Source organism: Acidipila sp. EB88 (genome assembly GCF_003858395.1).
Taxonomy (GTDB): domain Bacteria; phylum Acidobacteriota; class Terriglobia; order Terriglobales; family Acidobacteriaceae; genus EB88.
Genome location: NZ_QWEV01000005.1, coordinates 1326444 through 1384114, shown reverse-complemented (window position 1 = coordinate 1384114; position 57671 = coordinate 1326444). Strand labels below are relative to the sequence as shown.

At 64.1% G+C, this 57671-nt stretch carries 46 protein-coding genes and 1 pseudogene (2 of these 47 cut by a window edge); 21 read left to right on the top strand and 26 right to left on the bottom strand.

Features of this window, described 5'->3' with window-relative positions; translation table 11 throughout:
- The 3 genes from D1Y84_RS06625 to D1Y84_RS06620 all read right to left on the bottom strand — a co-directional run.
- A protein-coding gene (locus D1Y84_RS06625; RefSeq protein WP_124847814.1) for an amino acid permease crosses the window boundary here: on the bottom strand, positions 1-1317 show its 5' portion. The gene continues 252 nt to the left of window position 1, outside the view; only the first 1317 of its 1569 coding nucleotides appear in the window; it begins with the start codon at positions 1315-1317; the stop codon falls past the left edge of the window.
- A gap of 78 nt (positions 1318-1395) precedes the next feature.
- Entirely contained in the window at positions 1396-1551 is a 156-nt protein-coding gene (locus D1Y84_RS18115; protein WP_199726368.1) for a hypothetical protein, read from the bottom strand.
- 189 nt (positions 1552-1740) lie between these two features.
- Positions 1741-4665, bottom strand: a complete 2925-nt coding sequence (locus tag D1Y84_RS06620) for an ATP-dependent helicase (protein ID WP_124847813.1) — start codon at positions 4663-4665, stop codon at positions 1741-1743.
- 165 nt (positions 4666-4830) lie between these two features.
- Here D1Y84_RS06620 and D1Y84_RS06615 point away from each other — a divergent pair, with 165 nt between their 5' ends.
- Positions 4831-5433 (top strand): TIGR00730 family Rossman fold protein, encoded by a 603-nt coding sequence (locus tag D1Y84_RS06615; RefSeq protein ID WP_124847812.1) that lies wholly within the window; start codon positions 4831-4833, stop codon positions 5431-5433.
- A gap of 67 nt (positions 5434-5500) precedes the next feature.
- Here the strand turns inward: D1Y84_RS06615 and D1Y84_RS06610 are convergent, their stop codons facing one another.
- From D1Y84_RS06610 to gyrB, 10 genes are all read right to left on the bottom strand, one after another.
- Complete coding sequence (locus D1Y84_RS06610) at positions 5501-7600, bottom strand: glutaminase family protein (RefSeq protein WP_124847811.1); 2100 nt, start codon at positions 7598-7600, stop codon at positions 5501-5503.
- Between the two features lie 165 nt (positions 7601-7765).
- On the bottom strand, positions 7766-8203 hold the full coding sequence (locus D1Y84_RS06605; protein ID WP_124847810.1) for a DUF971 domain-containing protein: 438 nt from the start codon (positions 8201-8203) through the stop codon (positions 7766-7768).
- A gap of 33 nt (positions 8204-8236) precedes the next feature.
- Entirely contained in the window at positions 8237-9088 is an 852-nt protein-coding gene (locus D1Y84_RS06600) for a sulfite exporter TauE/SafE family protein (RefSeq protein WP_124847809.1), read from the bottom strand.
- A 62-nt stretch (positions 9089-9150) separates the two neighbouring features.
- Entirely contained in the window at positions 9151-9933 is a 783-nt protein-coding gene (locus D1Y84_RS06595; RefSeq protein WP_233581198.1) for an ATP-binding cassette domain-containing protein, read from the bottom strand.
- A 38-nt stretch (positions 9934-9971) separates the two neighbouring features.
- A complete protein-coding gene (locus tag D1Y84_RS06590) occupies positions 9972-11183 on the bottom strand; it encodes an acyltransferase (protein WP_124847807.1) in 1212 nt (403 codons plus the stop codon).
- Positions 11184-11565: 382 nt separating this feature from the next.
- Positions 11566-13452 carry an amidase gene (locus tag D1Y84_RS06585; RefSeq protein WP_124847806.1) on the bottom strand — a complete coding sequence of 629 codons (1887 nt, stop codon included), beginning with the start codon at positions 13450-13452 and terminating at the stop codon, positions 11566-11568.
- 89 nt (positions 13453-13541) lie between these two features.
- Entirely contained in the window at positions 13542-13934 is a 393-nt protein-coding gene (locus D1Y84_RS06580; RefSeq protein WP_124847805.1) for a DUF3224 domain-containing protein, read from the bottom strand.
- Positions 13935-14296: 362 nt separating this feature from the next.
- Positions 14297-15076: an endonuclease III gene (gene nth / locus D1Y84_RS06575; protein ID WP_124847804.1), complete on the bottom strand. Its 780-nt coding sequence runs from the start codon at positions 15074-15076 to the stop codon at positions 14297-14299.
- 77 nt (positions 15077-15153) lie between these two features.
- Positions 15154-16809 (bottom strand): alkaline phosphatase, encoded by a 1656-nt coding sequence (locus tag D1Y84_RS06570; protein WP_158615353.1) that lies wholly within the window; start codon positions 16807-16809, stop codon positions 15154-15156.
- 265 nt (positions 16810-17074) lie between these two features.
- Positions 17075-19690, bottom strand: a complete 2616-nt coding sequence (gyrB, locus tag D1Y84_RS06565; protein ID WP_124847802.1) for a DNA topoisomerase (ATP-hydrolyzing) subunit B — start codon at positions 19688-19690, stop codon at positions 17075-17077.
- 298 nt (positions 19691-19988) lie between these two features.
- On the opposite strand from gyrB, the gene D1Y84_RS17890 reads away from it, so the two are divergent.
- Both D1Y84_RS17890 and D1Y84_RS06560 read left to right on the top strand, forming a co-directional pair.
- Entirely contained in the window at positions 19989-20159 is a 171-nt protein-coding gene (locus D1Y84_RS17890) for a hypothetical protein (protein WP_158615352.1), read from the top strand.
- A gap of 70 nt (positions 20160-20229) precedes the next feature.
- Positions 20230-21153 (top strand): hypothetical protein, encoded by a 924-nt coding sequence (locus D1Y84_RS06560; RefSeq protein WP_124847801.1) that lies wholly within the window; start codon positions 20230-20232, stop codon positions 21151-21153.
- 114 nt (positions 21154-21267) lie between these two features.
- On the opposite strand, the gene rpmA is transcribed toward D1Y84_RS06560, so the two are convergent.
- From rpmA to D1Y84_RS06535, 5 genes are all read right to left on the bottom strand, one after another.
- On the bottom strand, positions 21268-21546 hold the full coding sequence (gene rpmA / locus D1Y84_RS06555; RefSeq protein WP_124847800.1) for a 50S ribosomal protein L27: 279 nt from the start codon (positions 21544-21546) through the stop codon (positions 21268-21270).
- Between the two features lie 23 nt (positions 21547-21569).
- Positions 21570-21902, bottom strand: a complete 333-nt coding sequence (rplU, locus tag D1Y84_RS06550; protein ID WP_124847799.1) for a 50S ribosomal protein L21 — start codon at positions 21900-21902, stop codon at positions 21570-21572.
- A 286-nt stretch (positions 21903-22188) separates the two neighbouring features.
- Positions 22189-23607 (bottom strand): glycosyltransferase family 39 protein, encoded by a 1419-nt coding sequence (locus D1Y84_RS06545; protein WP_233581197.1) that lies wholly within the window; start codon positions 23605-23607, stop codon positions 22189-22191.
- Between the two features lie 66 nt (positions 23608-23673).
- Positions 23674-23916, bottom strand: a complete 243-nt coding sequence (locus D1Y84_RS06540) for a hypothetical protein (protein WP_124847798.1) — start codon at positions 23914-23916, stop codon at positions 23674-23676.
- A 93-nt stretch (positions 23917-24009) separates the two neighbouring features.
- Positions 24010-24945, bottom strand: a complete 936-nt coding sequence (locus tag D1Y84_RS06535) for a metallophosphoesterase (protein ID WP_124847797.1) — start codon at positions 24943-24945, stop codon at positions 24010-24012.
- Positions 24946-25161: 216 nt separating this feature from the next.
- Here D1Y84_RS06535 and D1Y84_RS06530 point away from each other — a divergent pair, with 216 nt between their 5' ends.
- On the top strand, positions 25162-25671 hold the full coding sequence (locus D1Y84_RS06530; RefSeq protein ID WP_124847796.1) for a hypothetical protein: 510 nt from the start codon (positions 25162-25164) through the stop codon (positions 25669-25671).
- Between the two features lie 86 nt (positions 25672-25757).
- On the opposite strand, the gene hslU is transcribed toward D1Y84_RS06530, so the two are convergent.
- On the bottom strand, positions 25758-27341 hold the full coding sequence (gene hslU, locus D1Y84_RS06525; RefSeq protein WP_124847795.1) for an ATP-dependent protease ATPase subunit HslU: 1584 nt from the start codon (positions 27339-27341) through the stop codon (positions 25758-25760).
- Between the two features lie 39 nt (positions 27342-27380).
- Entirely contained in the window at positions 27381-27995 is a 615-nt protein-coding gene (gene hslV / locus D1Y84_RS06520; protein ID WP_124847794.1) for an ATP-dependent protease subunit HslV, read from the bottom strand.
- A gap of 169 nt (positions 27996-28164) precedes the next feature.
- On the opposite strand from hslV, the gene D1Y84_RS06515 reads away from it, so the two are divergent.
- Positions 28165-28644 carry a hypothetical protein gene (locus tag D1Y84_RS06515; protein WP_124847793.1) on the top strand — a complete coding sequence of 160 codons (480 nt, stop codon included), beginning with the start codon at positions 28165-28167 and terminating at the stop codon, positions 28642-28644.
- A 99-nt stretch (positions 28645-28743) separates the two neighbouring features.
- Entirely contained in the window at positions 28744-29724 is a 981-nt protein-coding gene (locus D1Y84_RS06510; protein WP_124847792.1) for a cation diffusion facilitator family transporter, read from the top strand.
- 94 nt (positions 29725-29818) lie between these two features.
- On the opposite strand, the pseudogene D1Y84_RS18390 reads toward D1Y84_RS06510, so the two are convergent.
- Both D1Y84_RS18390 and D1Y84_RS06500 read right to left on the bottom strand, forming a co-directional pair.
- Positions 29819-30349, bottom strand: a pseudogene (locus D1Y84_RS18390) (glycosyltransferase family 4 protein); the annotation flags it as partial.
- A gap of 686 nt (positions 30350-31035) precedes the next feature.
- Positions 31036-33177 (bottom strand): ATP-dependent DNA ligase, encoded by a 2142-nt coding sequence (locus D1Y84_RS06500; RefSeq protein ID WP_233581195.1) that lies wholly within the window; start codon positions 33175-33177, stop codon positions 31036-31038.
- A gap of 324 nt (positions 33178-33501) precedes the next feature.
- Between D1Y84_RS06500 and prfA the strand changes: the two genes are divergently transcribed.
- Positions 33502-34575, top strand: coding sequence for a peptide chain release factor 1 (gene prfA / locus D1Y84_RS06495; RefSeq protein ID WP_124847790.1), 1074 nt, complete (start codon positions 33502-33504; stop codon positions 34573-34575).
- Between the two features lie 22 nt (positions 34576-34597).
- Complete coding sequence (gene prmC / locus D1Y84_RS06490; RefSeq protein WP_124847789.1) at positions 34598-35446, top strand: peptide chain release factor N(5)-glutamine methyltransferase; 849 nt, start codon at positions 34598-34600, stop codon at positions 35444-35446.
- An 89-nt stretch (positions 35447-35535) separates the two neighbouring features.
- Here prmC and clpB read toward each other — a convergent pair whose 3' ends face one another.
- Together clpB and D1Y84_RS06480 are read right to left on the bottom strand one after the other, a co-directional pair.
- Positions 35536-38163, bottom strand: coding sequence for an ATP-dependent chaperone ClpB (clpB, locus tag D1Y84_RS06485; protein ID WP_124847788.1), 2628 nt, complete (start codon positions 38161-38163; stop codon positions 35536-35538).
- A 214-nt stretch (positions 38164-38377) separates the two neighbouring features.
- The gene (locus D1Y84_RS06480; protein ID WP_124847787.1) at positions 38378-39655 is read right to left on the bottom strand and encodes a class I SAM-dependent rRNA methyltransferase; all 1278 of its coding nucleotides are present in this window, start codon (positions 39653-39655) and stop codon (positions 38378-38380) included.
- Between the two features lie 311 nt (positions 39656-39966).
- Here D1Y84_RS06480 and D1Y84_RS06475 point away from each other — a divergent pair, with 311 nt between their 5' ends.
- Positions 39967-41454 (top strand): S9 family peptidase, encoded by a 1488-nt coding sequence (locus tag D1Y84_RS06475; RefSeq protein WP_124847786.1) that lies wholly within the window; start codon positions 39967-39969, stop codon positions 41452-41454.
- A 57-nt stretch (positions 41455-41511) separates the two neighbouring features.
- Here the strand turns inward: D1Y84_RS06475 and D1Y84_RS06470 are convergent, their stop codons facing one another.
- Positions 41512-42126 carry an NTP transferase domain-containing protein gene (locus D1Y84_RS06470; RefSeq protein ID WP_158615351.1) on the bottom strand — a complete coding sequence of 205 codons (615 nt, stop codon included), beginning with the start codon at positions 42124-42126 and terminating at the stop codon, positions 41512-41514.
- A complete protein-coding gene (locus D1Y84_RS17885; RefSeq protein WP_158615350.1) occupies positions 42104-43519 on the bottom strand; it encodes an XdhC family protein in 1416 nt (471 codons plus the stop codon). The genes D1Y84_RS06470 and D1Y84_RS17885 overlap by 23 nt, the downstream gene beginning before the upstream one ends.
- Before the next feature lie 188 nt (positions 43520-43707).
- Between D1Y84_RS17885 and D1Y84_RS06460 the strand changes: the two genes are divergently transcribed.
- From D1Y84_RS06460 to D1Y84_RS06410, 12 genes are all read left to right on the top strand, one after another.
- Positions 43708-44901, top strand: coding sequence for an NAD(P)/FAD-dependent oxidoreductase (locus D1Y84_RS06460; protein ID WP_124847784.1), 1194 nt, complete (start codon positions 43708-43710; stop codon positions 44899-44901).
- 263 nt (positions 44902-45164) lie between these two features.
- A complete protein-coding gene (gene coxB, locus D1Y84_RS06455) occupies positions 45165-46379 on the top strand; it encodes a cytochrome c oxidase subunit II (RefSeq protein ID WP_124847783.1) in 1215 nt (404 codons plus the stop codon).
- Positions 46380-46400: 21 nt separating this feature from the next.
- A complete protein-coding gene (ctaD, locus tag D1Y84_RS06450) occupies positions 46401-48089 on the top strand; it encodes a cytochrome c oxidase subunit I (protein WP_124847782.1) in 1689 nt (562 codons plus the stop codon).
- 134 nt (positions 48090-48223) lie between these two features.
- The gene (locus D1Y84_RS06445; protein WP_124847781.1) at positions 48224-48826 is read left to right on the top strand and encodes a cytochrome c oxidase subunit 3; all 603 of its coding nucleotides are present in this window, start codon (positions 48224-48226) and stop codon (positions 48824-48826) included.
- Positions 48827-48859: 33 nt separating this feature from the next.
- Positions 48860-49261 carry a hypothetical protein gene (locus D1Y84_RS18385; protein WP_233581193.1) on the top strand — a complete coding sequence of 134 codons (402 nt, stop codon included), beginning with the start codon at positions 48860-48862 and terminating at the stop codon, positions 49259-49261.
- Entirely contained in the window at positions 49258-49743 is a 486-nt protein-coding gene (locus D1Y84_RS18380; RefSeq protein WP_233581192.1) for a hypothetical protein, read from the top strand. Before D1Y84_RS18385 ends, D1Y84_RS18380 begins: the two co-directional genes overlap by 4 nt.
- Positions 49743-50525, top strand: coding sequence for a c-type cytochrome (locus tag D1Y84_RS06435; RefSeq protein ID WP_124847780.1), 783 nt, complete (start codon positions 49743-49745; stop codon positions 50523-50525). The genes D1Y84_RS18380 and D1Y84_RS06435 overlap by 1 nt, the downstream gene beginning before the upstream one ends.
- A complete protein-coding gene (locus tag D1Y84_RS06430; RefSeq protein ID WP_124847779.1) occupies positions 50525-51136 on the top strand; it encodes a ubiquinol-cytochrome c reductase iron-sulfur subunit in 612 nt (203 codons plus the stop codon). Before D1Y84_RS06435 ends, D1Y84_RS06430 begins: the two co-directional genes overlap by 1 nt.
- On the top strand, positions 51124-52800 hold the full coding sequence (locus D1Y84_RS06425; RefSeq protein WP_124847778.1) for a cytochrome b N-terminal domain-containing protein: 1677 nt from the start codon (positions 51124-51126) through the stop codon (positions 52798-52800). The genes D1Y84_RS06430 and D1Y84_RS06425 overlap by 13 nt, the downstream gene beginning before the upstream one ends.
- Before the next feature lie 143 nt (positions 52801-52943).
- A complete protein-coding gene (locus tag D1Y84_RS06420; protein ID WP_124847777.1) occupies positions 52944-55484 on the top strand; it encodes a cytochrome c oxidase assembly protein in 2541 nt (846 codons plus the stop codon).
- Positions 55481-56059 (top strand): hypothetical protein, encoded by a 579-nt coding sequence (locus tag D1Y84_RS06415; protein ID WP_124847776.1) that lies wholly within the window; start codon positions 55481-55483, stop codon positions 56057-56059. The genes D1Y84_RS06420 and D1Y84_RS06415 overlap by 4 nt, the downstream gene beginning before the upstream one ends.
- 223 nt (positions 56060-56282) lie before the next feature.
- On the top strand, positions 56283-57671 hold the 5' portion of the coding sequence (locus D1Y84_RS06410; RefSeq protein ID WP_124847775.1) for a hypothetical protein. It continues 1275 nt past the right edge of the window; 1389 of the gene's 2664 nt are visible here — the first part of the coding sequence; its start codon is at positions 56283-56285; the stop codon falls past the right edge of the window.

Here is a 57671-nt window from a genome sequence, read left to right as displayed (position 1 = left end):
GTTGGAAAGGTCAGCAAAGGTGCCGATATCGAGCAGCCCGGCCGGAAGCCCCACCACCAGCCCCGCCACCCAGGTCGATACCACGGGCGTGCGATACCGCGGGTGGATCTTGGAGAAGACCGCGGGCAGCAGGCGGTCGCGCGACATAGCAAACCAGACGCGGGCCTGCCCGATCTGGAAGACCAGGATCGACGACACCATGCCCAGGATGGCGCCGACCAGCACCGCAAGGCGAACCCAATGCAGCAGGGGGCTTCCGGTGGTGAGAGCGAGCTTCTTCAGGGTATTCACGACAGGCGCCGCGTCGTCGATCAGGCGATCCCAGCGAATCAGCCCTGTGAGCACCACGGCCACGCCGATGTAGAGGATGGTGCAGATGATCAGGGTGGCGATGATCCCGATGGGCACATCTTTTTGCGGGTTCTTGCATTCCTCGGCCGCGGTGGAAACCGAGTCGAAGCCGATATACGTGAAGAAGATGATGGAGCCGCCAGTGAGCACGCCTGACCATCCGTTCGGGACGAAGGGGTGCCAGTTGCCGGGGTGGATGAAGCTCGCGCCGGCGATCACAAAAACCAGGATGGCCGCAATCTTCAGCAGCACCATGGCATTGTTGGTGCTTGCCGACTCGCGGATGCCGCGGACAAGCACCACGGTGAGCAGCATCACGATCAGGAAGGCAGGCACATTGAAGCCGAGGTGCCAGCCGGGGCCGTACAGTGTGTGCCCTGCGAGATCGGTCAGGCCGGTTGGCAGGTAGGCCGGCGAGATCCACTGCAGTGAAGGGTGGATCCCAAGCCAGTCCAGCAGGTCGACCACGTGCGCGGCAAAGCCGACTGAAACCGCCATGTTCGAGAAGGCGTATTCCAGGATGAGGTCCCAGCCGATAATCCACGCCACCAGCTCGCCCATGGTGGCGTAGGTGTAGGTGTACGCAGACCCCGCGATGGGGATCATGGAAGCCAGCTCGGCATAACAGAGGCCGGTGAAGCAGCACACGATCGCCACCAGCACGAGCGAAAGCGCCAGCGCTGGACCCGCGCCGGGGCGGCCAAGCAGCGCCGTGTGGTGCACCAGGTAGTCAGCGACCGGCGTGTTCAGGATCGACGTGGTGTCGAACTTCTCACCGGCGATCGCGGTGCCAATGACCGTAAAGATGCCAGAGCCGATCACCGCCCCGATACCGAGGGACGTGAGCGACACCGGGCCGAGCGTCTTCCGGAGCGAGCGTTCCGGCTCCTCAGACTGCGCAATCAGCTTGTCGATGGACTTGGTGGCGAACAGTTGACTCGGCAGCGGCGTAGCTCCGGCAGGCAAGTGGAGTAGGAGTCGGGCCCTGAACTGTTGCACAGCACGGACCCATGAGGGTGGAACCGTGCTGTGCCGATGCTCTGGTTAGCGCTTGCCGGTGCCGCGCGTCAGCTTCTTGGGCTTCTTCTTGTTGGAGCCGCGGGGGGCGGTGCGGGGGGCCTTCGGAGCTGCCTTCTTGCGTGCGGCGCGCTTGATCGCCTTGCGCTCTTCTACGCTTTCAATCTTGGTCGTGTTTGCCATGGGTTCTCTCTCAATCTGGGAGCAGCCTGCCAAGCAGGCGAAATAGTACGCTCTTATTGGTTTTACTACAGAAGCGGGACGAGCCCCAGCGGGAAGTGCCAGGCTGCTCGCGACCCAAAGCAGTGTGTGGTGCAACTTCGACACAGGTTTGACTACGCCGTTGCACGCGTTGGTTCGGTTCCTGCCAGGCTAGAGACGCTCCAGCTTGGCAAACTTCTCCACCAGCTTCTTGACGCCGTGCTGCGTGAAGCTCACGGTCAGCTTGGCTTCTTCGCCGTCGCCCTCGCGTCGAACCACCTGTCCCTCTCCGTACTTGGGGTGTCGCACCCGCTGGCCAGTCTTGAAACCCGTCGCGCCGGTCTGCGCATCGACCTCGAGCTTGGGCCGCGTTCCCGTCGCGCCGCCTCGCGCGCCAAAGAACGAGGCAATGTTGTCGAGCGAGTTTGCGGGCTTGCCTGAGGTCGTCATGCTCGAGCCCCGGCGAGGCACGCCGCCTGCCCCGGCAGGCTTGTACGACTGGTCTTCGTCTTCGTAGGAGTAATGCCGTTCGCCATCCCCATCGCTTTTCTTCGCTCCGCCGTACCGTGAGCCATTGCCATAGCCGGACCCATAGCCCGAGCCATACCCGCCTCCGTAGCTTTGCGATCGTGCTGCGGCGCCGCCGCCCACGTCCTCGATCAGATGCGCGGGCACCTCTTCAAGAAAGCGCGAAGGGATGCTGGCCTCCGGCATGTCATTGCCGTACCTCCGGCGGTAGCGGGCACGCGTCAGCACCAGAGCATCCATCGCGCGGGTCATGCCGACATAGCAGAGACGCCGTTCCTCTTCCATCTGCGCCGGGTCGTTGATTGAACGCGAATGCGGAAACAGGTTTTCCTCCATGCCGGTCAGCAGCACCACCGGGAACTCCAGTCCCTTGGCGGCATGCAGCGTCATCAGGGTCACGCGCGCGTCCGGGTTGATCTTGTCCGTGTCGCTCACCAGCGCCGCATGGTCCAGGAAGTCGGAGAGCGTTTCGCCGCGCTGCTCAGCGTCCTGCGCGGCGTTGGCGAGTTCCTTGAGGTTCTCAATGCGCGAGAACGACTCCGGCGTGCCTTCTTCTTCCAGCGCACGGATGTAGCCGGAACGATCGTTGACGAAGCGAATCAACTCCGGCAGTGTTGCCGGATCACCCGGCTTGCGGAAGGCCGCGGCCGTTTCCTCCTCACGCTGCTGGCGAGCGGCGTTGGCCGTGGTGGCAGCAGATGGCGCAACGCGCTTGCCCCCGGGTTTGCGCTTCGGTGCCACGTCATCGGCGAACGGGTTGAAACTGGCGGCATCGACCGGCGGCGCAGCTTCAGTCAAGGAGGCAGCGGGCGCCACGGCAAAGGCAGACGGGTCGAAGCCTGCATCGTCGTCCCCGGCAAAGCTGGCGGGGTCAAACGCGGCATCGCCCTCGGCGCTCGCATCCGTGTCTGCAGCCGTGTCCATGCCAAGCGCCAGCATGCCCTGGTCGGCATCGCCAAAGGCGAAGCTGGTGTCATCGCCGGCATGCAGCGTCACGTCCAGGTCGGTCGGCATGTCGTCGCGGGTGTCCGCGGTATGGCCGCTGCTCAGGGCCAGCGTGGCGTCGACATCGGTCGTCTCGCCGGCCAGGTCCCCGGCAAGCTTCTCGGCGAAATCGGGCGCCAGCAGCGCGCGCGCGTCTTCCACCATGCGACGAAAGTTGTCGAGCGCGATCAGCGCGCGCGATGGCAGCAGGCGGTTCTTGAGCGCGTGGCCGATTGCTGTATATGTGCTTGTGCCGGTCTCAATAGCGAGCCGCTCCAGCGTATCAAGCGTAGTGCGGCCAATGCCGCGCGCCGGCGTGTTGATCACGCGCTGCAATGCGATGGAGTCGTGCGGGTTCTGTACCAGCTTCAGATACGAAAGCACGTCCTTGATCTCGGCCCGCTCGTAGAACGAGAAGCCGCCGACCATGGTGTACGAGATGCCGTACCGCCGCAGCGCTTCTTCCACCAGCCGCGACTGCGAGTTGGTGCGGTACAGCACGGCAGCGCGCGGCTGCTCCACGCTTTCGCCCGCCTGCCGCAGGTACTTGTTGATGTAGTCCGCGATAAACAGCGCTTCGTTTTCGCCGTCAGGCGCTTCGTAGTAGCCGATCTTGGCGCCGCCCTCGCGCGCGGTCCAAAGGTCTTTGCCCTTGCGCTGCGCATTGCGCGCCACCACGGCACCGGCGGCCTCAAGAATCACGCTGGTGGAGCGATAGTTCTGCTCCAGGCGGATAGTCCGCACGCCCGGAAAGTCCTTTTCGAACTCCAGGATGTTCTTGATGTCCGCGCCGCGCCAGGAGTAGATGCTCTGGTCCTCATCGCCCACGACGCACACGTTGTGCGCTGGCCCGGCCAGCAGTTTCATCAGTTCATACTGCGGACGGTTCGTGTCCTGGTACTCGTCAATCAGCAGGTAGCGATAGCGGCGGTTGTAGCGCTCGCGGGTTTCGCTGCTGGCCTTGAGCAGGTGCACGGCTTCGAGCAGCAGGTCATCGAAGTCAAGCGCGTTGTTCTTGCGCAGCTCCTTGCGGTATGCCTCGAACACGTGCGCCACGCGCTCACTCTGCTGATCGGCCGACTGCAGGTAAAACTCCTGCGGGTCGAGCATGTGGTTCTTGGCCCATGAGATCTTGCCCATCACCGTGCGCGGGGTGAGCTGCTTGTCATCCATGCCCATGCGCCGCATGATGGCCTTGACCACCTGCTGCTGATCGCTGTCGTCGTAGATGGCAAAGGTGCGGGTCAACCCGCCCTGCTCGCCGGGCGTGCGCAAAGCTTCAATGTCGCGGCGCAGCATGCGCACGCAGAACGAGTGAAACGTCGCGAGCAGGGGCTTGGCGAGCGTGGTGCTGCCCATCAGCTTCTCTACGCGCTCGGCCATCTCCTTGGCTGCCTTGTTGGTAAAGGTGACGGCCATGATGGCATCCGGCGCGACCCCTCGCTCCTCAATCAGGTAGGCGATGCGGTGCGTAATGACGCGGGTTTTGCCCGAGCCGGCGCCGGCCAGCAGCAGCACCGGGCCATCCACGGCCTGCACGCCTTCTGCCTGCTGCGGGTTCATATTCTGGAGTAAACGGCTCATAGGGGGTCAGTTTCGATGATAAATCTTCGAGAGTCTGTCAGCCCTGCGGCACCCCGCCAAACCGCACTGCCTCCACAGCCGCTTCCTGCAAGGGAGGTGGGCTCCTCACAATGAATTCGATGTTCCCGGCCAACCGGAGCATCGCGCATTCGCTAAGCTGGGAACATGAGACAGAACGTAAAGCTCACCGTTTGTGTCTTTTGCGCCTCCAGCGACGGCTACTATCCGCCTTATCGCGAAGTTGCGGTTGCTTTCGGAAGGCAGCTGGCTGCACAGGGTTGGGGGCTCATGTACGGAGGCGCCTCCGTGGGATTGATGGGCGCCGTGGCCGATGCTGCCCTCGCCGGTGGTGCGCCGGTGTGCGGGGTGTTGCCGGCCGTTCTGGAAGATAGGGAAGTGGCGCACACCGGCCTGACGGAGCTCCACTTTGTGCCCACCATGCACGCGCGCAAGGCCATGATGGCAGAACGGGCGCATGCGTTCGTATGCCTCCCGGGCGGCTTCGGAACGCTGGACGAGCTGTTCGAGATCCTGAGCTGGGCGCAACTCGGCATCCACAGCAAGCTCATAGTGCTGATCAACCCGGAAGCGTTTTTCGATGGACTGATCACATTCCTGTGGCAGTGTGTGACTGCTGGTTTTCTGCGCGCTGAGAATCTCGCCCTGTTGCACGTGGTGCCTTCTGTTGACGAGGCAATCCACCTGTTGGAGCGCCTGGTGCCGGCAGGGCTGCCGCCCGCGCCGCTTCAGCACCAGCCCGCAATCTAGAAGCCTCTTTCGGCGCACTCCCCACCCTGCTGCAAGGCGGGGAGCGCCGTTTCACTCGGCTAGTGGATCAGCGCCCCGGTGCGGCTGCCCCGGGCGCCATGGCCCGCCACTTGCGTGTAAGCTCGTCGTCGGCCAGCGCCTTGATGAACAGGCCGCCCACCACGGAACGGGCCTGGAAGCCTTCCTTGAGCCCGGATACCGTGTCGTACCAGTCAGTCATTGGTACGCGGCTCTGCGTGGTATCGGCCCAGTGCACCATCGGCCCGGTGAACTTCTGAAAGTCGGCCAGGTTGCCGGCCATGGTCGCCGACCACAACTCCCAGTCCAGCTTGGTGTAGGTCTTGCGGCTGTCGAGCGGCACACCGTCCGGGTGCATCTGGGTCAGGTAGAAGCGCACCTCGTGCTCGCGCAGGGTTTCCGGGAACAGGTGCAGGCCGAGTAGCTGGTCCCACACGAGGTTGTACTTCTGGCTCCACGAGCCCTGTTTGTCAAAGGCCAGCTTGGACGGATCGCCCGCCATCTGCTGCCACTGTGCGGCCATCTTCTCCGCGGTTGCGCGGTAGTGGGCGGCCACGTCCGCGTGTCCCAGGCGCTTCGCCATGTCGGCGTACGCACCCAGCGCATCGATCGCCTTGATGGACAGGTTGGCATTGTGTGCAAGGTGACCGGCAAAGTCATCGGTGGAGAGCTGGTTCGCGGGGTCAAGGCCAGCCTCGGTCAGGTAATCCGCCCACCTGGTCAGCAGAGGCCAGTACTTTTCAGCCACGTGCGCATTGCCCTGCGCCTGGGCAAGCGCATCGGCCAGGATCAGCAGGTCGCCTGACTCCTCGACCGGCATCTGGTCGTCTTCCGTTTCCTCGCCGCCGCCATAATCCTGTCCGTTGGCAAGGGGCCAGCGACCCAGGTCATGCGGCGCGAACGGGAACCGCCAGCGGGGCAGCGTGGCATAGCGCAGCACGGGCTCCACCTGCGCTTCCAGCAGCGCCGGGTTGAAGAACAGGAAGATCGGCGCCGAAGGGTACAGCACGTCTACCGTGCCGATGTCTCCGTTGGAGAAGTTTTCCTTGGCGAAAAGCAGGGGTGTTCCATTGCTGTCGGCGGTGAGGGCGTGCGCCGCAAGCGACTCGCGGTAGGCCAGGGTGGCAAGGTAGGCGTAGTCTTCGCCGCCAGCCTTTGCGAGGTCCTGGTGCAGCTGGCTGTCGTAGGCGCGGCCACGCGCTTCGAGCTCGGAATACTGCTGCTCGGCTTCGTCGAGCATGGAGGCCACGCTCTTGCCGTCACGCTGCCAATAAGGCCGCAGGCGCTGATTCAGGTACTCGAGAGCGAAGCCCTCGGTGTAGCCCACCAGTACGTGCTGCGACACCGGCGCGGCGCCCACCGAGCCAAGGTGTAATACGGTGGACAGGTGCGCGGCGCCATCCCGCGGGGTCGCCGGCATCTCCATGCTGTCTGCCGTGGGCAACGTGCCCCTGGCTGCAAATGTTTCCACCGTGTGCAGTGCTTCTACCGTATCGGCGTGCTCGCCACGCGGCACCGCCAGGTGGAAGTAGCCCCAGTCGATCCTGAGGTCGTCGCCGCGCTTGCCCAGCACCTGCTGGTCGCGCGAACCGGTGTTGAGAACCGCCAAACTGTTCGTCTCGGAGCGGCCCCAGGTCGAAGCCTCCATGTCATCGTTGACCGCAATCACCGGGTCCACGTCGAACAGCACATCCACGGAATGCTGGGCGCCATCAAGCGACTTGGCGGTCCACGTGAGGTAGCTCACCGGCCTCGAAAGCAGCGCCATGTCCTGCGGAAACGCCGGCGTGAAGAAGGCAAGATGCAGCTCGATGCCCGATCCCTGGAACACGTAGTCGGTATGCGTCGCGTCTACCTGGACCGAACTCTGCGGGAGCGCCGGCACATCGTCTTCCGCCCCACCCATGATGCGGTATGGGTGCCCGTCGATGCGCACCATGCTGGTGAGCGGCTGCCGTGAGCCGGTCCAGTGCCGCGTGGCGCTGTCGGTGAGCTTGTCGCTGTCGGACCAGATGGAGAAGTAGGGATTGTGCGTGACCAGCGGCACGGCCGGCGGGCGGTGCTGCTGGGGCGGCTGTTGCGCGAACAGGGCGTTTGAAAACGCCAGGGAAGCGGCGAGCAGGAAGCAGGGCTGAGCAAAACTCTTCATTGGGGCACCATTCTACGGAAGAGTGCTGCTGGTTGGGGAGTCGCAGTTACCGGCCGGCCCGGTGGGCGGGGCCGACGCCTGTGGCCCTGCAGCGAATGCCCGTCGCTGCCTGCTCCTTGCAGCTTCCGGCCACGCTGTTGCTGTGGCCGTGGCCGAGGAGTGCCGTCAGGCCGTAGCGGCCGCCTTGCACTCCGCGCACTGGCAGTGCCGGCGCAGGTAATCCCAGGAGTAGATCCCGCTGGTATGGCCATCGTTCCAGTTGAACGAGATCGCGTAGCGCCCCACCTGCTGCGCGCTGTCGGGCCGCACGGGGTCCTTGTACAACGGCAGCAGCGAGGCAGGCTCCGGGCGGGCAACACCCACCGGGCGACCCTCTTTCTCGCGCTCGTCGTGGCAGGTTGCGCAGGGGCAGGCCGTGCGCAGCCACGCAAATGTCCAATGACTTGCATGCCCGTCGCGCCAGTCGATCTGCATGCCGGTGCCTTCGGTCTTCATCACACGCACCTTGACCGGCTCTGTTGCTTCACGCGGCAGCGGCGCGTGTGCGGCGTCGGCACGTTTTGCCTGCTCTTCCGAGACCAGGCGAAAACCTTCATGACTCATCGGGAAACACCCCTCCATTCAGGCTAACAGCGGCTACAGGCCACCATTGCGCCAGAAGAAATAGCCGGCCATGGCGAAACCCAGGATCGTGACCACCGTCCGCATAATGCGCGCATCGAGCCGGCGCGCCGTGCGGCCGCCCACGTAGCCGCCGATGGCGCCCGTGACCATCATCAGCAGGCAGTGCTGCCACAGCACCTGCCCTTCGAAGATGAACAGCAGCACCGCGACGCCGTTCGCAATGGTGGTCGTCACCACCTTGAGCGCGTTGATCTGGTTGACGTTTTCGATGCCGAACAGCGCCAGCAGCGACATCATCAGGAAGCCCGCGCCCGCGCCGAAGTAGCCGATATAGAGCGTGACCACTGCCGTGCCCAGCACCAGCGGCAGCAGCATGGGCCGTACCGCCTTCTCCGGTGCGTCGGGCATGCGCTTACCACGGGACCGTGCCTGCAGCCAGCGCGAGATCGGCGTGGACACAGCAAACAGCGTGGCCGCGACCAGCAGGAGCCACGGCACCAGGTGCAGAAACGTCGACTGCCCGGTATGCAGCAGGATGATGCCGCCGCCGACTCCGCCTACCGCCGCGGCCGCGCCGAGCGGCAGGAGAAGGTGCCGGTTGGTCGCAAGATCGCGCCAGTACGCGGCGATGGAGGTGAACTGCCCGGGCCACAGCGCCACGGTGTTGGTGGCGTTGGCCTGGATCGGAGGCACGCCCATGTTGAGGAGCGCCGGGAACGACAGAAACGAACCGCCGCCGGCCACCGCGTTGAGCAGCCCTGCGATCAGCGAGGCACAGCACAGCCAGATCGTTCGGCCATTGAGGGAGACGTGTGCGGAAAGGTGCGCCGGGATCGACTCCAGCAGGTCAGCAGTGAAGATCATCTCCTTGCTAGATTCCCCGGGAACCCCAAACGATGCGGCAACGCGGGTGTCGGACGCCCCCGCTACGCGCGCAGGGCAGGAGTCGCCGCCATCAGGGCCCGGGTGTACGCATGCGCGGGAGCGCCGGTCACCTGGGCGGCCGTGCCCAGCTCCAGCAGCTTGCCGCCGCGCAGCACTGCGATCTGGGTTGCGAGATAGCGCACCAGCGGCATGGAGTGCGTGATGAACAGGTAGGTCAGCGCAAACTCGCGCTGCAACTGCTGCAGGAGGTTGACGACCTGCGCGCCCACGCTCACGTCCAGCGCCGAAACCGGCTCATCCAGCACCAGCACCTCGGGCCGCAGCGCCAGGGCACGGGCAATATTGATTCGCTGCCGCTGTCCGCCTGAGAACTCGTGCGGATAGCGATCCAGCGCGGAAGCGTCGAGCCCCACGCGGCCCAGCAGGTCCGATGTGGCCGTGCGCAATGCTGGCTTGCTGCGCGCGATGTCGTCCTTGTGGATCACGAACGGTTCAGCCAGGATCTCGTGTACGCGCATGCGCGGGTTCAGCGCGGCATAAGGGTCCTGGAACACGGGCTGCATGCGTCGGCGCAGCCTGCGCATCTCGCTGCTGCCCGCTCCTGCGAGCGCAACCCCGTCGAAGGTGACCGAGCCACCGCTGGGCGGAACCAGGCCCAGTACCATGCGGGCAATCGTGCTTTTGCCCGAACCGGACTCGCCCACCAGCCCCAGCGTCTCGCCGCGGCGCAGGGTGAACGACACATCGTCCACCACCAGCGCCTCGCCGTTTTCGCCGGGACCCGTGCGGGGATAGCTCTTGCTGAGGTGGGCTGCCTCGATCATCGCCGTCATTCGTCCAGCCTAGCAGCCCGGCCGCGCCGTTAACTCATGGCCGCCGCCATTGGCTGGTCCATCTGCTGTGGCTGGTGCGAGGCCTGTTGGTCCATCGGGAGGTGGTGGAAGCGCGCCGGCACGCCGATCTCGAATCCACTGGCGGCAGGCGAAGTCCAGCGGGCGGGGCGTCGCGGCTGCACCTGCATTGCCGCCGCAGGCCGTGGCGACGGACGGAACATCTGCCGTAGCCGGTTGCGCAGGATCAGCGATGGTTTCTCCACCAGGAAGAAGCTCGCGCAGGCGGCTGCGGCCAGAAAGGCCAGGGCGCCCATGCTCGTGAGCAGGTTGGTGGCATAGCGTGTCGCCAGCGTCTGCCACAGGTAGATGCTGTAGCTCATGACGCCCAGCGTAGTCACAGCCTTGTGATTGCTCAGGCGGCCCAGCAGGTGTTGCTCGTTGCGGCTCAGCCACAGGATCAGGAAGGCCGCGCCGACAGAATCAAGCGTATAGCCGACGGTGAAGTTCCAGGCGCCGCCATAGCGTGCAAACAGCGTGGGCGACACCACGAAGAGCACCACGGGCGCCATCCAGAAGGCGCGTTCGGCACGCTGGTACAACCGCTCGAATCGCGGCTTGCCCGCAACCGAGGCCACCAGGCACCCGGCCAGCAGCGCATCCATGCGTGCCGGCAGCAGCAGGCTTTCGCGATTGTGCAGCCAGTGCCAGTGCAACAGGAAGCCGCCCACGCGCAGTACGGGAGCGAGCACCATCAGGGCGATGCAGGCTGCCGGAAGTCCGCGCCGGTTGATCCGCATGACCCCAACCAGCAGCAGCGGCCACAGCAGGTAGAACTGTTCCTCGATCGCGAGCGACCAAGTGTGCTCAAGCATCCAGGTGCCGTCGCCGCACATGTTGTGGTAGAAGAACACGACGCTCAAGATCACGTGGCGACCCACCGGGTCGCCGGTGATCCTGCCGATGGCCACCACGCACAGCAGGTAGGCCAGCAGCGGCGGCAAAATGCGCATCGACCGGCGATAGTAAAAGTCAAGAATCCTGACCTGGCCTGTGCGCGCATGTTCGCGCAGAAGCAGCGCCGTGACCAGAAAGCCACTCAATACAAAGAACAGGTTGACCCCGTCCTGCCCGTGAAAGATCCCGTAGAGCAGGGATGCGTGGGTACGCTGTGCCATGTGAAGCCCGATCACAAGAATGATGGCCAGCGCGCGGACTCCATCCAGTCCGGAAATACGATGCATGCGGCGCGCCTCCAACGCTTTCTGGAAGCTAACATCGCTTATTCACTTGTCTGTAAGTACACAGGTAACTCATCCATGCCTGCCGGCTTGCGCGCTGGCGAGTATTGGCGCAAAGGTGTAAGTCGTTGCTAAGTATGGCTACAAGGTGCCTGTGACGCCGGCCTCCAGGCAGCTGGATGACCCGCATGCTTTCGCCACAAGGGCCGGCACAGTGCTGCACCCGCATCGGAGAGCATCCCCTGGCAGATCACCGAACCTGCTTAGATGTATTTCGAGATGAGACACCCGTCGCGATGCGGCAGAATTTACCACTTCGGTCGTAGGTGACGGGAAATGCTGGTTTCAGAGCACTGCGCGATGAACGGGCATCGCGCAGTGCCACTTACACATCGAGGTGAGGGTGTTTTTTCTCGAAACCTGTCGCCTGTTGATATGCCCGTGCAAGCAGCAACGCCCTGGCATCCTGATAGTGCCCGGCTAAAAATGTCAGGCTCACCGGCGTGCCCGGACCCCCGATGGAATCGTCCTCGCCGGTGTCCACGCGCGGTCCTTGCGGCGCATCGTCGCCGCGAAGGCCATTGGGCACAATCACTGCCGGGTGGCCGGACAGATTGGTCGCCAGCAACTGCTCGCCGCCGCTGGGCGCGACGATCACATCCACTGTTTCAAATAGCCTGGAGAGTTGTGCAATCACGAGCGTGCGCGCCCGGTTTGCCTGGATGTACTCAACGGCGGGATAGAAGCGCGCGACCCGGAAGCTGTTCGGCCAGTCGTACGGCCCCTGCGCCGTGAGGAGCTTGTCTCTGCCCGTCATCGTCAGGTCATCAAACGCAGCCGCTGCTTCGGCGGTGAGCAGCGGCAGCATGGCTTCATACGGCAGCTTCGGCAACTCCACCGGAACCAGGTGCACACCCATGCTGCGAAGCTTCGCTAATGCTGCCACGTCGTAAGTGTGATCGTAGCGGCGCCGTGCGTCTGCCGCGCTGCGTTCGGCGGTGCGTCGTGCCGCGGCCTTCTGCTCCTGTTCCGTGAGTGGTGCGCTGGCTTCCTTGCCGCCCTGTTCATCCGGCGTGGCTTTTGGTTCGGCAAATGCACTTTCCAGGTAGCCCACGCGCAGGCTGCGCCAGTCCTGCTCCGCGTTCCACACAAACGCGGCAGGCTGCACTGACTGATCTTTCTGGTCGGGCCCGTAGATCGCCGACAGGACCACGGCACAATCCTCCACGCCGCGACAGATCGGCCCCAGCTTGTCCATGCTCCAGCTCAGGGCCATGGCGCCGGTGCGCGGCACAAAACCGAAGGTGGGTCGCAGGCCGGTGACGCCGCAGCGCGTGGACGGCGAAGAGATGGAGCCAAGCGTCTCCGAGCCGATCGAGAACGCGACACATCCGGCGGCCGTGGCAGAGGCTGGCCCCGCCGACGAGCCGCTGGAGCCCTGCTTCGGGTTCCAGGGATTGCGGGTGCGGCCGCCAAACCAGACATCGCCCATGGCCAGCGCGCCGAGCGTAAGCTTGGCGATCAGCACCGCGCCGGCAGCATCGAGCCGCTGTACCACGGTGGCGTCCTCGTCGATCTGCTGGTGCTCAAAGCCGCCGGCGCCCCAGGTGGTGGGGTAGCCCTTCACGGCGAGCAGGTCCTTGGCACCCCAGGGCAGCCCGTGCAGCGGCCCCCGATAGTGGCCCTTCGCAAGGTCCGCATCCGCTTCGCGTGCCTGGTTCAGCGCCCGCTCTTCGCAAAGCGTCACCACGAATCGCAGCAGCGGGTCGTAGCGCCGCAATCGGTCGAGATACATCTCGGTGAGCGCAACCGAGGTGACTTTTTTGCGGCGCACAAGGTCGGCCAGCTCAAGCACGGGCAGGAACGCCAGCTCTTCCAGCTTTGCCGGTGCTGCCGCTTCGCCTGTGACCCTGCTGAAACGCGCAGGCTGCCGATCGGTATGGAGCGATGCGCCAGGCGGCAGCGGGTGGAACACCAGCGCCGGTGCCACGGAGTTCGGCAGGTGCAGCGCACGGATCTCGCCGTAGGAGTCACGCTGGCTGTTCAAACCCTCCAGCATCAGCTGCCGCTGCTCGGGGGCAATCGTGACCCCGGCCAGCGCCGCGGCTGCTTCAAGCATTTCCGGCGTCACGGGGCGCAGCTTCGGCTCGGTCTCGCCTGCTGCGGCCGGTTCGGCGGCCAGGGCATACAGCGCGCCGGGAAACAGTCCCGAGGTGACACCGATGCCAAGGCTGCTGGCAATCGAAAGGAACGCGCGACGATCAAGGGGCATAGTGGGCGAAGCTCCAGGCTGGATTGCGGAACTCCGAGTATCCCATGCGTAGGCTGGAGCGCTCCGCAAAAGTCACAGGGCTCGCCGGGCTATTCGGTGGGCAGCGTGTACTCCAGCGTGTAGCGATGCTGTTTCTCAATGATGGTGACGGTGAGCTCGCCGGCAAGGCCCGTGAGTGCGCCGGTACCCGAACCCGGAACTACCCGCACCTGCATGTGCTGCCCGGTGCGATCCATCGTGGCGAAATGCTGCAGCATGAACCCGCCGCTGTGCCCGTCCAGGGTGCCGGTGACCTGCTCCATGGCGACGTAGCCGGCCTCACCGAGGCTGGGGTCGCCCGCAGACAGGAACACGCCGTGCGCCGTCGCCTCCAGGCTGCCGCGGTACTGCTTGTTCATCGACATGCGCGAGATCCCAGCCAGCGCCGGCTCGGCCACAGGCTGCATTTTGACCTCGAAGGTTCCCTCGGCGTGGTGGCTCATGGCTGCTCCTTTGGGCTCTTGTGTACTCGTGTGGGTGCCGGATGCGGTGGACTGCGGATGCATCATCGACCGGCCGGTGCTGCACATGGCAACCGGGCAGATGACGGCGATTACCAGCAGAACGAGTATGCAGGGATGCCGCCTTCGGAGCGTCCATTTTGTCTGCCGTGTGTGTCTGGTCTGTCCGCTCTGTCTGGTCACTCGAGAAAGTCTCCGCCGCATGCTTTCGCCGCGCGCGCACCCGACGCTCGGCGGATTCTCCGCCAAAGCAGTGATGCAGCCTCACCCGGCTTGCGGCTATCTTAAGCGGCAGCGTGCCATGCGCACAGCAGAAGAAGTGGCCAACCCGAGATGCGCCGCGCTCACTCCGGCGTTTCGACGTTGTCCACGGTGGCTGTGCCGGTAGGGCAAAGCGGCAGGAGCGGGCACGCTGCACAGTGCCGCTGCCAGTCGTTGCTGGTGCAGCGAATCTGCCCATGCAGCTTGAGCAGGTCATGCATGGCGGTCAGGCGCGCGGGCGGCCAGCGTGCTTCCGGCAGCAGCGACAGCAGTTTCTGCTCGGTCTCGGCAGCCGTGGCGCTGCGGCCCACAAAACCAAGCCGCTGCGCGATCCGGTGGTGATGTCCATCGACCGCAAGCGCGCGCAGGCGCAGGGCGGAGTGGTTGACCACTGCGGCGGATCCACGCGCACCAACACCCTCAAAGCTTTCCAGCCACCGGCGGATCCGCTCCACAGGCTGCCCCGCAAAAAAATCGAGCGACAGGGCGCCGCCAGTCTGCCGGGTAATGCGCCGGAGCGCAGCCTGCAAGGCGGGCGCTTTCTTTTCGGAGAAGGTCACGGGTGCAAGCAGGGTCAGCACCGCCTGCTCCGGGGCATCGCGCAGGCGGGTCCAGTTACCCAGCGCGGCTGCGTAGCGCAACTCCAGCTCTGCCAGCACCGCGAGCGACACCTCGGTACGGGTGCGCGCCGAGATCAGCACGAAGATCAGCTCTTTCAGCGGATCCCAGAAGTTGCGAGGGCGCGGCGGTCCATCGCGGGCCAGCAGGCGCTCCTCGATCGAGGCGAGCTTTTCCTCGCCGGCATCGCGCTCCTCGGCGGCCGCGGCTTCTTCTTCCTGGGAAAACAGGGGCAGGGTCACCATGGCTAGGACGCATGCCGCGCGCCACACGATGGCTCGTCCCGACGGAGCAGCAGGCGTTCCATCACAAGGACTCGCAACTAGTCCAGGAGCTCGGCCTTTCCACTAGGGATGCGCAGGGTCTTGAGCGGCCGGAGCTCGGCGATCGGTTCACGGATCGTGCTCACCGCCTTGAACTCGCAGCGCAGCTCATCGGGCGTGATCGCAAGCAGCGCATAGCCATGCGTCGAGGAGTCCCAGAACTTGATGTGCGGATTAAGCGTACGGATCAGCGGGGACAGCAGGTCGTGCGGAATGTGGAAGCCTTTGGCAGGCACCGGCGCGCCCGGCAGGTGCACCTCCGAACGAATCTCCTCTTCGAAGTTGGCCGAGGTCAGCGAGCCGACCATGAGCTCGACGCCCACGGCGTGCCCGAACGGGTTGTCGAAATTGGACTTGAGGTAGCCGGCAAGGAAGGTGTGAAGGTCGCCGGTCAGCGCAACCAGGTTCTGGACGCCCGCGTCGCCGATCGTCTGCAGCAGGTGTTGCCGCTCTTTCGGATAACCGTCCCACTGGTCGAGGTTCACGTACAGGGCCGTGGCCTTGAGCTGCATGAGCATGACCTCGTTGGCCCACAGCTTCCAGGTCGCGCCGGAGCCGGTGACCTGCTCCAGGAACCACGCGCGCTGCACTGTGCCGAGCATCGTGCGCGCGGGGTCATGCAGCGCCTCGCAGCCCAGCGTGAAGTAGCGCTCGCCGTACTCGTTTGCACCGCACGGCGGCCCGTCGCGGTACAGCCGCTCGTCGGTGATTACCAAATCTGCCAGCCGGCCAAAGGCAAGCTTGCGATACACCTGGATCGACTCCTCCCAGCCCTTTGCCGGGTCGAACGTGACCGCGGCCAGCCCATACTCGCTCCAGGCCTGGTTGGCGGCCTGTCGCAGCGCGGGCTGCGGCGTCGCAGCGGTACTGGGCGCAGCGTTGGCGTCGGGATGAAAATCCTGGTGGCAGTCGTTGGCAAACTCGTGATCGTCCCACAGCTGGATATAGGCGAAGCGCTCATGCATGGCCTGTTGATGCGGGTCGCCGCGGTACACCTGGTACAGGTGCCGGTAATCGCCCACGTCGACCGGGATCGTGGTGCTCCCGCTTGGGAACGGCGGCACGCGGCGGGCAGGGTTGTTCTGGAACTCGGACGAAGAGATGGTCTCGTAGATGTAGTCGCCCAGGTGCAGCACGTAGTCGACCTGTTCGCCGGCAAGGTGCGCGAGCGCGGTGTAGTAGCCGGCGCCAAAGTCCTGGCACACCACAAGGCCGAGCGTTATCCGGGATACCTCGGCGTCCGCGGCAGGCAGCGTTTTGAAGTGGCCGGTGCGGCTGGCTATGCCGTTGTACACGAAGCGATAGAAATAGCCGGTATAGGACGCGAGTGCCGCATGCTCGATCGGCAGCTTCACCGTGTGGTCACGTGCGGCCTCAAGGGAAGCAGTGCCAGCGGTCACGATCGTGCCGGGCGCAAACGTCGCATCGCGGCTGATCTGCCAGGCGACCAGCGAGGGGTTCTCGCCACCCTGCCGGGTTGGATCGACACGGCACCACAGCACGATGCCGTGCGGCTGCGGATCGCCCGATGCGACGCTCTGCGGAAACGTCGCGGACTGCTCAGCCGCTGTGCGGGCGGAGTCGACGGCAAAGAAGGCGGCATCCTGGAACGGCGAGTTTGCGGGTGGGATTGGCGGATCGGGCGCTGTGCGCATGCGGATGTGGCTCCTGCCTGTGGGACGCATCGGCCGTGTGTCCTGGACGCTGCGCGCAAAGGCCATTGTCCCGCGCCGGGGGTGAACGGACGATAAACAACGCGGCCGCAAGTGGCAATCAGGAGACTCGTAAACACGCGGGAGTGTATCGGCAGGCGGGTCAGCACAGCCCGGCACAGGCTCCTCGTGGAAATAGCTTCGCGCAAAGAGAAAGGCGCAACAGCAGGGCTGTTGCGCCTTCGTCGACACAAAAATGCGAGGAAGCCTAGATATCCAGGTTCTTCACATCGAGCGCATTCTCTTCGATGAACTTGCGTCTCGACTCCACGTCTTCACCCATCAGGGTCGAGAAAATCAGCTCCGTGGCCGTGATGTCTTCGAGCTTCACCGATAGCAGCGTGCGCCGTTCCGGATCCATCGTCGTCTCCCACAGCTGCGGCGCGGTCATCTCGCCGAGGCCCTTGTACCGCTGCACCTGGTACTCCTTGCGCCCCTGGTCGATCACGTACTCGAACAGTTCCGCGGGAGTGCGCTTGCTGACCGGCTCGTGCGAGGTGCGTCCGGCGCGCTTCGGCGCGGGACGTCCAGCTTCGACCTCACCGGTAGTTTCGGTGTCGGTGTCCTCCGGGTCGGGCTCGGGCGCTGCTGCGGCCTTGCCGGCGTACTCGACCGTGAACGGAGCCTGCAGTTGCTCGCGCAGCTGCGTGTACTTGGTCATCATCTGGCGGTACTCGGCGGTGGAGGCGAGCGTCCAGTCCAGCCGGCGCATCGCTCCCTGCGCATCCAGGTAGCTCACCGACCAGATCTGGTGCTCCTCGTCAAATGCCGGGGCGTGCACTGCCTTGAACTGGTACGTGGGCGCCATCGCTTCGAGCCCGGCGCGCAGTGCTTCCAGCTTTGCCGGGGGCTGGCCCGCCTCGGGCCCAACAAAGTCGGTCCGCTTGGTCATCTCCTGCTCGGACAGGAGTCGCACGACCGCTTCGTTGCGCAGGCGTTGATTTACCTTGTCGAAGTAGCCAATGTACTCGTTGAGCTGTCCCATGTAGCGGGTAAGCTCCGCGCCCTGCAGCTGGCCCTTGTTGGTGCCGTCCGGCTGCACGCCGTACTTCACCACCATGCCTTCGGAAGCACGCTTCACCATTACATCGACGAACTCGCGATCGTTCTTGATGTATTGCTCAAAACGGCCCTTCTTGATGCGGTAGAGCGGCGGCTGCGCGATATACACGTGTCCGCGCTTGATCAGCTCCTGCATATGGCGGAAGAAGAACGTCAGCAGCAGCGTGCGGATATGCGAACCGTCGACGTCAGCATCGGTCATCAGGATGATCTTGCCGTAGCGCAGCTTGGAGGGGTCGAAGTCGTCCTTGCCGATGCCGCAGCCGAGCGCGGTGATCATGGCACGGATTTCCTCGTGGCCCAGCATCTTGTCGTAGCGTGCCTTCTCCACATTGAGGATCTTGCCCTTGAGCGGGAGAATCGCCTGGAACTTGCGGTCGCGGCCCTGGCGGCTTGTGCCACCGGCGGACTCACCCTCGACCAGGTACAGTTCGCAGCGTTCCGGGTTGCGCTCCGAGCAGTCGGAAAGTTTGCCGGGCAGGCCGCCGCCGTCGAGCGCGCCCTTGCGGCGGGTCAGGTCGCGTGCCTTGCGGGCGGCTTCGCGTGCGCGGGATGCATCGATCGCCTTGTTGATGATCTTCTTGGCGACCTGCGGGTTCTGCTCCAGGAACATGCCAAGCTTCTCGTTGACCAGCGCCTGCACGGTGCCGGCAATGTCGGAGTTGAGCTTGCCCTTGGTCTGCCCTTCAAACTGCGGCTGCGGCAGCTTGACGCTGATCACCGCGACCAGCCCTTCGCGGACGTCGTCGCCCGAGAGGTTTTCCTTCATGTCCTTGAACAGGCCAAGCGACTGCCCGGCCGCGTTGACCGTGCGCGTCAGCCCGGTGCGGAACCCGGACAGATGTGAGCCACCGTCAGCCGTGTTGATGTTGTTGGCAAAGGTGAACACCGTCTCGGAGTAGGCATCGTTGTACTGGAGAGCGATCTCCATATCAACGCCATCGCGCAGGGCTTCCATCACGATCGGCTGCTCATGCAGCACGGCCTTGCCCTTGTTGATATGGCGGATGAACTCCGCGATGCCGCCGGCGTACTTGAACTCGGTGCGCTTGGCCTCGCCGGTCTTGGGGTCGAGCGTCCGCTCATCGGTGAGCGTGATCGTCAGGCCCTTGTTCAGGAAGGCGAGTTCGCGCAGACGCTGGGCCAGCGTGTCGTAGTTGTACTCGGTGAACGTGAAGATCGACTTGTCGGGCAGGAAGTGGACCTTGGTGCCCCGGCGCTTCGAGGTGCCCATCTTGCGCAGCTCGGAGATGGGCGCACCCTTGGAGTAATCCTGCTCGTAGGTGTGTCCGTCGCGCCAGATCTCCACGTCGAAGGCTTCCGACAGGGCGTTCACGCAGGAGACACCTACGCCATGCAGGCCGCCTGACACCTTATAGGTAGAGGCGTCGAACTTGCCGCCGGCATGCAGCTTGGTCAGCACGACCTGGACAGCAGGCATGCGCTCGCCATTGTCGAGCGTTTTGAGATCCACGGGGATGCCGCGGCCGTCATCAATCACGGTGATGGAGTTGTCGACGTGGATCAGAACATCCACGTGCTTGGCATAGCCGGCCAGCGCCTCGTCCACCGAGTTGTCCACCACTTCGTACACCAGGTGGTGCAGACCCTGCTCGCCGGTCGAGCCAATGTACATCGCCGGGCGGAGCCGTACTGCCTCAAGGCCTTCCAGGACCTTGATGTTGTCACTTGTGTAGCTGCCGTTCACGGACGGTCCGCCTGTCATCGCTTCGGGTGCAACGGTACGATCATTCAGAGACATGCAACTCCAGTGTGCGGGCAGGCGGCACAAGGCCGCAGGGCGGGAAACCATGCAGGAGGAGCACCCGTCATTGCCACGCGAATACCTTATGGTAGCATTCTGGCTTTTTGGGCTCCGTTACCGGATAGTGCCTTTGGTATGTACCTTGGGTAACCGCAAGATGGGACAAACAGGTAAAGATTGCTCACAAATGCTTGCGGGAAGGGTTTTTGGCGGCTACCTTGGCCCTACAGGCGAGTTTTCTCGATTTGAGAGGGCGGTGGCCTGCACATCTGCAACGCTTATGGAGTATTAATCAATGACAAACGCAATTCGGACTCTGAGCATGACGCTTGTCGCTGTTTCACTTTTCGCAGTCGCCACCAGCAGTTTTGCCGTTACCCCCACCAAGCCGGCTGCGCCGACCAGCGGTGACGGGGACACGCAGTCTTCGCAGATTCCTCCGGCCCACTGGGGCGGCACTCAGTAAACTTTACGCGTATGCTTATCCTCCGGCTGTCTGACAGGCGGAGACGGCATACCCTCATCGAGAAGAGACTATGAACCACCTCAGTTCCGCCATGGAAACGTTGACCAACACGGAACCATTCGCGTGGCTGCTCGTGCTCATCTCTCTTTATGTGGCAAGGGTACGCAGGAACTCCGTTCAGCGTACCCCCGCCACTGCAAAGTTGCGGTATGCGCCCATCGACGATCGCCCGCTGGCGGTATTCGTCGCATTGCGGCTGCTCATGAGCTTGAACTACCTGATCTGGAACGAGGCGAGTGATCGCGTCGGCTCCGCTTTCCAACATTTCCACCATATCTATACCGCTGTGTACTGGTCGCTGTACTTCATGGCCACCATCACGGCATTTTTCGTGATCTCGGCAATTCTTGCGAACAGCCTGGCAGCGCTGCCTGCACTTGCCTCTGCCGCAAAGCACGTGTTTCGCTGGGCGGCAGGCCTGGCGCTGGTGATCGCACTCAGCGCGCACCTTCCGATCTTCGGCATCCACAGCATGCAGCACTGGCTTGATGAGGTGGACGTCTCCTTCATGCTGTGTGTCTGCACGTTTGAGTTTTCGCTCATCTCCCTGCTGCTGACGCGGGTCAACCGCCTCGGCATGTGCCTGAGAAGCCGCTCCGTAGGTCTTGCGGCCGGTCTCACCATGATCGGCGCCATCGACTTTGTTGGCGCGGTCACGTTCAACGTGTCCGGCAGCGCCTCGATCATGCTCGCGACCCTGAACGAGGTCGGAACCTTCGTTGGACTTTCCATCTGGGTGTTCTACCTGGTCTTCCCCGAGCCGGCGCGCACGCCGCACACCCTGTCCCCAGCCTCCAAGCTGATGCGCTGGAACGAGATCGCGCAACAGTTCGGCACCGTGGGCCGGCAGCCCGAAAGCCTCCCCTTTATCTCGCGGGTTGAGGCCACCGTCGCCGACATTCTGGAGCGGCACGGAGTCGGCCGGGCAGGTTAGCAAAGTACCCGGGCGCCCTCCAGTTCCGACGCAAATACCTAGCCTCCACAGAATCAGCCCCAAAACAAAACCAGCGCCTAATGGGCGCTGGTTTTTGTAGCTGTAGTCACAAGCTTAGTCGGCGGCTACTTCTTCCGCTGCCAGTGGCTCAATGGCCACAAAGCGTCCACGCGCGCCACGATTGATGAAGCGAACATAGCCGTCCACCTTGGCGAACAGGGTGTCATCCTTGCCGATGCCGACGTTCAGGCCCGGCTTGTGCGGTGTCCCACGCTGGCGAATCAGGATCGATCCACCGCTCACGAGCTCGCCACCAAACTTCTTCACGCCGAGACGCTGTGCATTGGAGTCGCGGCCGTTTTTAGAGCTTCCTAATCCTTTTTTATGTGCCATGGTTGCTCTCCTTTATGCGGCGCTTAGGCCTGCGGTCCGTAGGTCTTGCCGTCCACGTGGATCTCGTTGATCTTTACCTGCGTGAATGCCTGGCGATGGCCCTGCATCTTCTTGTACTGCTTTTTCCGCTTGTAGTGGAAGACCAGGATCTTGTCGCCGCGGCCTTCGCCTACTACGGTTGCAAGGACCTTGGCGCCCTCGGCAGGCTTTGCCACAGAACCGGCCTCGCCGGAAAATGCAAGCACTTCGCCAAACTCAATCGCGCCATTTTCGTCGGCTGCGACCTTCTCAACCTTCACCACGTCGCCTGGAGCCACGCGATACTGCTTCCCACCGGTACGGATCACCGCGTACATACGCATTTCCTCTCGATCGCCGTCCCACGGGGTGCGCGGGATCGTCGTAAAAACCTATATAGAGCTGGCAGATGCAAACATGCCCTGACGTGCTTCCCGATACGGTAACTCCGTGACTCTGGAAGGCGTCGCGCCGCCTGGAAGATGACAAAACCACAGGCAGGTAGGCGAGCAGGAGGCAGAACCGCCGAACTTACTTAGTGTAGCGGTGAGCCGGTTCACGGTCAACTATTGCGGAGCTGTTTGCACGGCAGTCGTCCCTAGAGGAACGCGCAAGTCTCCCGGGCTACGTGCCCAGGCGGGGCGCTGCCCGGCGGAACCACCGTACCTCCCGGCTTTTCTCGGCTGACTGGAACAGGTACACCGCCAGCATAACAATCAGGGGCTCAAACGGGTGGCGAAACCGCGCATGCACCGTGACAAAGTAGTACAGCAGCGGCAGCAGCGCGAAGCACCAGGCAAACAGCCCAGCCGCCGGCACTTTGCGGCGCAGCGCAAGGACCAGCCCAAGTAGCCCGCAGATTGAGGCGAACTGGTAGTTCAGGTTGCGTCCATACTCCACCAGCGGCGCATCGTCCGAAGGGTGGGGCACCGAGAACCAGAAGAAGTACGCCCGGCGCACGCTCAGGTTCAGGAACCGCGGCCAGTCCGCGCGGATCACCGCCTTGGCTGCGTCGCCCCGCATCTTCACGTAGGCGACCTCGCCCATCTCCCGGTAGAGTCGGAGCTGCCCCGAGCTTTCGCCGGGATGGTTGTACTCCATGAGCAATCCGACCGCTCCCGGCCCATTGCCGAGGTAGAGCTCTGCGCCAAAGTTGCCGCGTAGCGGGACGAAGTGGTGAAACACGGTCCAGTTGCGCCAGCTCCAAGGTGCAATCAGGGCAAGACACAGCACCGCACCCAGCGTTGCGTTGCCCACCTGCCGAGGCCAGGCGGCGCCTGCACCGAACAGGATCCAAAGTCCCATGACTGGCAGCATGATGCACAGCTCGGGGTTGGAGAGCGCGATCATTCCCCAGAGCAGCCCGAACAACGCCCACCGTTTCGCCGTCTGGTGGAGGAGCGCGACCGACTCCGCCGGCTCGCCGATGCCGCGCATGCGCAGCGCCAGCACCAGCACACACGAGAACAGAAACGCCGAGAGCGTCATCTCCCAGATCCACTTGACCGCATACTGCATGGCCGCGGGGTACAGCGCCCAGAGCCACCCCGACCACCGCGCCACGCTCCCGTTCAGGCAGCGCGCCGCAATCTCCCACGTGGTGCGTACCATCAGCGCGTTGAGCACGCAGTTGATCGCGAGCAGCACCCAGGCCGACAGCTTGGTGTACACGCCGAACAGCTTGAAGGTGCCTGCAATCAGCAGCGGGTAGGCCGGGCACACCCAGGCGGTCGGCCCGGTGTGGCCATTGAACGGATCGCTGTAGCCATAGCCGGTAACCAGCGCGCGGGCGATCCGCGCCATCTCCCAGCCAAACTGGAAGTGGTCGCCATACGGGCGCACCCGCCAGGTGTGCGCCAGCGTCATGTACGCAAGGCGGACAAACAGAGCGATCCAGAACAGCGACCACGGGGCAGAGAAAGGGCCGGCCGGTCGATCAGGCCGTGCCTGCGACGTACCGGGAGCCGTGAACGGGTGAGTAGGGGCGGCCACAGGTGGATTGTACGTCGCACCCGACGTCGCAAAGCTGTCGTCGGCCAGCACTTCGCTCCAGCCGGTGGGACGCGACTCTGCCGCTGCAGGCCGCGCCCAACCAGCATCGGCGCGGCGCTAGCTGACGATGCGCGTTTCCAGGTCGATAGATACGACGTCGAACGGGGTGGCAGACGTGCCGGCCTGGTAGTACTCGATCCGCAGCGTCAGTGGATCGACCGTCACCCGGAGAAAGCCATAGTGGCTGTCGTCATAGTTCTCGAGCGTGAGCGTATCGTCCACCACCAAAGGCACCCGGATCGCCATGCCCTTGATCTTTCGGATCGCGTCCAGCGCGTGTCCGCCGTTGCCCGCGACCATGTAGAGAGCGTTGGTCGCGCCCGCGGTCCCGGGGTTGAGCGTCCGGGTGAACCGCTGGTAGTTGTGTGCGTGACCGGAGAAGACCGCGTGTGGCTAGAAGCCGGCTGCCGCCGCAGCCGCGTCCAGATCCTGCAACATGCGCGGCGAGCCGCCATGGGTGGTGCCCGCGGTATACGGCGGATGATGCACCGCGATCATCACAGCGCCCGCAAACTTCTCAGCCTTGCAGCGGGCGAGCGCGGCCTGGAGGTAAGTGAGTTGCGAGTCGTCCAGGGTGGGTCGCGTGCCGCCCTCGGTGGAGAGTACGCCCGGGTCTTCCAGCCCATTGCTGTACACCGCGAGGACTCGCACGAACGGGGCCTCGAACGTATAGAAGACGCCCGGCTGCACCATGGCGGTGCGGATCAGCCCGCCTGCCTCCGGAGTGACGACCGGGGTTGCGGCGCAGAAGTTGCGCAGGTAGGCATCGAGGGTGGGCGCAGGGTCGCCGGTGTAAATCGGGCCGTCGTGGTTGCCGGCCAGCCCCAGGATCGGACCCTGGTAGCTGCGCCACGGCTCGTAGAACTGGTCGTAGTAGTACTGAGCCTCGCCAAAGCTGTAGACCACGTCGCCTAAGTGGAACAGAAAGGCCGGCGCTGCCCCGGCAGGAGAATTCGCCAGGTCTGCCTGCGCTGCATCCGCAACCAGCGACTCCGTCTCAGGCGACTTGACGCTGCCGCTGTCGCCCACGCTGTGAAACACAATCTGCCCGGCCTTGGTGATCGCGGCAGTTTTTGCGGCGCCAAGGGTCGGACCCCAGATCTCGGCCAGGGTCAGTACCGGCTCCTCGCCGCCGCGTGGCGCGGGAAATGGTTCCACCAGCTTGGTGTTGACCTTGGCGTAGAGCGGGTCGTCGGACGGATGCGGCACTTTGAATCCGGTTGCATCCGGCCCGGGCTGGGGCTGCCCGAACGCGGGAGCGTCACTGGTCTGCGGCTTGGTTGGCTTGGCACTCTTCTTTGCTGGCTGTTTTGCATGCTCTTCGGACACCGGGGCGCACCTCGCAGCGGCAGCTTACACCTGGTGCTGCGCAGCGATGATGAACAGTTGGCCGTATAACCCCTCGCAGAGCGGCGCCGGGACTGCCAACTCATTCACGCGAACGTAACACGCACTCTTGCCGCGGCCGCAATGCCGTGCGATGGTTTGAAACACGAACGATGCACGGTACGTCCCAGCTGCTTTGATGAAGGAGGCTCTTTCGCCATGATTTCTCCGACCCATCCACTGCGCCGCATCTTCCACGATCTCGTCCGCGAATGCTTTCGTGACGCCCTGCCCCGGGGCGACCAGGAAATCGGGACCTACGTCGCTGACCTCCTCACCGAGTTCTCTTCCACGGACAAGCTTTACCCTGTAGTCGATGCGGAAGGCCGCCCGGTCCGCGATATCGAGGCGCTGCTACTGGCCTCCGATCCAGTCCATGGCACGGCCGAGTCGTTTGACGCGGAGCGACGCCTGCGCAAACACATTGGTGACTACCTGCTGTTCTCCGCCGGGATGGCGCCCCGCCATGCCTCGACGCCCGAGCGGCTCAACGCCATGGTGCGTGCCGGGCAGGAGAGTTACTGGGTCGTTTCGCAGTTCAACCTGTTTGAGTACGAGCGGGAAGCACCCCTGTTCGCCCGCCTCAGCACGACCTTTGAGCCCTGCGTGCACGGGCTGCGCGAGGTGTACGCCCGTCTGCAGCGCAACGAGCCGCGCCTGCTGATGTAAGCGGTTCCCGCCCACAATGCAGCCATAACGTAGCGATGCCCGGGACTCAGCGCCCGGGCATCGTTGTCTCGGCCAGGTGTTTCGAGTTACAGGATGTAGCGGCTCAGATCCTGGTCCTTGACGATGCTTGCCACCATCTGCCGCACATATTCCGGATCGATGGTGACGACCCGCTCGTGGCCGGTCGCGATCTCGCGATCGATCACCGGCAGCGGCGTGGTGGAGGCGCCATCCGTCGCAGCCACGGACAGGTCGAAAACCCCTGCTGCATTGCGGGGTGCCTTCAACAGGTCCGGCGCCAGGAAGGAGATTTCGTCCAGCACGCGCTCCATGATGGTGTGCAGACGCCGCGCACCGATGTTCTCGGTCTGCTCGTTGACGCGGAAAGCAAACTCGGCCATCTCGTGGATCGCTTCCGGCGTGAACTCGAGCTTAAGTCCTTCTGTTTCGAGCATGGCAATCGATTGCTTGCACAGCGAGGCCTTGGGTTCGGTCAGGATGCGCACAAAATCATCCACGGTGAGCGAGTGCAGCTCGACCCGGACAGGGAAGCGACCCTGCAGCTCCGGGATCAGGTCGCTCGGCTTGGTGACGTGAAAGGCGCCGGCAGCAATGAACAGGATGTAGTCGGTGCGCACCATGCCGTAGCGGGTGCTGACCGTGGTGCCTTCGACGATGGGCAGGATGTCGCGTTGTACGCCTTCGCGCGAAATGTCGGGCCCATGTCCGCCTTCGCGGCCGGCGATCTTGTCGATCTCGTCGAGGAAGACGATGCCCGAGGTCTCGACCCGCTCGACCGCGGTGCGCTGCACCTGGTCCATATCGATGAGGCGGCCTTCTTCCTCCTGCACGAGGTAGTCGAACGCTTCTGCGACCTTCATCTTGCGCTTTTTGGTGCGCGGGCCGAACAACTGTGGCAGAACGTCCTTGAGGTTCATATCGGACTCGTCCTGCGCGTTGTTGGTGACAATTTCAATCTGCGGCTCGCGACGCTCGCGTACGTCGATCTCCACCAGGCGGTCGTCCAGCTTGCCTTCGCGAAACTGGTCGCGTAGCTTGTCGCGGGAACGCGTATACGCGGCCGTGTCCGTATCGGCGGCAGCCGGAGAGGCTGCGGCGCTGATCGCCTCGCTGGCCCCGCTCGCGCCCGAGTTGCCGTTCTTGTTCTCGTCAGGAGCGCTCATCACGGCGACCTCGGCTGCGGGCGCCAGTGGCGGCAGCAGCAGGTCGAGCAGGCGATCCTCGGCGTTCAACTCGGCCTTGTCTTCAATATCCTCGAGCTTCTCGTCGCGCACCATATCGATGGCGTTTTCCACCAGGTCGCGGATGATGGACTCGACGTCGCGGCCCACGTAGCCGACTTCGGTGAACTTGGAGGCTTCCACTTTCAGGAACGGCGAGTTGGTGAGCTTGGCCAGGCGGCGGGCGATCTCGGTCTTGCCGACGCCCGTGGGCCCGATCATGATGATGTTTTTGGGCATGATCTCGTCCGCGATCTCCGGAGCGAGCTTTTGCCGACGCATGCGGTTGCGCAGTGCCAGCGCCACAGCGCGCTTGGCGGCGCGCTGCCCCACCACATACTTGTCGAGTTCGGTGACGATCTCGCGCGGAGTAAGGTCCTCCAGCGCAAGCTCCTGGTCGTCCGCGGTACCGGGTAAATAGATGGCCATGGGTCCCTTGCAAGCCTCGTACAAATGCTGGAAGAACGGTTACCTGGTTTCGGGTGCCTGCGCGGTCAGCTCTTCCACCAGGATGGTGTCATTGGTGTATATGCAGATCTTGCCGGCAATGCGCAGCGATTTCTCGGCGATGTCGCGCGCGGGCAGGTCCGTGTTGTCAAACAGGGCGCTTGCGGCAGCCAGCGCGTAGGAGCCGCCGGAACCGATCGCCGCGATCCCCTCGTCCGGTTCGATCACATCGCCCGAGCCCGAGATCAGGAAGCTCTGCTGCGGGTCGGCCACGATCAGCAGCGCTTCAAGGTTGCGCAGCATCTTGTCGGTGCGCCAGTCCTTGGCGAGCTCAACCGCTGCCCGCCCGATATTGCCGGCGTACTGCTCGAGTTTGCCCTCAAAGCGGCTGAACAGGGAGAACGCGTCTGCTGTGGAGCCTGCAAAGCCGGCCAGTACCTTGTCCTGGTACAGCCGGCGGATCTTGCGGGCGGAGTGCTTGAGCACAGCATCGCCCAGAGTTACCTGACCGTCCGCGGCCATGACCACTGAGTCGCCGCGCCGGACACAGACCACCGTTGTACTGCGGATACGACGCCCACCTGCCAGAGAGAAATCATTGGGCTGAACGGGTGCTGCGGTGGGAGATTTGTCCATAGGGAATCTTTCAAGTATAGCGTAGAGCGCTTGTCAAACAGGCGGGCCCGGTTGCGCGGTATAGCCACGGTACTCGCGGCACCTTCCGCGCTACCGCAAAGATTGCGCGCTTGGGGTATCCTTCACCTATCCCGGCACACGACGTGCCCTTTTCGAAGCGAGTACGGCGATGAGTGGGCTTACCTTGCGCGATCACCAGGTACTGACGACGATGGCTGCAACGGTCGCTTGCCTTGGAGCCGCAGCCTGGTACATGGCTACGCGCAAGCACACCTCCGAAGAAGAGCTGGAGCGTATCCGTCGCCAGGACCTGGTGCTGGGCGGCCGCATCATCGATGGCACTGTTCTGGATGTGACCGAACTGGACGCCTACGATGCCAAGCGGGCCGAAGGCATGCAGTTGATCCTGTACAAGTACGAGATTGCTGGCGTCTCGTATGAGTGTTCCCAGGACATCACGTTTTTGAAGGACCTGATCAACATCGCGGATATCCGAGTGGGCTTTCCCTGCTCTGTCCGCTATGACACACGGCAGCCGGAAAACAGCATCGTGATCGCCGAGAACTGGATCGGTTTGCGAGACACCGCCAACTCCGTGCCGGTGCGTCGATCCAGTCCGCGCCGCCGCTGGTCCGCGCCCGTCTCCTGAAAGCTGCACCCGCCCCGCGCACAAGCGTCACCCACAAGTGTTCAACGCGTGGTAGGCGCCGTGGCAGCCAACGCCGTCTCCGCATAAACTAGGAGGTGGATGCATACCCACGGCTCACCCACGGGCAAGACGCAGGCGGTGCTGCAGGTTTCGCTTGCGGCCACCTTGATCTATGTTGCGGTGTGCTTCTTTGTGGGTCTGCACGCGCACTCGCTGTCCCTGCTTTCCGAGGCGGGGCACAATATCTCGGACGCGGCGGCACTGCTGCTTTCGTTTGTGGCCGTGTGGCTGAACGCGCGCCCCGCCAACGATGCGAAGACATTCGGCTACCAGCGCGCCGGCGTGCTGGCAGCATTCTTTAACGCACTCGCGCTGGTGGCTGTTTCCACCTGGATCGCGATCGAAGCGCTGGGCCGGCTGGGGCACCCTGAAGCGGTCGCCTCCACCCCCATGATGCTGGTCGCCGCGGCCGGCGTGTTGATGAACGGCCTGATCGCCACGATGCTCTGGCGGGTAGGGCGCAGCGGCGGCGGCTCCGATGTGAACCTGCGTTCGGTGTTTATTCACATGCTGGGCGATACCCTGTCGACCGCGGCCGTGATTGTTGGTGGACTGGTCATCCGGCTGACACACCTCAACTGGATTGACCCAGCGCTTTCGCTTGCCATCGCTGCCCTGATCCTGTGGTCCTCCATCTCGATCGCTCGCGAGACCCTCAATATCCTGCTCGAGGGCACGCCTGAGGGCATCGCGCTGCCGGCCATCCGCGCCGCGCTGACCGGCATTGAAGGCGTCGAGGATGTGCACGACCTGCATGTGTGGTCCCTGGGGTCACAGACGCATGCGCTTGCCACGCACATCCGCATCGCGGATATCCCGCCGTCTGAAAGCAACATTATCCTGGACCGCGTGAAGTCAGCGCTGCGCGATCGCTTTCAGATTCTGCACACTACGATCCAGTTCGAAAACTGTGACTGCGTGACGGAGCACGGCTGTGTGATGGCACAGGAAGAGGCGCTAGCGCATGCAGCACATCCGGGTCACCATCATGGACATGACCATCATGGTCATGCGCACTAGCCGGCAGCGGTAAGCTTTCGCCGATCGTTTTCACAATGCCCTGTCCGAATGCCGGCCAGTTCAGATGCTGGCGGAAGTTCCTGCGGCCAGCCAGCGCCATTCGCACATACTCGTCGCGGCCATTGGCCAGCAGGTCCAGGATGCGTTGCACATAGGCTTCCGCACCCGCTTCTATTGGCAGTACCAGGCCTGTTTCGCCATCGAGAATGACGGAGGGCACCGCGCCCACAGCGCGCGAGATGGGCGGTACGCCAAATGCCTGCGCTTCCGCAAACACCAGTCCAAAACACTCGGCGCTGGTGGGTACCAGGAGGAAGTGCGACTCGCACAACAGCTTCCGGAGCAGGGCAGACTCAGTCGGGTCGCTGCGACGAAGCAGGCCATACACCTGGATGAACGCCTCGTCTCCTGGCTGCAGCTCGGGATTGGCACCGACAATGTGCAGTTTCACGTCGCCCACGCGGCCGGATGCACGCAGCTGCCGCGCGATCTCAATCACCATGGGTCCGGATTTGCGCTTCCACTCTTTGCCGATATAGAGGATGTCGACGCGGTTGCGCGGACGTGCCAGGATGGTTGCTTCGATCTCTGACTCGCTCTCCGTCGGGATCCAGGATGCGCCCATGGATTGCACATGCACCCGCTCGGGCGGCAGCTCAAAGCGTCGAATGGCATCCTGCCGTGCCCACTCGGTGGCGTAAATCGCGCCCGTGCAGCGTCGGATGGCGGCCCGCTCGCGCGCGGCATAGCGTGCGGTGCCCACGGGGTAGGGCCAGAAATCCTTGTAGAGCTCGAGAAAGAGCATCCACGGGGTGTCCGAGTAAGAGAACACGGGGATCGCCGGGCCCTTGTAGTACTCGTGCAGGTAGACCAGGCACTGCGAAGAAATGCAGAGCAGTGCTTCCGGCCGATGTTGCTCGATCGCCTTGGCGGTGCGCTGCGCAAAGTCGTGCAGCGCCGGCGTGCTCATCCAGAGGGGATACCGCGGCTCGTTGTTGGGAAAGCGCCCCAGCGCAAGCCGTACCGCTGCATGCACAGGGTGCTTCTTCACCGGCAGGTTATCCACGATCGTGAGTCGCTCCACGGCGTTGGAAAGCGCCTCGCTGATTTCAATCGCGGAGCCGCTCCAGGCCATGGGATCAGCAGTATTTTCAACTGTTGCAAGCATCAGGTGGTGCAGTTTGGAAGCCAAATTGGACCTGTCGATCCGCCCTAAAAATGCTGGCGTTTATGGTGAGGCAGGCCGGTTATATCACTCGCCGGAGGGCTAAATCATCAAACGAAAACCCTATATTTGTTGCTTTCAGTGACTTAGGTACGAGAAGGCAACGGCTCGGATGGCTCCACCGGGCGGTCCGGCTGCTCGTTGTAGATCGTCTCCACGCGCGCGAGTGTATCGATCTCGCTCAACGGCTTATCGGTGCGAATACGAAGGATGCGCGGGAAGCGAAGAGCAAAGCCGCTGGCGTGCCGGTTCGAGCGCGTGATGTTGTTGAACGCCACCTCGAAAATGGTGTCCGGCTCGACCGTTCGAAACGAACCGAACTCCTCGAGGGTGATTCCGTGAAAGTGCGCGGACAGCGCATGCATTTCAGCATCGGTCACACCGGAGTAAGCCTTGCCGACATTCAGAAGCGGCCCCGGCTCGCCGTCGGCATCAGGCGCTCCTCGAACGGCGAAGGTGTAGTCGCTGAGGTAGCCTGCCCGGCGACCCGTGCCGAACTCCGCGCCCGTCACGACCACGTCGAGTGTGGCCAGTTCGCGCTTGAGCTTGAGCCATGCCAGGCCGCGCCGTCCGGGCTGGTACAGGCTGTGGCTTGCCTTGAGCATGACGCCTTCGTTGCCGCGCGCGCGTGCTTCTCCGTAGGCGCGGTCCAGCTGCTCGGCATCCCTGAGCAGGATGGCCGGGGCCAGCAGCAGCCGAGGAAAATGTGCCTGCTGCGGTTGCTCATCGGCGAACAGCATACCCTGCCGGGAGCGCTCGGCAGCTCGTCCATCGGAGGACGGCCCATGTTCAGCAAGGTACCGTTCCAGGCGGGCCCGTCGTGCCGAGAGTGGTTGATCGAGCAGCAGGCGTCCGTCGGCGTACAGAATGTCGAAGGCCATAAACACGACCGGCCGCGTGCGACGAAGCTCGGCGGAAACCTGCTTGCGCCCGAGCCGTTGCTGCAGGGCAGAGAAGGGCAATGCGCGTCCATCCTGGCTGTCCGGCCCGGATGGCGCTTCCAGGCCTGCGTCGAGGGGAGGCTCATTCGGGAGCGCCTCGGGCGCGGGGCTCCAGGCCAGGATCTCGCCATCCAGGATCACGGTCTCCTCCAGCGCGGCGAATGCCTCGATCAGCTCCGGAAAGGCTGCGCTGAGGTCCTCACGATTGCGCGAGAACAGGCCCACGCGTCCCCTCTCGCGCGGATCGCCTGCGTGGAGCTGGGCACGCATGCCGTCGTACTTGTCTTCAAGCTGCGCCTCGCGCAGCAACTGCTCAGGTGAGGTGTCGGCGGCCAACGCGGCGTCGACCTGCGCGTCGCTCTCGCTTGTTGCGCCACTCGCTTCGGACTCTGCTCGATCAGAAGCAGGTTCCGCCCGGTGCTCGGCGGTGACCTCTTCGGCAAAGCGGCTTACGGCTTCTTCCACACTGTCGACCGGGCTTGCCAGCATAAAGCCCAGCGGGTGAAAGAGGCGCATGGCTGCCTCCTGCAACGTGCCGGCTGCGGCCCGCTGCACCACTTCCGGGAGGCTGCCGAGCAGCATCCCGGCGTGCCGTACGGCTGCCACCTCCTGGTTGAAAGCGGCGGCAATGGCTTCCTCGACCAGGCTCTGCTTGACTCCGATGCGCATGTCTCCCGAGATGAGCTTGCAGAGGTACTTGCACTCCGCGGCGGAGCAGCGCGCGAGCATCCGCTCGAGCAGGCGCAGCTTGGCAGCCGGGCCGCGCGCCACCGCCACCTCGCCCAGCATGGCTTCCAGGTCACCCAGGGTTGGAGCGGGCGGCTCGGGGGGCTCGGGACGGTGCGTCGCCACCAGGTCGGCTGCGGCCGCGCCGATGTCGCCGTGGCGGCGGAAGGCCGCGGTCAGCGCCGTGGCATCGGCCCCGGTTCGCAGCGCAACAGCTTTGCTCAGCAGGGAGCCGCCCATGTTCAGGTTGCGGCGATCCACCTCCGCAAACGGCTGCCCTGCGACGTACAGGGCGGCTCGCGCGGCATCCCCCAGCGGCAGGGTGACGAGGTATGCGGCAAGGATGGCGCGCTTCTCAAGCTTCCTGGTGGTCGCGGCCAGCGCATCGCAGGCAAGCGCCCACCGGGCCAGTGCATCCGGAGCCATGCTTGCCAGTGCCGCGCTGGCGGCAGGGTCGTCGCCAATGGATGGCGTGGTTTCGAGAACACTTTCTGTACTGGACGCAGGTGCTTCAGGGTGCAAGGCTTGCTCCATCTCCGCCGATTCTTGCTGGTTTGTCATCCTGCACTCCTGGCCAGGGCGGCATACTCGCTCTGGTCCAGCTTGAATAGATGCGCCGGATGCTCTGCCATGCGCTCGGGGCGGTAGCGAGGTTGGGCGCCGTAGCGGTCGCTGGTGCGCCCCAGAACCTGCTGCGACCGGCTGCTGACTGGCTGCGCGAAAACTGCTTTGGTAAGCTATACACATGCGCACGCCTCGGCCTTTTGGCGCCCTTCTCTAGCGGTTCCTGCCGCCCGCGCCCCTGTGTCCGCATTCCTATCTGATCTATCTATCCGTTTATGCTTGCAGCCACATTGCAAGCCGCACCCTTGAGGGGTTCTCACTATGTTCGAACGTCTGGAACAAATCGTCGCTCGTTACGAGGAGTTGGGGCAGCAGCTCGCCGAGCCCGAAATCACGAGCGACCAGCAGCGCTACCAGAAAGTCGCAAAGCAGCACCGCGACCTGGAGCCGCTGGTCGACGGCTATCACCAGTACCGCGCCATCGTCGACGGCATCGCCGAAGCCAAGGCCATGTTGACCGAAGACGACGCCGAGATGCGCGCCATGGCCGAGGAAGAACTCGCGCAGCTCGAAGAGCGGCTGCCTGCCGTGGAAGAAGCGCTCAAGGTGTTGCTGCTGCCCAAGGATCCCAACGACGAGAAGAACGTCGTCGTGGAGATTCGCGCAGCCACCGGAGGCGATGAGGCTTCCCTGTTTGCCGCTGAGGTATACCGCATGTACACGCGGTTTGCCGAACTGCATCGCTGGAAGGTCGAGATCCTGACCAGCTCGGAAAGCTCGGTAGGCGGCCTCAAGGAAGTCTCGTTCCTGATCGAGGGCAACGGCGTGTACTCGCAGCTGAAATACGAGAGCGGCGTGCACCGCGTACAGCGCGTACCGGCGACTGAAACCCAGGGTCGCGTGCACACCTCCGCGATCACCGTGGCGGTTCTGCCCGAGGCCGAAGAGGTCGACATCAAGATCGAGCAGAAAGATCTCCGCATCGATACTTTCTGTTCCTCCGGCCCGGGTGGCCAGTCGGTGAACACGACGTACTCCGCGATCCGCATCACGCACCTGCCCACCAACACCGTGGTGAGCTGCCAGGACGAGAAGTCGCAGATCAAGAACCGTGAGAAAGCAATGCGCGTCCTGCGTTCGCGCCTGTACGACGTGGAGCAGGAACGCCTGCATCAGATCGAAGCCGCGCAGCGTAAGTCACAGGTCGGCACGGGTGATCGAAGCGAGAAGATTCGCACGTATAACTTCCCGCAGAACCGTCTTACCGACCATCGCATCGGCCTTACGCTGCACCAGCTTGCCGAGGTAATGGAAGGCAGGATGCAGCCGGTGATCGATGCCGTGATCTCTCACTTTAACGCGGAGCGTTTGAAGGGTGAAGCCGAGGCGGCGTAAGCCGCCCGCTTCCTGATCGGGTATGACGATCCGCGCCGCGCTTGCTGCTGCCGCTGCGCGTCTTGTGTCCGCGGCTCATGATGCGCACACAGCACGCTGGGACGCTGAGCTTCTGCTTCGCTTCGTCGCGCAGCGTGATCGCGCATGGCTGCTGGCGCATCACGACGACGTGCTTACCGTTGCGCAGCAGGCAGCTTACGAAGCGCTCATCGAACGTCGCCTGCGGCACGAGCCCGTCCAGTACATCATCGGCGAGCAGGAGTTCTACGGGCTCGGCCTGCATGTCACACCGGCAGTGCTGATTCCGCGACCTGAAACCGAGCACCTGGTCGAAGCCGTGCTCGCACGTGTTCCCAACGATCATCCTTTGCATATCGCCGACGTCGGCACGGGCTCGGGCGCCATCGCTATCGCGCTCGCGCATGCCTTGCCGCTGGCGCAACTCGATGCGCTCGATCTATCCGTGGCAGCCCTGGAGGTCGCGCAGCGCAATGCTCGCAGGCACGGGCTCGACGGGCGCATGCGCTTCCTGCATTCCGATCTGCTCGCCGCCGTGCAGGGTAAGAGCTTCGACTGCATCGTCTCAAACCCGCCCTATGTGCCGGCGACCGAGGTGCTCGAACCCCAGGTAGTGCAGTGGGAGCCGCACTCCGCCCTGTTTGCCGGGAGCGAAGGACTCGATATTTACCAGCGCCTGCTGCCGCAGGCACGCGCGCTGCTCAGGCGGGGCGGCCTGTTCGCGATCGAGATCGGCGCGGGGCAGCAGCCGGCGATCGAGGCCCTGTTCAGGCAGGATGCGGCCTGGACAACGCCGGAGTTCTTGCCCGACCTGCAAGGCATCGCGCGCGTCGCGATTGCCCGCGCTCGATAGATAGAACGAGGCGCACGAACAAGCGGCCATGCCGCACCGGTCTTTAAGGAAGACCGGTGCAACGTGGCCGCGGGCTGACTTACCCTGACTTACACCGGTACCGCTTCGCGATTCTCTACTTTGAACAGCAGCCGGTTGTTGAGCGGATCCGCATCGACCAGCACTCGATCCCCATGCAGCACCTCGCCATCAAGGATCTTGATCGCCAGCGGATCCTGGATCAGCTTCTGGATCGCGCGCTTCAACGGTCGCGCGCCATACGCGCGGTCGTAGCCAGTCATGAGCAACTGGTGCTGCGCGCCCTCGGTCAATGACAGCGTGATCTTGCGATCGGCGAGCAGGCGCTTCATATCTTCAAGCCGCAGGTTCACGATGTGCGTCAACTGCTCCTCGCCCAGCGGACGGAACATCACGATGTCGTCCACGCGGTTCAGAAACTCGGGGCGGAAGTGTGCCTTCAGCACTTCCATCACATCTTCGCGCGCAATGTCCCAGGCCGTCTCGTTTTCAAGCGCTTCGCCCTGCAGTACATGCGCCCCAAGGTTTGACGTCATGATCAGCACGGTGTTTTTGAAGTCCACGGTGCGACCCTTCGCGTCGGTAAGGCGCCCGTCATCCAGCACCTGCAGCAGCACGTTGAACACATCCGGGTGCGCCTTCTCGATCTCGTCGAACAGGATCACCGCGTACGGCCTGCGGCGCACCGCCTCGGTCAGCTGGCCACCCTCATCAAAGCCGACATAGCCCGGAGGCGCACCGATGAGACGCGCAACCGCGTGCTTTTCCATGTACTCCGACATGTCAATGCGCACCATGGACTGCTCATCGTCAAACAGGAACTCCGCCAGCGCACGCGCTGTTTCGGTCTTGCCCACACCCGTCGGTCCGAGGAAAAGAAAGCTGCCGATCGGCCGCTTCGGATCGCTGAGACCGGCACGCGAGCGGCGAATCGCATTCGCAACGGAAGAGAGGGCTTCATCCTGGCCGACCACACGCTCGCGCAGGCGCGACTCCATCGCGACCAGCTTCTTCACTTCGCCCTCGAGCATCTTCGAGATAGGAATGCCGGTCCACTTGCTCACGATGGCCGCGATATCTTCCTCGTCCACCTCTTCCTTGAGCATGCGCTGGCCGGTCGCCATCGCGTCCTGCACTGCGTTCAACTCGCGCAGCTCTGTTTCGAGGCGAGGTAAGTCGCCGTACTGGATCTGTGCGGCGCGCTCAAGCCTGCCGAGCCGTGTCTGTTCTTCCGCTTCAAAGCGCAGTGCTTCCACGCGCTGCTTCACCTCGCTCAGCCGCGTAATCGCTTCGCGCTCTTTCTGCCAGCGTGCGCGCAACCCGGTAGCCCGCTCACGCAGCTCGGCCAGTTCACTCTCGACAGCCTGTGTGCGCTCCTTCGAGTTGGCGTCGGTCTCGCGGCGCAGCGCTGCCTTCTCGATCTCGAGCGAGGTCATCGACCGCTCCAGCGCGTCGATCTCCTCAGGCACCGAGCCGATCTGGATCGCAAGCGATGCCGCTGCTTCGTCCACCAGGTCGATGGCCTTGTCGGGTAGAAAGCGGTCGGAGATATAGCGGTGCGAGAGCGTCGCCGCGGCCACAATCGCCGCATCCTTGATGCGGACCTTATGGTGCGACTCGTAGCGCTCGCGCAGTCCGCGCAGGATCGCGACCGTGTCCTCCACGTTGGGCTCACCCACGTACACCATCTGGAAACGCCGCTCAAGCGCGGCATCCTTCTCGATGTACTTGCGGTACTCGTTCAACGTGGTCGCGCCGATCGCACGCAGCTCGCCGCGCGCAAGGGCAGGCTTCAGCATGTTGGCCGCGTCGATCGCGCCTTCCGCTGCGCCCGCGCCGACCAGGGTATGCAGCTCGTCGATGAACAGGATGATCGCGCCGTGCGAGTCTTCAATTTCCTTGAGAATCGCCTTGAGGCGGTCTTCAAACTCGCCGCGATACTTGGCACCGGCCAGCATCGAACCCAGGTCGAGCGAAACGACCTTCTTGTTGCGCAGAATTTCCGGCACGTCGCCGGACACGATGCGGCGCGCGAGTCCCTCGACGATCGCCGTCTTGCCGACGCCGGGCTCGCCGATCAGCACGGGGTTGTTCTTGGTGCGGCGCGACAGCACCTGGATCACGCGGCGGATCTCCTCGTCGCGCCCGATTACGGGGTCAAGCTTGCCGCGACGCGCAAGCTCCGTCAGATCCTTCGCGTATTTCTCAAGCGACTGGTATTTCGCCTCGGGGTTCGGATCGGTGACGCGCTGCGAGCCGCGGATTGCCTGCAGGCTCTTGAGGATCGCGTCGTGCGTCGCACCGAACGAGGCCAGCAGCAGGCCCGCGCCATCCTTCTTTGCCTCGGCGAGCGCGAGCAGCAGGTGCTCAGTGGAGATGTACTCGTCCTTGAAGTTGTCAGCTTCCTTGCTGGCCTGGTCGAGCACGCGCTGCAAGGCCTGGCTCATGGCCGGCTGCTGCGCGCCGCCCGCTACCTTGGGCAGATTGGTGATGGATTCCTTGATCTTTGCGTCGAGCTGCGTGGTGGGCACGCCCAGCTTTTCCAGCACCGGCAGGATCACGCCTTCGCGGTCTGCCAGCAGCGTGGACAGAAGGTGCAGCGGCTGCAGTTCAGGGTTGCCGTTGTCGGCCGCGACAGCATTTGCGGCCTGTACGGCTTCCTGGGATTTCACGGTGAACTTGTCCCAGCGGATGGCCATGGATAAACCTCGGATCAGATCTCTTGCTTGCCCTGCGTCGGGCCGGAGTTCTCTGTGTGATCGTTCCAGAAAGAAAGATCAACCGGAGAACTCCGTGCCTAGTCGCCTGCCTGCGTACTGCAGGCTTGTGGCACCCGGTCACTCCTGTATAGACGCAGGCCTGTCTCAACTGGATGCAGGAAATGTGAGTCGGTTTCCATCAAGCTTTAAAGCGCTACTCCACTTCAAGCACTAAGCACTTCAAGTACTCGGTCTCCGGGATGGTCAGGATCACCGGGTGATCCAGCGCCGCTCCGGTTCTTTCCACCAGCCGAACTCTGCGACCCGCGTCCCCCGCGGCCGCCGCGACCACGTCCTGAAAATCCTGCAGCGACACGTGGTGCGAGCAGGAGCAGGTCACCAGTGTTCCGCCAGGGCGCAGCATCTGAAAAGCCCGCAGATTCAACTCTTTATAGCCGCGCATGGCATTATCGGCAGCCCGCTTGGTCTTGGCAAATGCAGGGGGGTCCAGCACGATGGTGTCGTACTCCGACCCGTTATCGCTCCAGTCCCGCAGCACGGCAAAGGCGTCGCCCTTGACCCAGTCCACCTCGATACCGCCCAGAGCTTCGCGGTTCAGCTCGAGATTGCGCTCGGCAACCTCGAGCGCGGCCTCCGAGGTATCGAGCCCGGTGACCGAGCGGCAGGTGGTTGCCAGATGGAGCGCAAACCCGCCCTGGTAGGTGCAGACATCGAGCGCCTCACCGTGGCCGTACTGGGCTGCCAGGCGGTAGTTCAGGCGCTGGTCGAGGAAAGCGCCGGTCTTCTGGCCGGCGTTGGAATCGTGGTGAAAGCGCAGGCCGTTCAGTCGGAACTCGTTGGCTGTTTCCGCGTCCTCGAGGGGGCCGGTGGCACTCCAGAGCGGTCCCAGCGCGGGCGCGGCCAGCGATTCCAGCTCGCGAATGCGCGGGTCTGGCCGCTCCAGCACGGTGCGGAGCCCGGCAATGCCGGTGGAAAGCTCTTCCACCACTGCCTCGCGTACGGCTGCAGTGTCCAGCCCGGCGGCCAGCAGCTGAAACACGGCGATGCCGGCGTATTTGTCGATGATGATGCCAGGCAGTTCGTCAGCCTCGGAGAACACGAGGCGGCAGGAGTCGGTGCCTTCGTCGAGCAGGGCTTCGCGGCGCTCAAAAGCAGCCTGCAGGCGCTGGCGCAGCAGGGGAATCCAGGCCGTGGGGTCCAGGTGTTCCCGGGAAACCAGGCGCAGCGAGATCTGCGAGGTCGGGCTCCACAGTGCCGTGCCAAGCATGCGGCCGCCCTGGTCGTGCACGGGCACGAGCCCGGGCGCGACGGCCTCTTCCTTGCCGCCGGGACCGCCCATGGCGAGAACATCGGACTGGTACACCCAGACATGACCCGCCAGCAAACGCTCCGCCGCACGGCGTGAGACTGTGGCTCCAAAGCGAGGGGTGATCGGGGGAGCGGGATGGCGTGGATAGCTTGAAGTGGGCATATCTCTATGGTACGGGCGTTTTAACGTCCATGTGCTGCACGCCGCATCGTTCTGCCGTGGAGACGGTTCCCTGGTCGTGCCTTTAATCGTGCCTCTGGTCGCGGCCTGCTGCGCGGTCTTCCCGGAATTTGGCTGATCCCACAAGGCCGAATACGCGGCGGCCAGAGGCCTCCTTTTGCAACGGCATCTGCTGGAAAGCTGCCATGTGGGGGCAAGGAGCGTGCCACGCCCCGTCCCGCTGCTGCCCACAGGCAGGCAGCGCTGCCGCGCACGCATCCACGCACAAGGCCGCAGCGGTAGACTCGCTTGCAATGAAGTGTGCACACCAAGACTGCCCGCACTCCGCCCGCAACGTTCTCCCGCTCCAGCACAGGCGGTCCGGCTACGCCGCTGTTCTATCCGGCCGCGCGCCCGGCAGCCACCCCGCTAGCCGCCACCCGGCCTCGGCCCGCATTGTGCTGGGCCTGGCACTGTCGCTTGCAGCGGTCGCCGGGCTGCAGTGGCCGACGCGCGGCATGGCGCAGGCGGTCGGCGCGCCGCAGGGCGTGGTGCCTCCCCGGGCCGCGCCTCCTAAGCCGACCGGGCTGTCGCAGCTCTCGGAGACGGAATCGGCCCAGCCGACGCGCGCCGCCGCCGCCGTTGCCGTGAAAACGGAAGAAGGCGACCTGGGCGGTTCGGATTTTCGCATTGATGTGCCCTCCGGCGAGAACGCCTCCGGAACCGGCGCGCGATGGAACCGGCAGCTGGTGCTCTACTACCACGGCTACCAGCCGGAGCCCGAGGTGTTTCGCCCCAACCCGGCGACGAATGCGCCGTACCCGCCGACGCGGCTGGTTACGCAGCTGCTGCAGCGTGGCTACGCGGTGGCGCAACCCGGCTACCGCAGCGGCGGATGGGCCATTGCCACCGCGCCCGGCGACGCCGATGCGCTGCGCCACTACTTCAGCAAGCGCAACGGCTCCCCGCAGCGCACCTTTATCGTGGGGCAGTCCATGGGCGGCCTGCTCACCGTGCTTTCCTTGGAGCAGAACCCGCATGACTACGCCGGGGGGCTGGCGATCTGCGGTGTGCTCGCCCCGGCCGATGCCATCATGCAGCGCGCCTTTGCCAATCGCGTCGCCTTCGATGCGTTCTTTCCTGGGATATTGCCGGACGTGGAACACATTCCCGCGGGCTTCCACATGAACGATCCGGCGACCGCATCCGTGGTGGAAAAGGCGCTCGACGCGCACGCGGCCGAGGCCGCGCTGCTGCGCTCACTTGCGGATATCCACACTAACCGCGGCCTGGCCGATGTGCTGGTCTTCAACACCTTCGTGATCCAGGATCTGCGGAACAAGGCAGGCGGCAACCCGTTCGACAACCGCAACCTGATCTATACCGGCACCACCGATGACAATGCTTTGAACGCGCGGGTACGGCGCTATGCCGCCGATGCCAGGGCGCTCCATTACGTAGCGGAGTACGGCTCCCCTTCGGGCAACCTGCGGCGGCCGCTGCTGGCACTGCACACGACGTATGATCCGCTGGTGCCGGCTTCGACCGCCGGCTACTACGACGAGCTGACCCGCCGGCTGGGGGTCGGGGACCGCTTTGTGCAGCAGTATGTGGACCGCGACGGGCACTGCAACGTCACGCCCGAGCAGGTGGGCGCTGCTTTTGACGAGCTGGTGTCGTGGAGCGACGGAGGCGCCCGGCCGGAGCCGGGTCGTCTGCCGGATGCCGCGGGGCAGAAGCCTGTGCACCAGGAGCCAAATGCCGTGCCGACCCAGCCGAAGACCGTGGGCAAGCCGCAGTAGCCCGCATGGATGAACCCAGGAACGGTGCGGGCCGTCCAGGGTGTTCCAGCTCCCTGGTTACCGGCTACGCAGCCGTGCGAGGTCGTCCGGGGTGTCGACATCCATGGCGGCTTCGGGGATCGGCACTGCCGTGACGGGCAGGCTGCGCAGCAGTGCGCGGGCACCCTGGTCGCCGGTGGCCGCCGCGAGCGCGGCAAAGTGGCGCCGGTCGAACACGGCCGGCACGCCCACCCGGCGAGGCTCTTCTCCGTACGACGCCGCCGCAATGCCATCGGGGCAATCGGCGTCCAGCAGCAACCGGAGATGCTCCACGCGCAGCAGTGGCTGGTCGCAAACCATCACGAGCACGCGCGCGGGACGCGGCTCCTGCAGGGACTGGAGGCTCTGCATGCCCAAACGCAGGCTGCTGCCCATACCCGCCGCATGTTCCGGGTTTTCCATGATCTGCACCGAGAGTGTGGCCAGAACTTCGCGGCAGGCTGCTGTGTGCGGCCCGGCCACGACGACTACGGGCGACGCGCCTGCCGCAAGTGCCAGCCGGGCGGCGCGGGCGACCAGGGGCTCTCCCTGGTAGGACACAAGCTGCTTGGGCTGGCCGAGGCGCGTGGAGGAACCGGCTGCCAGCAGGATCGCTGCGCACCCTGGGGCGTCAGGCGCGCTTGTTGGCTGCACGGTCGGCTTCGATGGGAAGTATTCCGACTGACGGGTCGGAGAGTAGTCCGGCCTGCGGCTCCGACATGAGGCTCGCCATCGCCGAGACTGCAGCGGGCGCTTGGCCCGGGTACCGGTGGGTGCCGCCACCCGGTGATGCGGGTTTCGGGTCGCGCGCACGCGTGACCGCGACGTGCCGTCCGGTCAGAGTTGCCTGCAGATCCGCAACGATGGAAAGCGCGATGGCAGCCGGGTCTCGCGCGCCCAGGTCAATGCCGATGGGGGAGTGAAGCCGCGCAAAGCACGCATCCACCGTCCAGCCCAGCGCTGGGGCCACGTCTTCAAGGAGCCGCAGGGTGCGATGGCGCGGCCCCAGAATGCCGAGGTACGCAAGCGGCTTCGGCAGCAGCGCGGTGAGCAGCGCGCGGTCCTGTTCAAACGAATGGGTGAGGATCACGGCAAGCTCACCCGGTTGCACCTCGGGCTCGACTGCGCTTGTTGCGACGGTGCTGCCCGAAACGCTGGCTGGAAGTCCGGTGCGGTCGCCGTCCGTTCCCGCCTCTGCGACCGGGAGTTCCGCGGTCGCCAAAGGCTCGTTCAATCCGCAGAGTACCGGCGAGTTGTTGCCGGCGGTGTTGTACTGCAGCAGCCGCAGCTCTGCAGCTTCCGGAAATCGCTCCTGCCGCAGCAGGTGCGAACGCCCGTCAGCCACCGCGACCCGCCAGCCCAGCGCCTCGGCAAAGCGGGCGATCGGCCGTGCATCATCGCCAGCGCCAAAGATGGACAGGCGAGGCGGCGGAGCGAGGTATTCGACGAAAAATGCCGGCGCGGTGTCCGGCGCAGGGTCGTTCGGTACAAGGTGCTGGTCAAGCGCGGAGCATTGGCGACGGTCGAGCGCATCGAGCGCGGCTGCGTGCAGGCGGGCTCTATCTGGAGGCGGATCCCCGTGCTGCAAGAGCTCTTCGCTGAAAGCCGCGCGCTCTTGCTCCGTCGCAATCAGCCGCGTTCCGGCGGGCGCTTGCAGGCGCGACACCACCGCCGCACCCACGCCCTGCTCGAAGCTCTGTGCCAGCGCCTGCAGCACCGTCGCCGGTTTCGGATCGAGCAGCACCCAGACGGTGCCTCCGCAGCCCAGTCCCCAGGCAATGCCTTCGCCGTCATCGTCGAACGAGCTCTGGTATCGCTCCACCACGGAGCCGTTGGCGGTGAGCCACCAGGCCTTGCGGCTTACCTCGGCCTCGAGGCAGCCGCCGCTGATTGTTCCGGCACGCTCCCCGCCTGCGCTCACCAGCATGCGTGCGCCCGGCTTCCGGTACGAGGAGCCTTCCACGTGAACCACTGTAGCCAGGCACACCCGCTCGCCGCGCGATTGCGCGCGTCGCCATAACGCCAGGATCTGTGCGATTTCACCCATCTCTCGAAGTAGATGCGCCGCGACCACGCAGTGCTTCGCCGAGTGAGCATCGGGTGAGTTCCCGTGAACTCACGGCTAGAGGCGCAGGCATCCGGCGGGGGTGTGCTCGATAATCTTGGAGGACATCGCCCTGCGCAGACAGGCCGACCTCAGGTTTGGCAAGGCATGACGGGTATAGAGGAGCAGCAATGGCTGAGATCTGGGACGCGATTGTGGTGGGGGCCGGGCCGGCCGGGTGCGCGGCGGCCTTTGACCTCGCCGCAGCCGGCCGCCGCGTACTGCTGGTAGACAAGGCCGTATTCCCGCGACCTAAAGCATGTGCCGGCGGCCTGACCATCAAGGCCGTGCGTGCCTTGCGCTACTCCATTGCGCCGGTAGTGCGCACCTGGCAGAACCGCATCGTGCTGGAAGAGCGGGCCGGCTCATCGGTCGATGTCGGCCGAACCCGACCTGTATGCGCGATGACGGTGCGTGAGGAACTGGACGCCTTTTGCCTGGAGCAGACGCGGGCCCGCGGGGTGGAGTTCCGGCAGGTATCTGCGCTCACCGCCGTGGCGGAGGAGGCCGACCGGGTGGTGCTGCACCTGGCCGGCGCGGAGCCGCTCACGGCCCGCTTTCTGATCGGAGCCGACGGCGTGCACAGCCGGGTGCGCGCGCTCACTACCGGCGCGCGCTGGTTCCGCACCGGTTTTGCGGTGGAGGCCAATGTGCCCCACGCCTATGCCAAGGAGCAGTTTCCGCTGCTGTTTGATTTCGCCGCGGCGCCCCGCGGGTACGGCTGGCTGTTTCCACGCGACAACCATGTCAATGTCGGCCTGTATATGGAGAGCGCTGCCGGCGATGCTGCCGCGCATGTGAATCGCTCGGCGCTCCTCCGCTATATCGAGCTGCGATGTGGCGAGGGGCGCACGATCACGCGGCCGGTCGGCCAGTTTCTGGGGCTTGGCGCCGCGCGGTATGAGCCCGCGCCTCGGACCCGCGTGCTGCTGGCAGGCGACGCTGCCGGCTTTGTGGACCCGCTCACCGGCGAGGGCATCTATGGTGCGATCCGCAGCGGCCAGGCAGTCGCCGCGGCGGTGCAACATGGCCTCGGCAGGGTGAAGACTGCAGGGCGGCGAGTCGAAGTATCGAAGCCTGATGGGCCATCCGCCGGAACAGCGTTTGTGGCCGCATCCCGCACGCTCCGGGCAGATCTTGCGGTGGCTGAGCATGCCGCCCATCGCTTCTTCGCGGAGCCCGCACGGGGATTTCGCCTGATGCGGTTACCACTGGTACCCAGGGCTGTGTTGCAGGCCTACGCGGAAGGCCTGAGCCTGGGCATGCTTCTGCGCGGCGTGCGTTTCGCCGCTGCCCTCGCGGGTCGCTCCGGCCCTGCCGGGTGAGCCGAAGCAGGCGGGTGTATTCCCGCGGTGCAGGGCGCGCTGTGGATGGGGTGGATGTGTTGAAGTTGCCACCTCAATTGCAACCTCTGGGCCTTGTTTCTAGCTGCTAGGATGAGGGAGGAAGTGAGCAGGGCGGGCAGACGCGGGCGTGCGTGTGTCGAGGTATCCCCCGCATGACTGTCCCCGGGTTCATCAAGAGTAGTCAAGCAAGTACCGACGCCGCGCCCGGCGCACTCCCGGAATGGGAAGAAAGGCGCACCTACATGTTGAAATGCAACCTACTGCCGCCGCTGCCAGCTCTCGACGCGCGCAGGCTGTTGCTGCAACGCGGCATGCGTTCCGCCGCTTTGCTTTGCATGTCTTTGCTCGTCGCGGCCGTTGGCTGGGGCGAGAACAAGCCCTCGCCGACACCCAACATGTTTGCGCCGACCTCCACTCCTGCCCAGCAGGAGTACGTAATGAGCCTGTTTGTGCTCGCGATTACCGGCGGCATTCTGCTGGTGGTGGGCGGCATCTGGGCGTACGTCGTCTGGAAGTTCCGCGAAAAGGAACCGACCGAGACAGAGCCGGCACAGATCTATGGCTCGCCCCAGGTGGAGCTGGCATGGACCATCATCCCGGTGATCCTCGTCGTGGTGCTGTTTCTAACCACGGCCCGGATGATCTTCGCGATCCAGGACAATCCCAAGCCCAAGAACGCGATTGATGTGACCGTGGTTGGTCACCAGTTCTGGTGGGAGTTCCGGTACCCGAAGTACGGCGTGGTGATCGCCAACGAACTGCACGTACCTATGAGCACCAAGGAACGTCCGCAGCCCACGTTTATGAAGCTGCAGTCGGCGGACGTCTGGCACTCCTTCTGGGTGCCGCAGCTTGCCGGCAAGGTGGACTCGATTCCCGATCACGTCAACGAGATGTGGATCGATCCGCATGTGCCCGGGCTGTATGTCGGTCAGTGCGGCCAGTTCTGCGGTGTCGAGCATGCCAAGATGCTTCTGCGCGTGTATGTTGATACGCCGGACGAGTTTCAGCGCTGGATCACGCGCCAGCAGCAGCCCGCGGTTGAGCAGCAGGGCGATGCACAGGGCAGCCAGTCGGTGCCGGTGAACGCCGGCGGTCTCCAACCCGCCAGCTTTGAGCAGGCGCAGCAGGCATCGCCGCAGGCCGTGCCCGCACAGGCGCCGGGCGAGGCCAGCATGAACCAGGTGGCGGTCGGCAAGCAGGTCTTCCAGACCAACGCCTGCATGAACTGTCACGCGGTGCAGGGCACTGTAGCCAATGGGCGCTTCGGCCCTGACCTGACCCACTTCGGCAGCCGCGAGACCCTTGGTTCGGGCATCGTTGCCAACAATGTTTCCAACCTCAAGGCATGGATTCGTAACCCCAGCGATCTCAAGGAAGGCGCGCTGATGCCGCCGATGCAGCTCACTGAGACCCAGCTGGAACAGGTTTCCCTGTACCTAACGAGCTTGAAGTAGCAGCAGAGGAGCAGATCGACAATGGCTGACGCATCGCTTCCAATCGGGTCGCTTGACCTGACTCCAGACCGGGCCGCGGAAGGTACCTTCCGCGAGTGGCTCCATGGCTGGGTCATTACCGTGGATCACAAGCGCCTCGGCATCCTGTACGTGCTGTACTCGCTGTTCTTCCTGATCGTGGGCGGGACCGAGGCGATGATCATCCGCCTCCAGCTGGCACAGCCGAACAGCCACTTCGTGTCGCCGGAAGTCTACAACCGCATGTTCACCATGCACGGCACCACGATGGTCTTCCTGGTGGGCATGCCGATCCTGTTCGGGTTCGCCAACTACCTGGTGCCGCTCATGATTGGCGCCCGGGATATGGCGTTTCCCCGCCTGAATGCGTTGTCTTTCTGGCTGACAGCATTCGGCGGCATCATGCTGTACTACTCCTTTATTGGCGGCTTTGGGCTGTACGGGCAGGGTTCTGCCCCGGACGTGGGCTGGTTTGCCTACGCGCCGCTGACGACCCGCACCTACTCGCAGGGTCACGCGGTGGACTTCTGGGCGCTGAGCCTGTTTGTGACCGGCTGGGGCACGCTGGGTACCGCGATCAACATCGTGGCTACTACCATTTCCATGCGCTGCAAGGGCATGACGATGATGCGCCTGCCGCTGTTCTGCTGGCTGATGCTGTGCGTGTCTGCCCTGACCCTGATCGCCATCACCCCGCTGACCGCGGCGCAGGTCATGCTGGAACTCGACCGCTACCTGGGCGCACACTTCTTTGACGCGCAGGCCGGCGGCTCGGCGCTGATCTGGGCGCACTTCTTCTGGATCTTCGGCCACCCCGAGGTCTACATCCTGGTGCTGCCTGCCTTCGCCATCGCGAACGAGATCATTCCGGTCTTCTCGCGCAAGGCAATGTTCGGGTACCCCGCCATGGTTGCTGCCTCGGTCGGTATCGTGTTCATCTCGGTCGGCGTGTGGGCGCACCACATGTTCACCGTCGGCATGACCTCCGCGGCCAACGCCTTCTTTACGTTGTCGACCATGATCATCGCGGTGCCGACCGGCATCAAGATCTTCAACTGGCTGGCCACGATGTGGGGCGGCAAGCTGCGCTTCGCGACCCCCATGCTGTTCTGCACGGCCTTTGTGTTCCAGTTCCTGATCTCGGGCCTCACCGGCATCATGCTTTCGGCCTCACCCTGGGACTGGCAACTGCACAACTCCTACTTCGTGGTGGCGCACTTCCACTACGTGCTGGTCGGCTCGATCGTCTTCAACATTTTTGCGGCACTGTATTACTGGTATCCCAAGGTTTCCGGACGCATGATGGACGAGAAGCTGGGCAAGCTGCACTTCTGGCTGTTCCTGATTGGCTTCCATCTCACGTTCGACTTCATGCACGTCCCGGGCATTCTGGGCATGCCGCGCTGGATCTACACCTACGAGCCGAGCCGTGGCTGGGGTACCTGGAACCTGATCGTTTCGATCGGCGGCATCTTCCAGGCCATTGCCGTCGCGATCTTCCTGTACAACATGGTCTATTCGGCACTGCACGGTGAGGAAGCCGGACCGGATCCGTGGGATGCCTGGACGCTGGAGTGGGCGACCGCATCGCCACCGCCCGAGTACAACTTCGCGGTGGAGCCGGTGGTTTCGAGCCGCCGTCCGCTGTGGGACCTGAAGCACCCGGACGACCCGGACTGGAAGTACGAATAAAGGCGCGCGGTGACGGGACTCCCGTCACCGCCGCACAGTCCCGTTTGGCATGGGATACGGATCAAGGCACCAGCTGCAAGACTGGCTGAATTTTCAGCCGAGGTACTTAAAGACGTGATCGAGGAAGAGCCTGCATGAGCACCATTACTGTCCCGGTTGTTGCACACGAGCTCGAACAGCCATGGCATCTGCCCAACAAGGGCAAGGTCGGCATGATCTGCCTGATCATCGGCGAGTCGGCCATCTTCGCCATGTTTGTGCTGGCTTACCTGTTCTATATCGGCAAAAGCCAGTGGGGCCCGCAACCGCGCGAAGTGCTGGAGATTCCGATCATCAGCTCGATCTGCCTGCTTTCGAGTTCGCTGACGATCTGGCTTTCCGAGCAGGCGGTTGAGCATGGGCAGATCCAGAAATTCAATGCATGGCTCGGAGCGACCATCGCACTCGGTCTCATCTTTCTGGGATACACGGGTGCCGAGTGGTACAAGCTGATCTACCACGACGGCCTGACGCTGCAGACCAACCTGTTCGGTACCACGTTCTACTCGCTGGTCGGGCTGCATGCGTCGCACGTCATCATCGGCCTGATCATGCTGATCACGCTGTGGCTCTTCGGCATGACCGGGCACATCACGGCTAAGAACAGCGAGCGCATCCAGACGCTTGCCCTGTACTGGCATTTCGTCGATGCGGTCTGGGTGGTGGTGTTTCTGGTGGTTTATGTCATTGGCCGGTAGTGGCGTCGCTAGGGAAGGCAAGGGAATAAAGCAATGAGCTCTCACGAAAGCACAGTCGAGATACCCCATGGGGACCCGGTGAAGCCACACGGCGCGGTGCATGGCGAAGCGATTCACCTGCCCAAGCCCACGCCCTGGCCGATCGTGGTCGCGCTTGGCTTCACGCTGCTGGTCGGCGGCATCCTGACGCACTATGTCATCAGCATTCTTGGTTTCCTGCTGACGGCCTATGGCTGCGTCGGCTGGTTCAAGGATGTGCTGCCGCACGAGGCACACGAGAGCATCGAAGTGCGCGTGCAGGAGATCGCCATCGAGAGCTCGCGCAAGTCTGTCTCGCGCATCTCGGTCAGCCCGGATCATCGCACCGTGGTGCCGTTGGAAGGCTTTACCGTCATGGCCGGCCTCAAGGGCGGCATCGCCGGGGCATCGCGATGATCATCCCGGCGCTAGCCTATGGACTGATCGCGCAGCACTCCATCTGGTATCCGATCAACCTTCTTGGTGGTGCGGGTGTGGCCGGATGGCATGATCCTTCGATCCAGGACCTGCGTGCGTTTCACGCGGCGGCCCTGGGCGTGGCGATCATCATCCATGCGGTTTCCTGCGTGCTGATTGGCCTGCTGTATGGCACGATCCTGCCGCTGATGCCCAAGCACCCGGTTCTGCTGGGTGGCATCCTGGCACCGCTGGCCTGGTCCGGCCTGCTGTTTGCCACGCTGCCGACGATCAATCCCACGCTGAGCCAGCACATCAACTGGGCAGACTTCCTGATTTCACAGTTCACCTTCGGACTGGTGGCAGGCTACGTGGTTTCGCGTTCGCCGTACGTCCGCAGGGCCCAGCAACTACCTTTGGCGATGCGACTCGGCCTGGAAGCTGCCGGCTTGACGCACCACGACACGGAGGAGCGTCACTAATGCCGTTCGCAGCAAGTTTTTGGAAGCAGTTCGCAGCCACGGCGGCGCTGGCAACAGTGATGCTCGGCTCCACCGGATGCCAGCGCCTGCTGATGGGTCCGGCCAAGATTCACGAAGTGGAAGAGCGCCCCGATCAGGTGAAGGACTTCGCCGTTCTTTACGGTGAGAACTGCGCAGGCTGCCACGGGGTGGAAGGCAAGAACAGCCCAGCCTTCGGCATGAACAACCCGCTGTACTACGGCATCGCCGATGACGCCACGATCCACAACTGGAGCGCCAATGGCGGCCCCGGCGGCCAGATGCCCGCGTTCTCGACCATGGCGGGTGGTTTGCTGACGGATGACCAGATCAACGTGATCGTCAAGGGCATGCGTCAGCGCTGGGCCAAGCCCGCTATGCTCGTAGGTATGGCACTGCCTCCTTATGCTGCGTCTCATCCTGGCGATGTTTCTCACGGAGGCCAGGTCTATGCCCAGGCCTGCGCGAGCTGCCACGGGGTAGCCGATGCAAATGGAGCCGTGATGCATCCTGGCAAGGCTGGATCGATTACCGATCCGACCTACCTGTCGCTGATCAGCAACCAGGGTCTTCGTACGATCACGATCGCCGGACGGCCCGACCTGGGGCAGCCGGATTACCGGAACGACATCCCTGGACACCCACTCTCCGATACGGAGATCACTGACGTGGTGGCATGGCTGAGCGCGCACCGGCTTCCGGAACCAGGCAATCCGCACCCGACGGGCAATGGCACAGAGCTGCAAAGGAGGACTGGTCAGTAATGAGCACAACAGAAGATCATCTGGTCAAGATCGAGAACATCAAGACTGAGCACCACGGTCAGCCTGATGCGGAGATCCCTGTCCGCCATGTCACCCGCCGCAGCGTATTGATGAACATCGGCATCGGGCTGAACGCCCTGGTGGGTCTCGCCATCACGGCGCCGGTCATCGGCTATGTTCTGGGCCCGGCACTCCGCAAAAAGGGTTTCTACAAGTCCTGGGTTTCGCTCGGCAATATCGATCGCTTCCCCAATGGGCAGACCCGCTTTGCGACCTTTGTTACGCCGTATAAAACACCCACCGACGGCGCCACCGACAACACCGCGTGCTGGGTACGACGCCTGTCCGACACGAGCTTCCAGGTATTCGCGATCAACTGTGCGCACCTCGGGTGCCCGGTCCGCTGGTTCCCGCAGTCCGGTCTCTTCATGTGCCCCTGCCACGGCGGCGTCTACTACCAGGACGGCTCGCGTGCAGCCGGACCACCGGAGCGCGGCATGTTCGAGTACCAGTGGAAGCTTGTGAATGGCGAGATCCAGATCAACGCCGGCCAGCTCCCCACGCTCTCTAACCAGGCAAGTGTTGAGAGGAAGAAATCATGCCTCGGCTAAATATCAATCCCACCAAGACAGCGCTGGACGTGTACGGCTGGCTTGAGCGGCGAGTGCAGCTGGAGGGCTTCGTCAAGGAGTCCGCACTGCATCCCGTGCCAAAGTCGACCGCCAGCTGGTGGTATGTGTTCGGTTCGGCCGCGACGGCGCTGCTGGTGCTGCAGATTCTCACCGGCATTCTGCTCGCGCTGGTCTATACCCCTTCTGCCAGCGAAGCCTGGCAAAGTCTCAACTACCTCAACAATCACCTGATCCTCGGCTGGTTCCTGCGTGCCATGCACGGCTGGGGCTCCGACTTCATGATCGCCGTGGTCCTGGTGCACATGATGCAGGTGTTCATGTTCGGCGCCTACAAGTTCCCGCGTGAGCTCACGTGGCTGCTGGGTGTCGGGCTGTTGTTTCTCACGCTGGGCATGGGCTTCACGGGCCAGGTTCTGCGTTACGACCAGGATGCTTACTGGGGCCTTGGCATCGGCGCCTCCATCGCCAGCCGTGTCCCGGTCATCGGGCCCTACGCCGTGCACGCGCTGCTGGGCGGTCCCATCATCGGCGGCGCCACACTGACGCGCTTTTTTGCGCTGCACGTGTTTGTGATCCCGGGCCTGCTGATGGGCTTTGCCGGTCTGCACGTCTGGCTGGTGCTCAAGCTCGGCATCAACGAGTGGCCGATGCCTGGCCGTATCGTGCGTCGCTCCACCTACGTGCACGAGTACAACGAGCTGGCCCACAAGGACGGTATCGCCTTTGTACCGGGCGCCGTGTGGAAGGACCTGTTCTTCTCGGCTGCGATCTACGGCGCCGTGGCCCTGTGCGCCATCATCTTTGGACCCTTCGGCCCCGGCGGACAGCCCGACCCGACCATCATCCAGACGGCTCCCAAGCCGGACTACTTCTTCCTGTGGCTATACTCGATCCTGTCGTACCTGCCGGATTCGCTGGAAACACCGTTCCTGCTGATCGCTCCGCCTATCGGTATCGCTGTGCTGATCGCTCTGCCATTCGTGGCCGGCGAAGGCGAGAAGCACTGGAGCCGTCGTCCGGTGGCCGTGCTCACCCTGGTGTTCCTCTCCATCAGCCTCGCTGTGCTCAACCATCTCGGTACCTACGAGCCATGGAGCCCGCACATGACGGCATGGAGCGGCGACCCGCTGCCGGCTGAAAAGGTGCATGCCGAACTTCCGCTGGAACGCCAGGGAGCCATCGTGTTCCAGGGCAAGCAGTGCCGCAACTGCCATGAAGTCGGTGGACTGGGCGGCCAGCGTGGTCCCAGCCTCGACGCGGTTGCAACCCGCCTGACCTACGACCAGCTGGTACGCCAGGTGCTGCAGGGTGGTGGCAACATGCCAGCCTATGGCAAGAACCTGTCCCCGGCGCAGACCACCGCGATTGTGGCCTTTCTGGAAACGATGCATCCGCTTGGACAGGAGCCGGCACGCAATGCGGCAACGCCCAACGGACCGCCCGACAACATGCGGGGCAATCCGCTGACTGGGGATGGACCCGCGCAGAACGTCGGCGAGAACCATCCGGACAGCAATCCCAAGCCGGCTCCAAAGGACCAGAAGCAGACGCAGGGACAGACCACCAGCCGCAACACCAAGGCCGGCGCAAAGCCCGGCGACACCACCGTCAGCCTGAACACAGTGCCCGCACTGGTTCACTAAACGCAGTGGGAACCAGAAGGCGGCAGCGACCGATGTGGGCGCTGCCGCTTTGTTTCGCCCGCAACCTCCCTCCATTCAGACTCGTGCTCACCGCAGCAGTCTGGCCGCCGGTGTAAGCGCCAGGAGAAGAGTTTCCGTCCAACATGCCCGATGCCTCCCAAGCTGCCTACGGTTTCTCGTATGGCTTCGCCAGCATTCCGATCTGGGCCTCGCTCGCTCTGCTGGTGACCCTGCTTGTGTACGTGCGCGGCTGGCGGCTGCTGCAGCAGACCCGTCCTACGCAAATCCCTACTTGGCGTGCCCTGTGTTTTGCCGGTGGCATTCTTTCGATATGGGTGGCGATCGCGTCCCCGCTCGACGCATTGTCTGGCGCGTTGCTGACCGCCCACATGATCCAGCACCTGTTCCTGATGGCGGTGGCCCCGCCGCTGCTGGTGCTGGGCGCGCCCACCGTGCCGCTGCTGCGCGGGCTGCCTCGCTTTTTTGTGCGCGAGGGGCTGGGTCCGTTTTTCACGCTGCGCCCCGTGCACACCCTGCAGCGCCTCCTTGGCTCGCGCCTGTTCGCGTGGCTGCTGATGAACACGGTCTTTATCGCCTGGCATGTACCCGCCGCGTATGACCTGGCGCTCAAGTACCCGGGATGGCACGAGGTCGAGCACGCCTGTTTCCTGCTGACCAGCGTGCTGTTCTGGTGGCACATCGTGGCCCCGTGGCCTTCCGTCTACACGGCCAGCCGCTGGCTGCTGCTGCCATTCCTGCTCTCCGCCGACCTGGTGAACACGGCCCTGTCGGCGACGCTGAGCTTTTCCGGCAAGGTCATCTACCCGGCGTACGCAGCGATTCCGCGCTTTTTCGGCCTGTCTGTGCTGGCAGATCAGGTCGCCGCCGGATCCCTGATGTGGGTGATTGGCTCGGTATCATTCCTGGGCGCGGCCATGCTGATCACCGGGCAGCTCCTCTCGCGCAAGGGCGAGCGGGAGCAGGAACGCATGGCTGCCGCGCACACCCGCCTGCAGGCAATGCGCAGGGCCGAACGGGCAACTCCAGGCGAAGCTCCAACCCCGTCTACAGCCGGCTTCGCTCCTGGCCGTGCACAGCGACCCGAAAAGACAACCGGCGCACTCCCCGCCGATCAGCGCGGGGGCCTTGACCTGCTTCGGCTCGCTGGCATCGGGCCGTTCCTGCGGTCCCGCTATGGTCGGCAGTCGCTGCAGGCACTTTCGCTGTTGGTAGCCACAGCTGTGATTGTGGACGGGCTGTTCGGGCACCAGATGGGCTCAATGAACCTCGCGGGCATCGTCCCCTGGACCTATGCGCGCGGCATTTTTGTGCTGGCCATCCTGCTGTGCGGCAACCTGTTCTGCATGAGCTGCCCGTTCATGCTGCCGCGCGAGGCGGCGAAGTTTGTGCTGCGCCGCCTCGGCATCGCACAAAAACCCTGGCCGCGCCCGCTGCGCAACAAGTGGCTGCCTACCGCGCTGGTGTCTTTGTTCTTCTGGGCATACGAGGCGCTCGATCTTTGGGATTCGCCCGCACGGACCGCGATGCTGCTGCTGGCCTACTTCGTCACCGCATTCGCGGTGGATGGGGTGTTTCGCGACGCCTCCTTCTGCAAGTACGTGTGCCCGCTGGGCCAGTTCAACTTTGCCGCCTCGCTGGTGTCGCCCGTCGAGGTCGCGCCCCGCGCGCTTTCCACTTGTGCCAGCTGCGCTACGCGGGATTGCATTGCCGGGCACCAGGAGCCCACCACCGCGACGGCAGCCACCGAGCCGACAAAACAGCGGGAGCAGCGTGGCTGCGAACTGCACCTCTTCCTGCCGCAGAAGCAGGGCAACATGGACTGCACCCTGTGCATGGACTGTGTAAAAGCGTGCCCGCACGACAACGTCGGCCTCTTTGTTCAGCCGCCTGCTTACGAACTGGTGCAGCTTTCCACAGCGGACCCGCAACGCTCGGCGGTGGGCCGGTACAGCCACCGCATGGACCTGGCGGTGCTCGCGGCAACCGTTGTCATGGGCGCATTTGCCAGCGCCGCCGTCATGGTGGCTCCGGTGGCGCAGGTAATGGATCGGTTCGGGAGGGCTTTGCCCGCAACCGCCGCCAGCACGCTCGGGCTGCTGCTGTCGGCACTTTTGCCGGCACTGCTGCTGGCGCTGCTGTGGTTCGCGGTGCGCCTGATGCGGAGCACCGCTGTGCACCCGCATGTCCGCAACGAGCTGCCCCGGTGGATGCTCGCCCTGTTGCCGATCGGCCTCGGCATGTGGGCCGCCCACCTGTCGTTCCACCTGGTGACAGCCTGGGACTCCCTCGTACCGGGCGTTTTGCAGTCGCTGCACGATCTCGGCAAAACAGTGGGAGCGGTGCGCGCACTGCCGCAGCCCGACTGGATGGCGGAGCGGCCATTGTTCCCGGCGTCTTCGTTGCTGGGGCTGCAGCTCGCGATTCTGGATGCCGGGCTGCTTGGCACGCTGTACCTTGGCTGGCGCATGGGTGCCGGTCCCGGCAAGACGCCGGGCACAGGCAGGCGCGCCGGTCGCCCCGGGCTTTACTCCGGGCAGGGAAGCGGCATACTGGCGCGGAGCCGCGCCGTCGCGCCCTGGGCCCTGGTCGCCGTGCTGCTCTACACTGCCGGCGTATGGATCCTGCTGCAGCCGATGCAGATGCGCGGCATGGTCGGCATGTGACGAGGCCCATCCTGCTCCAGACGTGCAGGGCCTGCCGGCTCTATGGGCCGGCTGCACTGACGCTTGCGTTCCTTGCGCACCATTCTGTTCCACGCGCTTACGCGGACGGCCCGCATATCGCCTTCCATGGCACCGACGGCGCGTACACCGTGACGTTGTTCTCCGCGCCCGATCCCCTGGTGACCGGCCCTGCAGATCTGCGCCTGTTGGTGCAACTCTCCTCTGACGGCTCGCTGGTCTCAGACCCAGGACTGGCTGCAGACGGCGAGCTGGTGCTTGGCGACCGGCCCGCCGTGGTCTTCCGGATGAGCCCGGCTGCTGCCCGGCAGCTGCCGCAGGCGACGGTGCGATTAACCGATGCGGGAACCTACGCCCTGCGCCTGCATCTGCGGAAGAGCGACCGTCCCGCGGCAGGCTTCGAGGGGACGCTCCCCGTGGAGAGTAACCATGGCGTGCGCAACACCGTATTTGCCGCCGTGTTGATACCCGCCATGCTTATAGTCTTGTTCTTGCTGAACCAGTCGGCCAAGCAAAAGCTGCGCAGGCGTCGCATCGCCGCATCGCCGGCCGGGTAGCCCGGCTCAAAGATGCAGCGGGCAGCGCCCCGTCCGCATCGAAGGCGAGTGAGTCGCGGTCCGGGCGGGTTCCCGAAGGGTCTTATGTCTGGTCTTTTCGCGGGAGACGTTGCATCCCTCTCGCTCCACTTTTTATACGTCCGACTCGCGCCATTGCGATACTGCACTTGCTGGAAGCTTGCCCGGCACACAGAGGCAGCTGAGAATGAACACAAGAGGCATCATGCTCTCACGAACGAAACGTTTTGCTTGCACGGCTGCATTGCTCTCTGCTCTTGGACTCGGACCGGCGGGCTTGTCCGCGCACGCCCAGTCCGCACAGTTTGACCTGCAGGGCCCCACCCTCGAGGTAAAGGTGCAGCGCGCGGGCAAGACGCTGCCTATCGCGCAGGTGCCCAACCTCCAGCCCGGCGACCGGCTTTGGCTGCACCCTGTGCTGGGCGAGCATGAGTCGGTGCACTACCTGATGGTCGCGGTGTTTCTGCGCGGTTCCACCAACCCGCCGCCCGATGACTGGTTCACCAAGGTAGAGGCATGGAACAAGCAGGTTATCGACGAGGGCAGCTACCTGGTCGTGCCTCCCGGCGCCGAGCAGGTTGTGATCCTGTTTGCCCCCCAGACCGGTGGTGACTTCTCGACCCTGAAGAACGCGGTGCGCGGACGGCCCGGCGCGTTTGTGCGCGCCTCGCAGGACCTGAACACGGCCAGCCTGGACCGCGACCGTATCAACAAGTACATCCATGCGGTGGCTGGCATCGCGGACCCGGACAAGGTCAAGGACCAGTCCAACACCCTGGCCCGGTCACTCTCTCTCAAGGTGAACCAAGACTGCTTTAATCGCCCGGCAGACCAGCAGGCAGCCTGCCTGCAGCAGAGCCAGAGCGCTCTGATCCTCGACAACGGCAGCAGCAGCACGGCCCAGGGTCTGCTGAATGGCCCTACCAGCGATCTCGCGCTGCAGGCCGGCTCCACCACCAGCATGGCCTCCGGTCTGTACGACCCGTACATCTCCGCCGCCTTCGATATCGCCCGCATCCTGTCGAGCATCCACACGGCGCAGTTTCAGTACATTCCGGCGTTGTCCTCCGACACCAACGTGGAGATGAACCTGTGGCTCAACGCGCCGCCATCCTTCCATAACCCCAAGTCTGTGCTGGTCGTGGCGCTGCCACCCGTGATGGCTGCCAAGCCACCGGCGCTGCATCCCGTCGACCCCAAGCAGGTGTTCTGCATGCAGCGCGCGCCGCTGGTGCTGCCGGTCGATGGCGCTCCGGAGATCTTCGCAACCGACTATGGACATGGCCTGACGCTGCACCTGGCGGATAAGAACGGCAAGACCGTGGACCTGCCAACCGCGCCCGACGCGGCGCAGGGAGGGTTCGTGGTGCCGGCCCCGGTGCTGCAGAACGCGGCCCTGGGCAACGACGTGCAGGCCGGGGTACGCGGGTACTGGGGTTTCGACGCCTACACCGGACCCTCGTTCAAGCTGCGTTCCACCAACGGCGATGACTGGTCCGTCGCGGACGCCGACAAGAATGCGCTGGTGGTCGGCCGGGACGACGAGCTGCATCTGCGGTCGGATGCGGCTGCCTGTGTGGACGAAGTGAACTAC

Bases quoted from the DNA above. Each gene is read 5' to 3' on its own strand.
- D1Y84_RS18115 (WP_199726368.1), bottom strand. From the start codon at position 1,551: ATGGCAAACACGACCAAGATTGAAAGCGTAGAAGAGCGCAAGGCGATC.
- D1Y84_RS06620 (WP_124847813.1), bottom strand. From the start codon at position 4,665: ATGAGCCGTTTACTCCAGAATATGAACCCGCAGCAGGCAGAAGGCGTG.
- D1Y84_RS06615 (WP_124847812.1), top strand. From the start codon at position 4,831: ATGAGACAGAACGTAAAGCTCACCGTTTGTGTCTTTTGCGCCTCCAGC.
- D1Y84_RS06610 (WP_124847811.1), bottom strand. From the start codon at position 7,600: ATGAAGAGTTTTGCTCAGCCCTGCTTCCTGCTCGCCGCTTCCCTGGCG.
- D1Y84_RS06605 (WP_124847810.1), bottom strand. From the start codon at position 8,203: ATGAGTCATGAAGGTTTTCGCCTGGTCTCGGAAGAGCAGGCAAAACGT.
- D1Y84_RS06600 (WP_124847809.1), bottom strand. From the start codon at position 9,088: ATGATCTTCACTGCTGACCTGCTGGAGTCGATCCCGGCGCACCTTTCC.
- D1Y84_RS06595 (WP_233581198.1), bottom strand. From the start codon at position 9,933: ATGATCGAGGCAGCCCACCTCAGCAAGAGCTATCCCCGCACGGGTCCC.
- D1Y84_RS06590 (WP_124847807.1), bottom strand. From the start codon at position 11,183: ATGCATCGTATTTCCGGACTGGATGGAGTCCGCGCGCTGGCCATCATT.
- D1Y84_RS06585 (WP_124847806.1), bottom strand. From the start codon at position 13,452: ATGCCCCTTGATCGTCGCGCGTTCCTTTCGATTGCCAGCAGCCTTGGC.
- D1Y84_RS06580 (WP_124847805.1), bottom strand. From the start codon at position 13,934: ATGAGCCACCACGCCGAGGGAACCTTCGAGGTCAAAATGCAGCCTGTG.
- nth (WP_124847804.1), bottom strand. From the start codon at position 15,076: ATGGTGACCCTGCCCCTGTTTTCCCAGGAAGAAGAAGCCGCGGCCGCC.
- D1Y84_RS06570 (WP_158615353.1), bottom strand. From the start codon at position 16,809: ATGCGCACAGCGCCCGATCCGCCAATCCCACCCGCAAACTCGCCGTTC.
- gyrB (WP_124847802.1), bottom strand. From the start codon at position 19,690: ATGTCTCTGAATGATCGTACCGTTGCACCCGAAGCGATGACAGGCGGA.
- D1Y84_RS17890 (WP_158615352.1), top strand. From the start codon at position 19,989: ATGACAAACGCAATTCGGACTCTGAGCATGACGCTTGTCGCTGTTTCA.
- D1Y84_RS06560 (WP_124847801.1), top strand. From the start codon at position 20,230: ATGAACCACCTCAGTTCCGCCATGGAAACGTTGACCAACACGGAACCA.
- rpmA (WP_124847800.1), bottom strand. From the start codon at position 21,546: ATGGCACATAAAAAAGGATTAGGAAGCTCTAAAAACGGCCGCGACTCC.
- rplU (WP_124847799.1), bottom strand. From the start codon at position 21,902: ATGTACGCGGTGATCCGTACCGGTGGGAAGCAGTATCGCGTGGCTCCA.
- D1Y84_RS06540 (WP_124847798.1), bottom strand. From the start codon at position 23,916: ATGGTCGCGGGCAACGGCGGACACGCGCTGGACGCGATCCGAAAGATC.
- D1Y84_RS06530 (WP_124847796.1), top strand. From the start codon at position 25,162: ATGATTTCTCCGACCCATCCACTGCGCCGCATCTTCCACGATCTCGTC.
- hslU (WP_124847795.1), bottom strand. From the start codon at position 27,341: ATGGCCATCTATTTACCCGGTACCGCGGACGACCAGGAGCTTGCGCTG.
- hslV (WP_124847794.1), bottom strand. From the start codon at position 27,995: ATGGACAAATCTCCCACCGCAGCACCCGTTCAGCCCAATGATTTCTCT.
- D1Y84_RS06515 (WP_124847793.1), top strand. From the start codon at position 28,165: ATGAGTGGGCTTACCTTGCGCGATCACCAGGTACTGACGACGATGGCT.
- D1Y84_RS06510 (WP_124847792.1), top strand. From the start codon at position 28,744: ATGCATACCCACGGCTCACCCACGGGCAAGACGCAGGCGGTGCTGCAG.
- D1Y84_RS06500 (WP_233581195.1), bottom strand. From the start codon at position 33,177: ATGACAAACCAGCAAGAATCGGCGGAGATGGAGCAAGCCTTGCACCCT.
- prfA (WP_124847790.1), top strand. From the start codon at position 33,502: ATGTTCGAACGTCTGGAACAAATCGTCGCTCGTTACGAGGAGTTGGGG.
- prmC (WP_124847789.1), top strand. From the start codon at position 34,598: ATGACGATCCGCGCCGCGCTTGCTGCTGCCGCTGCGCGTCTTGTGTCC.
- clpB (WP_124847788.1), bottom strand. From the start codon at position 38,163: ATGGCCATCCGCTGGGACAAGTTCACCGTGAAATCCCAGGAAGCCGTA.
- D1Y84_RS06480 (WP_124847787.1), bottom strand. From the start codon at position 39,655: ATGCCCACTTCAAGCTATCCACGCCATCCCGCTCCCCCGATCACCCCT.
- D1Y84_RS06475 (WP_124847786.1), top strand. From the start codon at position 39,967: ATGAAGTGTGCACACCAAGACTGCCCGCACTCCGCCCGCAACGTTCTC.
- D1Y84_RS17885 (WP_158615350.1), bottom strand. From the start codon at position 43,519: ATGGGTGAAATCGCACAGATCCTGGCGTTATGGCGACGCGCGCAATCG.
- D1Y84_RS06460 (WP_124847784.1), top strand. From the start codon at position 43,708: ATGGCTGAGATCTGGGACGCGATTGTGGTGGGGGCCGGGCCGGCCGGG.
- coxB (WP_124847783.1), top strand. From the start codon at position 45,165: ATGTTGAAATGCAACCTACTGCCGCCGCTGCCAGCTCTCGACGCGCGC.
- ctaD (WP_124847782.1), top strand. From the start codon at position 46,401: ATGGCTGACGCATCGCTTCCAATCGGGTCGCTTGACCTGACTCCAGAC.
- D1Y84_RS06445 (WP_124847781.1), top strand. From the start codon at position 48,224: ATGAGCACCATTACTGTCCCGGTTGTTGCACACGAGCTCGAACAGCCA.
- D1Y84_RS18385 (WP_233581193.1), top strand. From the start codon at position 48,860: ATGAGCTCTCACGAAAGCACAGTCGAGATACCCCATGGGGACCCGGTG.
- D1Y84_RS18380 (WP_233581192.1), top strand. From the start codon at position 49,258: ATGATCATCCCGGCGCTAGCCTATGGACTGATCGCGCAGCACTCCATC.
- D1Y84_RS06435 (WP_124847780.1), top strand. From the start codon at position 49,743: ATGCCGTTCGCAGCAAGTTTTTGGAAGCAGTTCGCAGCCACGGCGGCG.
- D1Y84_RS06430 (WP_124847779.1), top strand. From the start codon at position 50,525: ATGAGCACAACAGAAGATCATCTGGTCAAGATCGAGAACATCAAGACT.
- D1Y84_RS06425 (WP_124847778.1), top strand. From the start codon at position 51,124: ATGCCTCGGCTAAATATCAATCCCACCAAGACAGCGCTGGACGTGTAC.
- D1Y84_RS06420 (WP_124847777.1), top strand. From the start codon at position 52,944: ATGCCCGATGCCTCCCAAGCTGCCTACGGTTTCTCGTATGGCTTCGCC.